The 57671-nt window shown below is 45.7% G+C and carries 48 protein-coding genes and 1 pseudogene; 24 read left to right on the top strand and 25 right to left on the bottom strand.

Features of this window, described 5'->3' with window-relative positions:
- Positions 1-230: 230 nt before the first annotated feature.
- The 3 genes from MH117_RS14900 to MH117_RS14890 form a co-directional block, all read right to left on the bottom strand.
- Positions 231-668, bottom strand: a complete 438-nt coding sequence (locus tag MH117_RS14900) for a carboxymuconolactone decarboxylase family protein (RefSeq protein WP_239329577.1) — start codon at positions 666-668, stop codon at positions 231-233.
- Between the two features lie 127 nt (positions 669-795).
- Positions 796-1686, bottom strand: coding sequence for an RNA polymerase sigma-70 factor (locus MH117_RS14895; protein ID WP_239329575.1), 891 nt, complete (start codon positions 1684-1686; stop codon positions 796-798).
- A 231-nt stretch (positions 1687-1917) separates the two neighbouring features.
- Positions 1918-5175 carry a DEAD/DEAH box helicase gene (locus MH117_RS14890; RefSeq protein WP_239329573.1) on the bottom strand — a complete coding sequence of 1086 codons (3258 nt, stop codon included), beginning with the start codon at positions 5173-5175 and terminating at the stop codon, positions 1918-1920.
- A gap of 319 nt (positions 5176-5494) precedes the next feature.
- On the opposite strand from MH117_RS14890, the gene MH117_RS14885 reads away from it, so the two are divergent.
- Both MH117_RS14885 and MH117_RS14880 read left to right on the top strand, forming a co-directional pair.
- Positions 5495-5935: a MarR family winged helix-turn-helix transcriptional regulator gene (locus tag MH117_RS14885; RefSeq protein ID WP_239329572.1), complete on the top strand. Its 441-nt coding sequence runs from the start codon at positions 5495-5497 to the stop codon at positions 5933-5935.
- Between the two features lie 6 nt (positions 5936-5941).
- On the top strand, positions 5942-7579 hold the full coding sequence (locus tag MH117_RS14880) for an MDR family MFS transporter (protein ID WP_239329570.1): 1638 nt from the start codon (positions 5942-5944) through the stop codon (positions 7577-7579).
- A 208-nt stretch (positions 7580-7787) separates the two neighbouring features.
- Here the strand turns inward: MH117_RS14880 and MH117_RS26710 are convergent.
- Positions 7788-7920, bottom strand: a pseudogene (locus MH117_RS26710) (IS256 family transposase); the annotation flags it as partial.
- A 45-nt stretch (positions 7921-7965) separates the two neighbouring features.
- On the opposite strand from MH117_RS26710, the gene MH117_RS14875 reads away from it, so the two are divergent.
- Both MH117_RS14875 and MH117_RS14870 read left to right on the top strand, forming a co-directional pair.
- Positions 7966-8469, top strand: a complete 504-nt coding sequence (locus MH117_RS14875) for a DUF4830 domain-containing protein (protein ID WP_239329568.1) — start codon at positions 7966-7968, stop codon at positions 8467-8469.
- 417 nt (positions 8470-8886) lie between these two features.
- Entirely contained in the window at positions 8887-9711 is an 825-nt protein-coding gene (locus MH117_RS14870; protein WP_239329566.1) for a GNAT family N-acetyltransferase, read from the top strand.
- A gap of 123 nt (positions 9712-9834) precedes the next feature.
- On the opposite strand, the gene MH117_RS14865 is transcribed toward MH117_RS14870, so the two are convergent.
- The 6 genes from MH117_RS14865 to MH117_RS14840 all read right to left on the bottom strand — a co-directional run bounded on the left by MH117_RS14865 (position 9835) and on the right by MH117_RS14840 (position 17027).
- On the bottom strand, positions 9835-10278 hold the full coding sequence (locus tag MH117_RS14865) for a DUF6376 family protein (RefSeq protein ID WP_239329564.1): 444 nt from the start codon (positions 10276-10278) through the stop codon (positions 9835-9837).
- A 67-nt stretch (positions 10279-10345) separates the two neighbouring features.
- A complete protein-coding gene (locus MH117_RS14860) occupies positions 10346-11233 on the bottom strand; it encodes an accessory gene regulator B family protein (RefSeq protein WP_239329561.1) in 888 nt (295 codons plus the stop codon).
- A gap of 148 nt (positions 11234-11381) precedes the next feature.
- Positions 11382-12242, bottom strand: a complete 861-nt coding sequence (locus MH117_RS14855) for an amidohydrolase family protein (protein WP_239329559.1) — start codon at positions 12240-12242, stop codon at positions 11382-11384.
- Positions 12242-15364 (bottom strand): GNAT family N-acetyltransferase, encoded by a 3123-nt coding sequence (locus MH117_RS14850; RefSeq protein WP_239329557.1) that lies wholly within the window; start codon positions 15362-15364, stop codon positions 12242-12244. Before MH117_RS14850 ends, MH117_RS14855 begins: the two co-directional genes overlap by 1 nt.
- 190 nt (positions 15365-15554) lie before the next feature.
- Complete coding sequence (locus MH117_RS14845; protein ID WP_239329555.1) at positions 15555-16154, bottom strand: hypothetical protein; 600 nt, start codon at positions 16152-16154, stop codon at positions 15555-15557.
- Positions 16155-16172: 18 nt separating this feature from the next.
- Positions 16173-17027, bottom strand: a complete 855-nt coding sequence (locus MH117_RS14840) for a C39 family peptidase (protein ID WP_239329553.1) — start codon at positions 17025-17027, stop codon at positions 16173-16175.
- 280 nt (positions 17028-17307) lie between these two features.
- Here MH117_RS14840 and MH117_RS14835 point away from each other — a divergent pair, with 280 nt between their 5' ends.
- The 5 genes from MH117_RS14835 (at position 17308) to MH117_RS14815 (ending at position 21704) form a co-directional block, all read left to right on the top strand.
- Complete coding sequence (locus MH117_RS14835; RefSeq protein WP_239329551.1) at positions 17308-18021, top strand: response regulator transcription factor; 714 nt, start codon at positions 17308-17310, stop codon at positions 18019-18021.
- A 4-nt stretch (positions 18022-18025) separates the two neighbouring features.
- A complete protein-coding gene (locus MH117_RS14830) occupies positions 18026-18961 on the top strand; it encodes a sensor histidine kinase (RefSeq protein ID WP_239329549.1) in 936 nt (311 codons plus the stop codon).
- 105 nt (positions 18962-19066) lie between these two features.
- Entirely contained in the window at positions 19067-19990 is a 924-nt protein-coding gene (locus MH117_RS14825; protein WP_239329548.1) for an ABC transporter ATP-binding protein, read from the top strand.
- The gene (locus MH117_RS14820) at positions 19983-20675 is read left to right on the top strand and encodes an ABC transporter permease (RefSeq protein ID WP_239329546.1); all 693 of its coding nucleotides are present in this window, start codon (positions 19983-19985) and stop codon (positions 20673-20675) included. Before MH117_RS14825 ends, MH117_RS14820 begins: the two co-directional genes overlap by 8 nt.
- A gap of 246 nt (positions 20676-20921) precedes the next feature.
- Positions 20922-21704, top strand: coding sequence for an ABC transporter ATP-binding protein (locus MH117_RS14815; protein WP_239329544.1), 783 nt, complete (start codon positions 20922-20924; stop codon positions 21702-21704).
- Positions 21705-21796: 92 nt separating this feature from the next.
- Here MH117_RS14815 and MH117_RS14810 read toward each other — a convergent pair whose 3' ends face one another.
- Complete coding sequence (locus MH117_RS14810; protein WP_239329542.1) at positions 21797-22519, bottom strand: GntR family transcriptional regulator; 723 nt, start codon at positions 22517-22519, stop codon at positions 21797-21799.
- Between the two features lie 217 nt (positions 22520-22736).
- Complete coding sequence (locus tag MH117_RS14805; RefSeq protein ID WP_239329541.1) at positions 22737-24191, bottom strand: catalase; 1455 nt, start codon at positions 24189-24191, stop codon at positions 22737-22739.
- 217 nt (positions 24192-24408) lie between these two features.
- Here MH117_RS14805 and MH117_RS14800 point away from each other — a divergent pair, with 217 nt between their 5' ends.
- Positions 24409-24984: a double zinc ribbon domain-containing protein gene (locus MH117_RS14800; protein ID WP_239329539.1), complete on the top strand. Its 576-nt coding sequence runs from the start codon at positions 24409-24411 to the stop codon at positions 24982-24984.
- A 202-nt stretch (positions 24985-25186) separates the two neighbouring features.
- Here MH117_RS14800 and MH117_RS14795 read toward each other — a convergent pair whose 3' ends face one another.
- Complete coding sequence (locus tag MH117_RS14795) at positions 25187-25777, bottom strand: TetR/AcrR family transcriptional regulator (RefSeq protein ID WP_239329537.1); 591 nt, start codon at positions 25775-25777, stop codon at positions 25187-25189.
- A 235-nt stretch (positions 25778-26012) separates the two neighbouring features.
- Between MH117_RS14795 and MH117_RS14790 the strand changes: the two genes are divergently transcribed.
- The 3 genes from MH117_RS14790 to MH117_RS14780 all read left to right on the top strand — a co-directional run bounded on the left by MH117_RS14790 (position 26013) and on the right by MH117_RS14780 (position 29098).
- Positions 26013-26318, top strand: coding sequence for an MTH1187 family thiamine-binding protein (locus MH117_RS14790; RefSeq protein ID WP_239329535.1), 306 nt, complete (start codon positions 26013-26015; stop codon positions 26316-26318).
- Positions 26319-26446: 128 nt separating this feature from the next.
- Complete coding sequence (locus tag MH117_RS14785; protein ID WP_239329534.1) at positions 26447-28084, top strand: formate--tetrahydrofolate ligase; 1638 nt, start codon at positions 26447-26449, stop codon at positions 28082-28084.
- Between the two features lie 399 nt (positions 28085-28483).
- Entirely contained in the window at positions 28484-29098 is a 615-nt protein-coding gene (locus MH117_RS14780; protein ID WP_028547189.1) for an acetate uptake transporter, read from the top strand.
- Positions 29099-29378: 280 nt separating this feature from the next.
- Here MH117_RS14780 and MH117_RS14775 read toward each other — a convergent pair whose 3' ends face one another.
- Together MH117_RS14775 and MH117_RS14770 are read right to left on the bottom strand one after the other, a co-directional pair.
- Positions 29379-30368 (bottom strand): glycoside hydrolase family 130 protein, encoded by a 990-nt coding sequence (locus tag MH117_RS14775; RefSeq protein ID WP_239329532.1) that lies wholly within the window; start codon positions 30366-30368, stop codon positions 29379-29381.
- A 344-nt stretch (positions 30369-30712) separates the two neighbouring features.
- Positions 30713-31774 (bottom strand): LacI family DNA-binding transcriptional regulator, encoded by a 1062-nt coding sequence (locus tag MH117_RS14770; protein WP_239329531.1) that lies wholly within the window; start codon positions 31772-31774, stop codon positions 30713-30715.
- Positions 31775-32107: 333 nt separating this feature from the next.
- On the opposite strand from MH117_RS14770, the gene MH117_RS14765 reads away from it, so the two are divergent.
- From MH117_RS14765 to MH117_RS14745, 5 genes are all read left to right on the top strand, one after another.
- Positions 32108-32812, top strand: coding sequence for a response regulator transcription factor (locus MH117_RS14765; RefSeq protein WP_239329530.1), 705 nt, complete (start codon positions 32108-32110; stop codon positions 32810-32812).
- Positions 32809-33885: a sensor histidine kinase gene (locus MH117_RS14760; protein ID WP_239329529.1), complete on the top strand. Its 1077-nt coding sequence runs from the start codon at positions 32809-32811 to the stop codon at positions 33883-33885. The genes MH117_RS14765 and MH117_RS14760 overlap by 4 nt, the downstream gene beginning before the upstream one ends.
- Before the next feature lie 81 nt (positions 33886-33966).
- On the top strand, positions 33967-34935 hold the full coding sequence (locus MH117_RS14755) for a D-alanyl-D-alanine carboxypeptidase family protein (protein ID WP_239329528.1): 969 nt from the start codon (positions 33967-33969) through the stop codon (positions 34933-34935).
- Between the two features lie 279 nt (positions 34936-35214).
- Complete coding sequence (locus MH117_RS14750; RefSeq protein WP_239329527.1) at positions 35215-35778, top strand: hypothetical protein; 564 nt, start codon at positions 35215-35217, stop codon at positions 35776-35778.
- 38 nt (positions 35779-35816) lie between these two features.
- Positions 35817-37304 (top strand): methyl-accepting chemotaxis protein, encoded by a 1488-nt coding sequence (locus MH117_RS14745; RefSeq protein ID WP_239329526.1) that lies wholly within the window; start codon positions 35817-35819, stop codon positions 37302-37304.
- Between the two features lie 127 nt (positions 37305-37431).
- Here MH117_RS14745 and MH117_RS14740 read toward each other — a convergent pair whose 3' ends face one another.
- From MH117_RS14740 to MH117_RS14730, 3 genes are all read right to left on the bottom strand, one after another.
- Positions 37432-39309 (bottom strand): bifunctional metallophosphatase/5'-nucleotidase, encoded by a 1878-nt coding sequence (locus MH117_RS14740; protein WP_239329525.1) that lies wholly within the window; start codon positions 39307-39309, stop codon positions 37432-37434.
- A 156-nt stretch (positions 39310-39465) separates the two neighbouring features.
- Positions 39466-40518, bottom strand: coding sequence for a ribonucleotide-diphosphate reductase subunit beta (locus tag MH117_RS14735; protein ID WP_239329524.1), 1053 nt, complete (start codon positions 40516-40518; stop codon positions 39466-39468).
- A gap of 126 nt (positions 40519-40644) precedes the next feature.
- Positions 40645-42999 carry a ribonucleoside-diphosphate reductase subunit alpha gene (locus MH117_RS14730; RefSeq protein WP_239329523.1) on the bottom strand — a complete coding sequence of 785 codons (2355 nt, stop codon included), beginning with the start codon at positions 42997-42999 and terminating at the stop codon, positions 40645-40647.
- 51 nt (positions 43000-43050) lie between these two features.
- Between MH117_RS14730 and MH117_RS14725 the strand changes: the two genes are divergently transcribed.
- The 3 genes from MH117_RS14725 to MH117_RS14715 all read left to right on the top strand — a co-directional run bounded on the left by MH117_RS14725 (position 43051) and on the right by MH117_RS14715 (position 45908).
- Positions 43051-43293: a hypothetical protein gene (locus MH117_RS14725; RefSeq protein ID WP_239329522.1), complete on the top strand. Its 243-nt coding sequence runs from the start codon at positions 43051-43053 to the stop codon at positions 43291-43293.
- Between the two features lie 937 nt (positions 43294-44230).
- Positions 44231-44560 (top strand): hypothetical protein, encoded by a 330-nt coding sequence (locus tag MH117_RS14720; RefSeq protein WP_239329521.1) that lies wholly within the window; start codon positions 44231-44233, stop codon positions 44558-44560.
- Between the two features lie 139 nt (positions 44561-44699).
- Entirely contained in the window at positions 44700-45908 is a 1209-nt protein-coding gene (locus MH117_RS14715; RefSeq protein WP_239329520.1) for a hypothetical protein, read from the top strand.
- 229 nt (positions 45909-46137) lie between these two features.
- On the opposite strand, the gene MH117_RS14710 is transcribed toward MH117_RS14715, so the two are convergent.
- Positions 46138-46635, bottom strand: a complete 498-nt coding sequence (locus MH117_RS14710) for a VanZ family protein (protein ID WP_239329519.1) — start codon at positions 46633-46635, stop codon at positions 46138-46140.
- Positions 46636-46705: 70 nt separating this feature from the next.
- A complete protein-coding gene (locus MH117_RS14705) occupies positions 46706-46891 on the bottom strand; it encodes a hypothetical protein (RefSeq protein WP_239329518.1) in 186 nt (61 codons plus the stop codon).
- A 183-nt stretch (positions 46892-47074) separates the two neighbouring features.
- Here MH117_RS14705 and MH117_RS14700 point away from each other — a divergent pair, with 183 nt between their 5' ends.
- Complete coding sequence (locus MH117_RS14700; RefSeq protein WP_239329517.1) at positions 47075-47659, top strand: putative ABC transporter permease; 585 nt, start codon at positions 47075-47077, stop codon at positions 47657-47659.
- A 189-nt stretch (positions 47660-47848) separates the two neighbouring features.
- On the opposite strand, the gene MH117_RS14695 is transcribed toward MH117_RS14700, so the two are convergent.
- Positions 47849-48748 (bottom strand): manganese catalase family protein, encoded by a 900-nt coding sequence (locus MH117_RS14695; RefSeq protein WP_239329516.1) that lies wholly within the window; start codon positions 48746-48748, stop codon positions 47849-47851.
- 381 nt (positions 48749-49129) lie between these two features.
- Here MH117_RS14695 and MH117_RS14690 point away from each other — a divergent pair, with 381 nt between their 5' ends.
- Positions 49130-53134, top strand: a complete 4005-nt coding sequence (locus MH117_RS14690; RefSeq protein ID WP_239329515.1) for an S-layer homology domain-containing protein — start codon at positions 49130-49132, stop codon at positions 53132-53134.
- A 262-nt stretch (positions 53135-53396) separates the two neighbouring features.
- On the opposite strand, the gene namA is transcribed toward MH117_RS14690, so the two are convergent.
- Together namA and MH117_RS14680 are read right to left on the bottom strand one after the other, a co-directional pair.
- Positions 53397-54407: an NADPH dehydrogenase NamA gene (gene namA, locus MH117_RS14685; RefSeq protein ID WP_239329513.1), complete on the bottom strand. Its 1011-nt coding sequence runs from the start codon at positions 54405-54407 to the stop codon at positions 53397-53399.
- A 115-nt stretch (positions 54408-54522) separates the two neighbouring features.
- A complete protein-coding gene (locus MH117_RS14680) occupies positions 54523-55461 on the bottom strand; it encodes an alpha/beta hydrolase (protein WP_239329512.1) in 939 nt (312 codons plus the stop codon).
- Between the two features lie 239 nt (positions 55462-55700).
- On the opposite strand from MH117_RS14680, the gene MH117_RS14675 reads away from it, so the two are divergent.
- Complete coding sequence (locus MH117_RS14675; RefSeq protein WP_239329848.1) at positions 55701-56186, top strand: GAF domain-containing protein; 486 nt, start codon at positions 55701-55703, stop codon at positions 56184-56186.
- Between the two features lie 109 nt (positions 56187-56295).
- Here MH117_RS14675 and MH117_RS14670 read toward each other — a convergent pair whose 3' ends face one another.
- Together MH117_RS14670 and MH117_RS14665 are read right to left on the bottom strand one after the other, a co-directional pair.
- Complete coding sequence (locus tag MH117_RS14670; protein ID WP_239329511.1) at positions 56296-56907, bottom strand: hypothetical protein; 612 nt, start codon at positions 56905-56907, stop codon at positions 56296-56298.
- A 328-nt stretch (positions 56908-57235) separates the two neighbouring features.
- Positions 57236-57532, bottom strand: coding sequence for a phosphatidylinositol kinase (locus MH117_RS14665; protein ID WP_239329510.1), 297 nt, complete (start codon positions 57530-57532; stop codon positions 57236-57238).
- Positions 57533-57671: the final 139 nt, after the last annotated feature.

Genomic DNA, 57671 nt, shown 5'->3' with positions numbered 1-57671 from the left:
GGCGTGCCTTTTATGTATTAATTGTAAATCTACATCTGGAAGCAGCCTATAGAACCCACTCTAATGGATGGAGACAGGAAAGTGGAACTATACCATTAATACGGAACAGAACCTCCAACACCGGGGTAGCGGAGTTGAAGGTTCTGTTGTTGTGTGGAGACTCGAGTTAATAAAGAAATGGTTTGGAAAAGTCCATCATATATTTTCCGTTCCTGCATGTAGAAGTTCGGTTATTCTGGCATCATCCCTGTTGTAATAGCGATGCGGTTCCACCCGTTAATGGTGATTGCTGCCATAATTAGAGCGGCTAGCTGATCGGTTGTGAAGTATTTGGCGGCTTCGTTGTACACATCATCTTGTACATGGTGTTCACTGATCCGTGTAATCGACTCAACCAATGCTAAAAGGCTCCGTTCTTGCGGAGTGAAGTAGGGTGTATCACGCCAAGCAGACAGCGTGTACAACCGCTGCTCTGTTTCGCCAAGACGACGCGCATCTTTTGTATGCATATCAAGGCAGAAGGCGCAGCCATTAATTTGGGAGCTGCGTATCTTCACCAGCTCTAACAATTTCTTGTCGATACCGGATGCTTGGACCGCCTGCTCTAAACCTAACATGGCTTGATATCCCGCAGGGAATACTTCATTTAGCTTCATTCTTCTTGTCATTGTGATGACCTCCATTAGTGAGTGTGATCCAGCCTAAAAATAGGCGCTCACTAATGAAGACAAAATGGAGCTTAAAAATGTGACATCCGGGAGCAAATAAAAAGTTTCGAAACCTCATTCAGCAGTTCTATCCATTATTCCATTTCACGTGACAGAGCTTTTCTGGATTCTTCACGACATAGATGCGCTCTGCTTTCCGAAGCTCAAGGTCGAATTGGAACGTCACAACTGCCGCCAGTCCTTGATTTTTTATAATAACCGTTCCTGTTCGGCCGTTAATGCTTGCACTCAAATGGGCCGAACCGAAGAAACCCTTAGGCCATACCCCTTCCATGAAAGCCAAAATACGCTGTCTGCCGAGAATGGGGAAGATCGCAGAGCGTACGATGCCACCTCCGTCTGTATAAAGCACTGCATCATCTGTTAGCAGCTCGATAAACTCGTGGAAATCGCCACTTACGGATGCTGCGATAAAGCTAGCCGATAATTGGGCTGCCAGCTCAGAACCAACAGGTGTAACTCCTATGTCAGCATGCAGCTTTTGCTGCACACGGCTGTATATTTTACGGCAGTTGACGGGTGTCTTGTGAACTAGGTTTGCCACCTCTTGATAGTCGTAGCCGAGGGTATCGCGTAATATAAAGACGGCTCTCTCCATTGGAGTGAGCTGCTCCATCAGTACAAGCAGCGCATAAGATACTTCTTCGTGCAATACGGCTGATTCCTCAGGCTGCTGGTCAATATTTGTCACTTCTGGCTCAGGCAGCCAAGGACCAACGTACTGTTCCCGCCGCTTGCGGGCAGAAGTGAGTAGATTGATGCAGCGGTTCGTAACCGATTGAATAAGGTAAGCTTTCTCGTTTCGAATGTACTCTTGATCTGCTTGTGACTGCTGTCGGTAGTAGTCCAGGAAAGTATCCTGAACGATATCTTCCGCCTCCGTAATGGAACCAAGCATCCGGTAGGCAACAGATAATAACAAGGCTCGATATTGTAAGTAAAGGGCATCTAAATTCATAGGTCACCTGCTGTCGTATAGAAAATTTGGTTGTTATTTTGCAATATAAGGAAAAGAGATCTGCCTCAGAGTCAGGGACAAGCTATATTTCTTCCCGTTAGCGTAAATAGACCGCCAATCTTACCTTATAGGCTGGAGTGGCGGTCTTACTGGAACGCACATGTAGGATCAAAGTGCAAAATATAAAGATTTACAGCGGCTATGCTTTGTGGCTCATATGGGCAAGGCCCATTAGTCCATCATAAGTAGCTCCATAATCTCATCTTCAGTCAATGAGGATACGGATGTCTCCCCAGGTTGGATAACCTCGTCAATTAGGTTCTTCTTCCGCTGCTGCAATTCAACCATCTTCTCCTCAATAGTGCCCTGCGTGACAAGCCGGATTACCTGCACGACATTTTGCTGGCCCATTCGGTGCGCCCGATCCGCAGCCTGCTGTTCAACCGCAGGATTCCACCAAAGATCATATAGAATTACGGTATCTGCTCCAGTTAAATTAAGTCCAGTGCCTCCGGCTTTTAATGAGATCAAAAATACGGTCTGCTCCCCTTCGTTAAATCGCTGGCACAACTCTACACGCTCGCGTGAAGGCGTGCTTCCGTCTAGATAGAAGCAGGTTAATCCGAGCTGTACATCCAGCTCTTCCTTAATAATCTTCAGCATCTCCGTGAACTGGGAGAAGATGAGCATCCGCTTGCCGCTTGCGACACATTCCTGAATGACTTCCATCAGCAGCTCTAACTTGCCAGAGCCATCTCCGTAATTCTCGATAAATAAAGAAGGATGGCAGCACAACTGCCGCAGTCGGGTCAGGCCCGCTAATATTTTGATCCGACTCTTCTGGAATCCCTCTGCCTGCAACTGCTGCTTCGTATCTCGCTGCAGCTGCATGAGATAGGCCATATAGAGCTTCTTCTGCTCCGGAAGCAGTTCAGTCTGCTGCAGCGTCTCGATCTTCTCTGGCAGCTCCTGCAGCACATCTGATTTCATCCGACGGAGGATGAAAGGCCGTACTTTACGAGCAATTTGTTCTCGGGACAATTCCATGAATGATTTTTTGCTCGTAAAGAGATCAGGGAACACCGCGTCAAAGATTGACCACAGCTCTTCAAGACGGTTCTCTACCGGCGTTCCGGTTAACGCAAATCGCTGCGCAGCTTGCAACTGCTTCACTACTTGCGCCGTCTGCGAGGAGTGATTCTTGATCGCCTGGGCTTCATCCAGAATCAAGGTGCGGAAGCGCTGTTCCGCGTATTGATCGATATCGCGGCGCAAGAGGGGATACGATGTAATGTAGACATCTGTATCTCCCGGTTGGTCGAGCATCTCAGACCGTACCTGCTTATCGCCGGAGACGACCACAGCGGTTAGCTGCGGTGCAAATTTCGTAAGCTCATTCTTCCAGTTGTACAGGAGTGACGCCGGCGCCACAATTAGCGCGGGCAGCTTGGCTTCTTCCTCTTTAGGTTCAGCTAGCAGGAAGGCAATGCCCTGCAGCGTCTTGCCAAGTCCCATGTCGTCCGCGAGAATGCCACCAAAGCGGTAATGGGCAATCGTCTTCATCCACTGGTACCCGACTTTTTGGTAATCTCGCAGTATCGCATCGAGCGACTCTGGTACCGGAAATTCAAGCTGCCCCGGATTGCGAATATGTTCAAGCAATTCGTTAAATGCCCTTCCCAGCTTGACTGAAGCGGGAATAATGGGCTCTTCAAGCAAAGAGAAGCCGCGTGTCACGGATAGTTCAAAACGGTTACCCCGAATGTCTGACTTGCGGATACCCAGCTCTTCCAGCATATTTCGAATCTGCTGGAAGTCAGGTTGATCCAGCATGACATAGGCGCCATCGGACATTCGGTAGTATTTCTTCTTCTCTACCAGATGGTGAAGCATTAAGCTAAGCTCTTTCTCGTCTACACCATCTAATTCGAATTGAACATCCAGCCAATTCATACGGGAATCGATGTCCATGTTAAGCTTGGGCTCCGTATGCAAGGTACGCATTTCTGCTTGCAGTTCAGGCTTCGTATAGACATTGACTAGACGTTGGAGCTGAGGAAGAAGGACAAACCAGAAGTAGACGATGTCTTCCTCATGATCCATGTACAAAGCATTACCGTTATATTTAAAAGCTGACTGCTCAAACAACCTCATAATCCGATCTTCTCGCCGTGTATCTCGCAGTAAAATCCGCTCTGATGATGCCTCATGCTCCAAATCTGCCCCCATCGGCTCAATCACCACGTCATCGTAGACATAAGTCAGCTTTGCCAGCAATCTGCTGCCTTCACGGTCCAAATACAACTGAGCCTGCAGCGGAATCCGAACGAGCCTAGCTTCAATGGTCGGGGCTACCTTCATAAGTCCGATTCTTTGAAGCTCTGGCACAACACGATCCATGAAAGGTTCAATCTGCGATGGAGCAATAAGCATCTGCTGGCGCTGGGTGTTGAGCAATTGCTTCATTTCCTCAATAGAGGTTAACTGAGCAGTTCGAAGGCGATACAAGCAACCGTTAGCTACAGCCATTTGATAACTATCGAGGGGATACACTTGCTCCAAACCGTTTATATCCAACTGGTAGTGGCCTTGCTCTGCTTCTACTAATGAAAAGGAGATAGGGAGCGGCTCATTTATAACTTTAAGCTCGTCATACACAATGGACAGATGCTCAAATTTGGCTTGTGCCTGTTCTAGCAATGGCAGCAGTCGATCTAGCGCGTTTGGCGGAATAAACAGCATTCTTCCTTGATTAAAGTAAGAACTGACCGAATAGCCGCTCCAATTGCTTTGAATTGCCTCGCGATAAGCCATTTCACTTAAGCTCAGCTCCATAAGCAGCTGCATGACGGCAAGATCTTCCGCACCAAACTTATACAGCGTGGGGTCCCATGTAAACGACTTGGAAAAAGCATACTCCGTTTCTTCAAGAACTTTAGCCAAAAATTCTTTCAAATTAGGAATAACGTACAAGCGGGTCAGGCCAAGCTTAAGTTCGACAGCGAGCAATGGTTTATTGGATTGAGGTATTACGGTCTTGCAGGTGAACTCCACACGAACGGTCATTCGATCGTCCTGTAGTGGTTCTTCTTCCTCCGCGACGACTAAACGGTCAAACAACGAAATAAGTTGAGTGGTCACTTGAGTATCTTGATTCATGGCAGCTTGAACCTCGCGATCCCCTATGCTGGCTTGCTCACCTCGCTCAACAGAACGGATATCAAGCAGAACAGCGGCAATGTGTTTGCAAAAAGAAGGATAAGTAGAGTAGGCAGGGCAAGAGCATACGGCATTGGTTTTGCCAGTTGATTGGATCACAATCTGTACCTGATAAGGCTCACTTCCCCTGACGACCGCCTCATATACACCGTCCTCCGCATTATATTGCACTTTGCGAACACGATGTTCCTTAAAATAGGTTTCGCCACGCCGATAGGAGGTTGTGCCGCACAGCGATTTAATATCCGATATTGAAAGCGTATAACTCATAATGACAATGTCCTCACTTTAACCAATTCAGCGTCCCCGCATGATTTCCGAATGATTGAAACAGGTTGTAACCTTGTTTGATCACGTTCAAATCAATTGTATGCACACGTACTATTATATGTATTCATTATGGGCAAATGATGATGAAATCACAACTTCTTTCCACGCATTATTTCGTGAATGTAGGTTTGAAATGAGGGCTCGCAAGCTATAAATCAACATTTTTAGTAAAAAAGGTTGCAAATAGATATTATATTTATTATTATTTAGTGATAAAAGATTTAGTGATAAATAGTTAAGAATTAAGGGGAATTGTCTCATGTCGGAGCAAGCGCAACTATTGGAGCTGCCCGCTTTGTTTAAGCGGCTGGTTAAAAGATTGACACAAGAATGGAAGCGGCAAATGCATGAGGAGATGTCCATGAACCAGTTTCGTCTATTATTTGTTCTTCATTCGACTGGCCCTAAAAAAGCGAACGAACTGGCGGATATCGTATGTGTTACGGCAGGAGCCATAACAGGGATGACCGACAAACTGGTTGAACGGGGGTATGTGGAGCGCAGAAGAAACAAAGAAGACCGTAGAGTTGTATCCATGCAATTGACAGCGGCTGGACAGCGGTTCGTTGATGACGTTCTGAACCGACAGAACGAAGTAATAAGCGCGTTGTTTGGCATGCTCCCGCACGAGGATGTAAAGCACTTGAAGCGTATTTTTACAGTAATGTTAAACCGATTGGAACCGAGCAAGGAGGAATAGAGAGACTTGGAGCACTTATCTCATAAACGAAAAGTTACGATTATGATGGCCATTGTTGCAGCGATGTTTTTTGCCGCAATTAACCAGACCATCGTCAGTACCGCGATGCCGCGGATTATCGCCATTTTGGGCGGTATGGATTATTACACTTGGGTGATTACGATTTATATGTTAACATCGACAATTTCGACGGTGCTTGTCGGCAAACTGTCTGATATTTATGGGCGTAAGCCATTTATTCTAGGTGGGATCGTCTTCTTTATCATCGGTGCCTTTTTAACGGGATTCTCGAGCGATATTTTTCAATTGATTACGTATCGAGGTATTCAAGGTGTTGGCGCTGGCATTATTATGGCATCGGCCTTTACTGCAGTAGGAGACTTGTTTGCACCGCGTGAACGCGGGAAGTGGACAGGTGTGATGATGGCTGTGTTTGGCTTCTCCAGCATTCTAGGGCCTACATTGGGCGGATTTATTGTGGATCATATGGACTGGCAATGGGTGTTCTGGATCTTTCTACCTCTTGGTGTGGTGGCTTTCATCATGATTTTATTGATGTTTCCCAAGGTGGAGCGCAAGCAGGCCGAGTCGATTGACTATTGGGGCTCCTTATTTTTAACCTTAACGATAGTACCGTTATTGCTTGGATTCTCTTGGGCAGGTAAGGAGTATGCATGGGGTTCGACCCAGATTATCGGTCTATTTGCAGCAGCGGCTGTATCCTTGCTGCTGTTTATTATAGTTGAGGCACGTGTGAAAAGCCCTGTACTACCGCTATCCTTGTTTAAGAATAGTATTGTGGTTATCTCAAACATGTCTGGTTTCTTGATGAATGCCGGCATGATGGGGGCTTTGATCTACTTGCCGTTCTTTGTCCAGGGAGTGGAGGGGATCTCGCCGACCTATTCTGGGTATGTGACTATGCCGATGTCGATTAGTATGGTCATTATCAGTGCAATGACAGGGCGATGGATTACAGTATCGGGCAAATACAAAAGGTATGCCTTGCTAGGGCTGCCTATTATGATTGCTGGTATGCTTATTATGGCGTACATGAACAGCGTGACAATGGCTGTCATAGCTATGATTGTATTTGGTCTGGGTCTCGGGTTTGGTATGCCGGTATTTTCGCTTACTGTGCAAAATGCCGTTAGTCCGGCAGAGCTTGGTGTAGCGACAGCGTCGTCACAATTGTTCCGCAACTTGGGCGGGACGATAGGAATTGCTGTGATGGGGACCATTATGAGTACCAGTTTAAAAAGCAATCTTGAATCTGCAGCAGCTTCAGGCCACGCGATTGACATGACGAAGCTGGACCCGGCTGTAGCAGGGCAGCTTAAAGAGTTTGCTAACCCTGAGATGCTGTTAAATCAGCCGAAGCTGCAAGAACTGCAGCAGACGCTGCCTGAACAGATGCAGCCGCTCCTGACGAAGATGATCGATATGATGCGTGACGCGCTCAGTTCCTCGTTAACGACTGTATTCTTGGCAGGTACTGCGCTCCTTGTTGTGGCACTTGTACTTGTATTCTTCCTGCGTGAGATTCCACTGCGGAGCTCGAATAGCGTGCTTGAACCAAAGCTGGAGGAAAAGGATAGAAACAATATGAAGAGTGGGAATTTAAGCTCAGGAGAAGTAATTTAGAATAATGCTATAATTTAGTTACTTGATAAAGGTAGCAAAACAGTCATCTTTTATTAGTTGCTCATGATTAATTTCTAAGTGGTGGGGAAAGCCCCCTGTAGAATTGGTCATGGGCTTTTTTTATGGTTGAGAGGAGGGTAGAGTTTAGGGTCTGTCAAACCATTTGTGTAAACTCATTTAAAAAACTTCTCCCTGAGGGGAGAAAAAATCACCCCAGATGCTGGTCAATGTGATCTGGATAAAAGACAGATAGTTGGAGCAGCATTTGCCCCCAGTTTTGGACACGCCCATCCATTTCGAGTAACGTCAATCGTGGCTCAATAAAGCATTTTTAAGAGAGCCCAGCATTGACCTGAAGCGTCAATAATAACTAGGGAGTGATGGATATGATGATACGCATTACAAAAGTAAGTGTTTTTCTAGGTCTTTTATTTTTGGTTCTTTCTGGATGTGGTAAGGAGGGGAGTGATGATGAAAAAACAGCTGAGCAATATCTAGAACAACATGGTTATCAAGTAACATCTCGGCAGGGTAAAGTTCAAAAGTATGTCCTAGAAAAAAACAAACTTACTGGAAGCACCGAAAACATACTGTATCAGCAAAGTTGGGGTGTTCAATCCGTTGAGCCTGATAAGTACTTTGGAAAAGAAATAACGGCCTATCAATTTACAGTGAAAAACCATCCTCTAGAAAAAATATATAATATTAAAACTACCGTCAACGTCATGCTTTGTGAAGGCCAAGTAATCGGTGGAACATCCATGCCTGCTCAAGGAAACGAGGCTCAAATGGGAGCTCCTTATTCACTTGAAGGTCAAACATTGGAGGAAGTAACCAAAATGAGTTATAAAGAATGGTTTGAAAAATGGAAAATGAAATACGATAGCTAATTGAACTAACGCAATATGTTTAAGAACACAGCGACAGTCTAGGAATTTGTTATATGGGTTACTTTACGAAGTTGAAGATGGCAGCTTTCAATGATGTTAGTCGTGTAAATGAGTTTAACGGATTTAAGGTGGTCCCTTAAAGAAAGTACCCATCAGTTTAATGCCGCTACCTCTTAGAATATTTGGTTATCTGATAGGTATGGCTTTCCTTGTCACTGTGATAGCCCTTTTTATATCTGATTACTTATCTTAGTGGTGAAATCATCGAGATCATTATACAAAAACTCTGGATAGTTCCAACTAGTTGTACTAGAATACATAGAAAAACAAAACGTAACTTAACTATGATCGTCATTGCAGCCTCCATCCCGTTAAGGGACGGGGGTTTTTTGCAAACGTAAAGGGAGGAATCGACTTATGTTTACTTCTTTATTTCCACATGATCCAGTCTTTCATCATCAGCCTTTTATGAGGAATGAGGTGCAGTACAGTTTGTTTCATCGTATTGCAGATGGCGGTACCGCTATTATGTATAAAAACGAGGCAGGCAATATATTGTATGCCCAGACTCCAGGATATAACGCTTGGCTATGGGTAGACGAGGAAGTATCCGTGGTGGAACGTGAGAGGCAGCTTAGGGAGCTGATTTGTACGATTAAGAACGACGAGCTGCCTGGTATAACGAGTGATCCCGAAAATGCACGCGCTTTTGCGGAGATTTATGCAGAGGTGACAGGAAAGGTGTTCAGACAGAAAATGGAGATGTCGGCTTATTATTGTGACAAGATCGTACGGCCAAAGGGCGTTATTGGTGAGTGTCGACTTGTCAATTCCGAGCATCAGTCTGTTGTTGCCGCATATATGGTTGGCTTCTTAAAGGAGGCAATGGGTGAGGCAGCAGACACACTTGAGCAGATGCCTTTGGCTGCACGGCTCGTTAGCTCTGGTAATTTGTTTGGTTGGATCCATGGCGGGGAATTGGTATCCATCGCTAATATTACGTTTCGTTCCCCACGTCATGGTGCTATTAACAGCGTATATACTCCGGCTGAGTTTCGAAAGAAGGGATATGCGAGCGCGCTCGTGGCATCATTGTGTGATTTGCTGCTGCATAAGGAGAAATTGACGCCGATTCTGTACGCAGATACGGCGAACCCCAATTCGAATAAGGTGTATCAGAGCATTGGATTTACAGCGAGTGGTTTAGTGCACGAATTAAAGTTCGAGGAGAAGGAAGAGTGAGCAAGGGTGAGAAGCATGGGAGTATTCGAAAACGTAAACGAGCTGACTTAAATCAGGATGGCCGCTGCCAGAGTAGAGAATAGATGCCTGTAGCGGCCGCGCAGAATTTGTTATTGTTGTATGTTAAGGGGCTAGCGCTTGGATTTGTCCCATGGTATCCGTAATGTTGCGAATAGTCTGGAACAATGGGGAGTCTTGGATTGCGTTTATGTCGGTAATACCAGAATTGACTTGCTCCAAAAGGCCGTTAATTTCTTGTGTAAAAGCTGTGTTGTAGTCTGTTAATTGCTGATGAATGTCTTTAGCGAATGCAGGTGCTTCCAAGCCGTTAAATGAAGTAATCTGATTCTTCATCTCCTCGAGGGCTTGAGTCAGGGAGGCTTTGGCATCAACATCGGTAATAGCCTGCTCTACAAGCTGTGGAACGCGCTCAGCAAAGCTGGATACCTGATTGACGTAGGAAGTAGCCTCTGTCACATAATTTAATGAGCTATTCACGCTTTCGAACATTGAGCAGCCTGAAAAGATGATGCAGCATAGCAAGGCACAAAGTAATCTTATTTTCATCGTACCCCTCCAATTTATTTTATTTCTAAGTAGTACTTTCAGGTGAAGGTTTCGGTTTCATAAAATGCTACAGTTCGCGCAAATGAGTGCCATCCGAGATGGTCATGCGAGAAAAGGAAGTCTGTACTGGGCCCGATACTTCCTCCGAGTAATTCGGTGCTGTAGGCAATACAAGATTAGATACTTTCACGGTGCTATGCTCATCCAGATGTGGTGCAAAAGTGACAGAACCCAAGTCTATTTCTGAATAATCATAGGGAAAGTCCGTATCTTCTCTTTTGAGTAAGATATGAGCAGTAACTTCCTGTCGGCTGTAATTGCGAACTGAAACCGTACATTCCCCTACCCAACGACTCTGAATCTGCTCCACTCGACAGCTAGCTAGGGTGGACTTATTTGATTGTATGGCATAAATACCTGTGCCTAGATAGCGCTGATATACATCAACAGCTTGATTCGGCAGTGTAGTGACGGTTAAGAAAGCTGCAAAGCCAATCAAGAAGCGTTGACGGTTCAAGGATCGTACAAGCACTCTGATCAAGATAACGAGACCAATTAATAAGGGCAGACCCGTGAGAATAAGCTTGCCGTTTCCAAATGGAAAGACAGTTGGGACGCCAAGCCACTGCAAGCCCGATTCAAACCATGAGTAATGATGAGGATATCGAATGGTTAGTAAGCTTAGGAGCAGCAAGCCGATCAAAGCCCATTGGAGCTTCTTTTTGTCACGAATGAGATGCGGGCTAGAAGGGGGCTCGTTCTTGTTGCGGAGTGGATCTGTATGCCATGCAAATATGATGCCGCACAGGATACTTATGACTGCCCAGACGAGAAGTTGATATAGAAAATAGTAAGGGCTGCTGAAGATGACAACGATCAAGGTCATTGTAATAAAAAGAATGCCGCCGCTGAGTAAAGCACGCTGCCAAAACGGGTGCATACGCGGGCGCTGCATATACATCTCTCCTCTAGATTTTATAGTTGATTCTCCTTACGTCCTGTAGGGGATGAATTTATCGCAGGCAAATTGGAAAAAAACCTTCAATTAGAAGGCCCCCGTCGATCATTTGGGACGGGAGCCTTGTTGCATAGAGTGATTTAATTTAATTCTCTACGAGTGGTACAATTTTCGGAAATACACGCAGCGCCGTCTTGTAGAATACATCCTCGTGATAGCTTGCTGGAATCAGCTCTTTGACAAATTGCAGGTACGGTTCTATCGGTGCAAGTGGCCAATCTGTTCCAAACAGCAGCTTCTCATAGTTATCACAATAAGTGAGCGCGTGCCGCAAATGAGCGAAGAACAGCGGGGATTGGCCAAGCCGCGCGCATTCTGCAGCATCACCTACCATCAAGCCGGATAGGTCAGCAAATACGTTGCGGTTTTTGTAAACAACCTCAGCTCCATCCAGTACCCAGGGGTCCCCGAAGTGCGCCATCATAAAGTTGACGTCACGATGCTGTACGGCAACCTCATCGATCGTAAGCGGATGAGAGTATTTTAAAAGTCCGCGTTCAGAGTAAGTGTCGCCAGTGTGATAGACGACGGGAACCCGATGGGTCTTGGCCATCTCGTACACAGGCTGATAAACGTCATCATAAGCATAAAACGGATAATAACCGAGATAGATCTTGATGCCAACCGCTTCGGGACGTTGTATGGCTTGTTCCAGTGCATCCAGTCCGGATTTATCCAGCTTATACGGATTAATGCCTGGGCAATAAACGATCTGGCGCGGATACTCCTCCAGCATATCAAGTCCCATTGGGGTTGAGGCCCCCCGATCAGGGAAGCCCTCCTCGTCCGTTTCCGTCAGTCCCATGCCTATGCCAAGTACAACACCAGCTTGCTCATATTCCTGCAGCAGCCCTCGGGCAGAATACTCTACAAATGATCGCTCACTCGCCGTTTTTTTGAAAGAATCGATATGGGATAAGTGCATATGCGCATCAATAATCTTCATTAAGCTTCCTCCCCTTTTGCTGCTTGGGGGAAGGTAATACCGCGCAGCTCTCGCAGGGACTCACGCGGCAGAACATCGTCTGCAAATACCATAAAGGTCGGTGTTGAGCGAGTGATGCTGTCATGAGGCAGTGACAATTCCCTGTTCAACGTCAGACAGTTAACGTCCTTATTGGTATAGAGCTGAGGTTGAATCAAGGATTCATCTGTGACCAACTGCAGCACACCACTGTTGTCTTTACTGCCAAATACATAATCACGGTGTTCACGAACCGCTAGTTCTCCTTCGCCAAGCGGATAGTGGAGAGGTTGACCTTCAGCATCCGACGTGAGGAGCCATCCCTGCGGCAGATCGAGAAAAATATCGGTTGCAGCCTGATTGCAAGTCAGGTACGTCCCTGTGTTTTGATAAATATCGGTCACATAGGCAAGCACGGGAACGCCTGGCAGCATGAGATAATAGCTGTCCCATATTAAACCCCGGTACTTACTATGCTTAGACACGGATAGACGTACTCTTAGGCCAGACCATGTATTGCCGACAGAGTCTGTTAAACGCGCAGAGGTGACAGAACGATCCTCTTTCAAGACAGATAATGGACCCAGTTCATCCAAAGCTTCGGTCATGCCCCCGATCCAAGGGTTCCACCATGATTTGACTCCATAAGTGGGATAGCTGGAGTCAAACCATTCTCGGTCATTAACCATTAAGGAATGAAGCCCTGGGTAATAGTCGGCGTTAACTTTAATGCTTATAGGGCCATTGCTTGCTTCATACATGGCCCCAACGTCCGTGTGAGTTGACGTAGAAGTGACGTCATTAGCCGCAAGGGTGAACAGGGTGCGCTGATGTAATTCAGAAAATGATCCCAAAACCGCTTTGACACACATTGTGTCAATTGGTGTGGCTGGCATAGCCATTTCTAACTGGACTTCGGCTGCCTCGCCACCTAAAGATACGGTTGTTACGGCTGTATTATCTTTCCCATTAGCAGCATACGAGGCTGATACTGTTCCCTCCCATGCATTCTGCTTGGTGTCTCTAAGTATGGCCTGCACCTTGTGCATATCAGGCTGCACAAATGGATTGCCACCATTAGCTGTCAACGTAACGTGCCGTACAGTTTGCGATGTTACATTTGCTTTTGCACGCTTCAAGGCATAGCTGCGGAAGTCCTGCCAGTTGTCAAAGCTGCCTACTGTCAAGATGAGATCATCGCTTCTCCGCTTGGCTCCTGGCAGCAGAATGCCCATATTAGTTTCCAGATCAATGAAATAGCTTTGGAGACTCATTTGGTGCGTATCTGACCAGCAAATACCGCATGCCAGTCCATCTCCACGAGCAAATAACCAAGGTTCGGTTATTTTATCGCCGTCCCAATAATCAAAGTCATCGCCGTGGGAATCCCCCATCTCGACAATTCGTCCTTCATAAGGGAGTACGCTGCGGTACAGATCCTTGCGGATTCGCTGCGTGATCCACATCTGCTCAGACGTCGCAGTAAGCGAGTCGTTCTCCAACTCCTGCCACAGCTTGATTGTTCCGTCAGCATGCAGCAAAGCATGCGTATGAAGCAGCAGCTGCGCAAATTCCCCAGACCGATATGTATGCTGGAAGCCAACTGCACCACGTTCTTGCTTCCATTTCACCGATTCCGCCTGCTTTTTGGAGAACTCGGCGGAATAAGGTTTGCCTATCTTCGGATGGGACAATGCGATCAGGGACGAATCACGGCCAAGACAGTGGACACGCAGCTGATTGCTGTCTTTTTCGTACTCGAGCCCATACTTGCCGTTCATCGCCAGATGTGCGGTATCCGTTTCGCCATAACACATCCCGCCGGGACCACTGAAACCGCCGCCGATTCGTCTGTTAAAGGTAACTTCATCACCGCTTGTTGTGGCAGCAACAACTTTGAGCTGCTGACTATAGAAGCCGTAATCCAGCAATCGGAAAGGGAAGGGCAGCGAAGCGCGTTCTTTGGGCTGCAGGTTCACGGTATACGAATGCTGCTCTAGCTCCAGCCATGGTGTCGGCGTCAGTTCAAATGTAAACGAAGCACATTCAGGAAAATGATTCTCAATATCCAAGTACATGTCATATTGACCGCCCAGGGCGTATATTTCATTCGGAATCTTTAACGCTACAGCCGCGGGGAACTTGGGAACGATGCCAACCTGAATAACGGCTTCTAAACCGTTAATGAGAACATTGGCGCGAACCGTCGGACAAGTTCGCCATTCGCTCTGTTCTTTATCAATAACGTCAACAAAGAAACGTGCAGTCAATCGTTGTTCACTTGATACTTCAACGGATTGCTCCCAGTTGAACGTAACATTGCGATCAGATTCGCCTTTGAAGTCAATTCGAAGCGGCTTGCCCGATTTGTTGACGATGCGGTATTGTACGGTATATTCCTTTCCGAATACAGGCTCTGCTTGCTCTGCCGTTGCGGATAAAAGGTAGTCTTCCGTTTCAATCAGGCAGATACCTCTTCCTCTTCGTTCAATGTCGACACGCAGCTCTTTCTCTTTATTTTTCCAGGCGTATGTATAGGTATGAAACCCATTATCCACTTGCCCGTCCCGAATCACTTCAATTATGCGTGTTGAATCGGCGTACCAATCAATTCCCTTCATATAAGGCGCAATGGCTTCACAATTAACGATCTGAGGTACAAAGTTCATAAAATGCGTGGTATCCTCGCGGTCTTCCCAGAAGTAGCCGCAGCGCTTGTACAGTGGAACTGCTTTCAAGTTAGCACCCCATGTATACAAGTCAATGCGCGGCCAGCCGCGGCGAATCGTCTCTTCGACGGCCCGCAGCACAAGCATCTTGCCAACCTTCATGCCATGATAGTCGGGCCGAACATTTAGAAGCTGAATGTGCAGGGCACCGGTATCTTCCTTGTATTCAGTTAGGCTGCAGTATCCGACAACCTCATCGCCAGCCACAGCGAGAAATAACGCAAGCCAATCGGATACCGCCTCGTTCTGGCGCACCTGAGCGCCTGTCATCACGGTGGTCCCTCCGCCCCATTCGCTCTGGCTGCGGTTCCACATCTCTGCAATGCTGTCTCCATAATCCGGATGGTAATTAACAATATTAATGTGTAAAGACAAATTTCTCACCTCATGAATGCCAGTATATTACATATGGTGCAATACGTTCACTACAGCATTTAGTTGCTTAATTTTCAAATTAAAAAGACCGGGTTGCCCCGGTTAATAGCAATGCAGCGATTGTTCCCGTATTTTACCCAAGCTTTAAAATGACAAGGTTGTGCCGAATCTAGCAAATACGTCAGCACTATCACTGACGCTGGTTTATCCATTCTTTCATCTGTTGAATGACTTGCTCTGCGGGGATTTTCTGGCCTGCCGGAAGATCCAGCAACATAGCTGCGCTTGCCGTCAAGTAAATATCTTCTCTATCAGGCAGACAAGCTGCAAGCATACTCTGCCCTTCGAACTCAAAGTAACGAATCTGCTCATCCGTCCCCACGGTTGCTCTTGCTTTGTTGTAGAGGTGAAAGAGATCGATACTGCGATGCTTTCCGCCCATTCTCACTGGCTCCTTCACATTGGCGACGATGATGCCTTCTGGTGTTTGCTCATTCATGGCAAACCAAAGTCGTTCACCAGTAGGGCGCAGCAGTTCACTCATCCGATTGCCTTTATACGAAGAGATACGATTTGCCGTCAACGTATCATCAATGGCCAAAGAAAACCGCGATAAAGTTAACTTGCTGGCTGCTGTGGGCAAATTCTCCTCGTCAGATTGCATATTCCACACATAGTCCATCAATGCAGTTTGCTCAGGGCGTTCTGATGTAGCATCTTTAACGGTTATATATACAATGGCTCCAAATAATAAAAACAGCCCCAATAGCAAAAAAATATAGGATCTCATCCATTCAACCCTCCTTCATTACTTGCTTGTGCTAATCGTGCCTTCCCATGTAAAGCGATTGTTGCTTTTAAAAGCATCGAAAGTATGTGAATAGTGGTCACCATACCAGGGGTCCATATAACTTACATAGTTCGTCCCGTTTACGCCGGAATTGTATCCATCCAATACGAGAAAATGACCAATGTTCGACCCGTTGGTCCAGCTAATAAACGTAATCATTGGCTGGCCTTTGTCCAATTGACCTTTGACCCATTGTAGTGAGGGTATGGAATTGAATAGATTGCTTTTGACACTGTAATATTGCAGCCCCTGCTTAATCTCGTAAGATGTTGCCGGATAGTTATAAGAGCCTCCCTTTACATAACTGACAAACTGCTGCTGTGTGACATCAATTCCATAGTGCTCCAACACAGCAACGGATACGCCGGCCCAGCACCAATTGCTCATCAATTGCTGGATGTCGGGTACAGCTGCGCTGCTGCCTGGTTCGCTGGGGCTGCCATTAATGAATCCTGAAGCGACATAATACTTGTTCTGATCTTTAAAGAAATAAAACCAGCGATCATCATCGATCCCTGTCCAATAATCTTTTACGATATCGCCTCGCTCCCAGCCATCAAAGTTGACGCTGGTGTTGCCGGCAATCGTATAAGCAATCGTGGCCCGCAAGCTGGGGGCTGATCGGACATTGACCCCGATAGGTGCGGTGACACCGGAAAAGGACCCTTCAATGTTGGCTGAGGGGAGAGAGTGCACTTCCGATATCGCTGACTGACCAGACGAAGGTGATGCACTGCTCCCCAACACTGACGACATAAACAGCAGGATGCTGCCTAATATAGACACAATCACTTTGAATCTTCTATTGTTCATCGCTATCCTCCTTTACAGCTAGCTTTAATAGGGGACAGTAAGCTTGTCCAGTAACTAAAATAAAGAATTGCAGCAAAAGAGAGGTGATAGAAGCGCTCACTATCCCTTCATTAACAAGGTATGTAAATATTGACGAGTTGTGATTGGATTTACTATTTTGTGCTGTTGACGTCGGGACATTCATATGGCTTATTAGGAGAAGTAGGAGGATTAGCAGTCGGTAGTATATAATACGGGGTATAATATAGAGTTGGCCTAATTGGAAGAGGAGAGAAGAATAATGTCTCATCGTATCTTAATCATGGAAGACGATCATGAGATTGTCGACATGCTAAAGCAGTATCTCTTAAAAGAAGGATACCTGATAGATACCGCTTATGACGGCCGAGCGGGCATGGCGCAGTTTGCTAGCGCCAACTACGAGCTCGTTGTTGTAGATATTATGATGCCTAAGCTGGATGGCATTGAAGTTATTAAGCTGATTCGCGAGCGCAGTGCAGTGCCTATCCTTATTATGTCTGCAAAGGACAGTGACGTAGACAAGGCGCTCGGGCTTGGATTCGGAGCGGATGATTATATCGCGAAGCCGTTCTCGATGATAGAGATTGCAGCACGGATCAAGGCTGCCATCCGGCGGTCCACCGTATATGCCAATCGGGAACCGGTCGAACAAGAAACCGAAATAGGAATTCCGCAGGAACTCCGTTTTGGAGCTTTGCGAGTAGACGTGGACAATTTTGCAGCATTTAAGTATGATCAGCAGCTTCGGTTAACATCCAAGGAGTTTGAGATATTGAAGTTATTTATTATGAACCCGAATCGTGTATTTACAAAGGCACAAATCTATGGATTTGTATGGCAGGATGACTATTATGGCGATGAGAATGTGATTAATGTTCATATTCGGCGGCTGCGCGAGAAAATAGAAGATAATCCTTCCGAACCTCTTTATATTAAAACGTTGTGGGGGATTGGGTACAAATGGGAAGGGTGAGAAGGTGACGTACATATTAATAGCTGTAATTGTCATACTGATAATCGTCATTGCCTGGCAATACCAGTTCATCCGACGTCGAGGTCATGCTCTCGAACATATTCAACGCAAGCTGCACGTCATTATGTCAGAGCCCACGAGCGAGAAAGTACTGGTCTTTACCGATGACGATTCATTGATCGGTGTGCTGAACGAGATCAATGAGCTGTTGGACTTCCATCAGAAGTCTCTGGCAGCACATACGCGGATTGAGATTTCAACCAAGAAGATGCTTTCTAACATATCCCATGATCTCAAGACACCGCTTACTGTCGTGCTTGGTTACTTGGAGACGATCACATTGGATCCGGGTATGGAGTCCAGCGAACGGGAAAGACTGCTTGGCAATGTGCACCGCAAGACACTTGAGGTGCTGGATCTGATCCATCAGTTTTTTGACTTGGCGAAGCTGGAATCGGGCGACAAAGATATTCCGATTACAAAGATTTATTTAAATGAAATTTGTAGAATGAGCATGCTGCAATTTTATGATATTTTGACAACACGAGGTTTTAAGGTGTCAATCGATATACCCGATGAGCCTTTGTATGTATGGGGAAATGAGGAGGCGCTTAACCGAATTCTGAATAATTTGATCTCTAATGCGATTCAGCATGGAGGTGACGGCAAAGAGCTCGGGCTTACCGTAACGGGTAAGGGGCAAGAGGCATTCTTGTCCGTTTGGGATAAGGGGAAAGGGATTCACGAGCTGCACGTGGATCAGGTGTTTGAGCGCATGTACACGTTGGAAGATTCCCGCAACAAGGCTTTTCAAGGCAGCGGTCTTGGTCTGACCATTACGAAGCGGCTTGTTGAGGCGATAGGTGGGAGTATTGAATTGAGAAGCAAGCCGAATGAGCGGACAACGTTTAAGATCCGCCTGCGAAAAATCAATTATTAGAATTGAACAGAGGCTGCTTAAGAAACTTGTAAGAATCGGGTAAGAAAAAAGAGAATTTCGCTCTTTATACTTAAGTTATCGAAAGAGAGCGAAGGGAGTATGCACATGTCTTATTTATTAAGGACGACTCAATTAACGAAGACTTATCAAGGCAAGGAAGTCGTATCTAATGTAAATATGAGTATAAAGAAGGGTGAGATATACGGATTTTTAGGACCGAATGGAGCGGGCAAGACGACGCTCATGCGAATGATCACCAATTTGATTAAGCCGACATCTGGAGAGATCGAGCTTTTCGGCGAGAAACTGACGGATAAGTCTTATCACGTGCTCGGTCGAATGGGTACGATTATTGAATATCCGATATTTTATGACAAGCTGACAGCACGCGAGAATTTAGAAATTCATTGTGAGTATATGGGCTATCATAACAAGCAGGCTGTCAATGAAGCGCTGGAGCTAGTTAATCTGGGCAATATCGAAGGCAAAGCGGTCAAAGACTTCTCTCTGGGCATGAAGCAGCGGCTTGGTATCGCGAGAGCACTATCAACTAAGCCGGAGCTGCTGATTCTGGATGAGCCTATTAATGGATTGGACCCGCTTGGCATTAAGGAAATTCGTGATCTATTTAAAATGTTAAGTAGAGAGTATGGGATGACATTGTTTATCTCCAGCCACATTTTGGGCGAGATGGAGCAAATGGCAGATACGATAGGCGTAATCAACCACGGGTGCTTACTTGAAGAAGTATCTATGGAGCAGATTCGGGAGAAGAATACGGAGTACTTGGAAATTACAACAAAAGAGATATCCCAGGCTAGCTATGTGCTAGAGAATAAGCTGCAGCTGTTTAACTTCAAAGTAGTGGATAACCAATACATTCGCGTCTACGATATGAGCGTACCGCAGAATGAAGTTGCCAAGACATTAATTATGAATGACATATCTGTTGAAGCGATTACGAAGAAGAACAGCTCTCTAGAAGATTACTTCTTATCGCTGCTTAACGGGGGTGGCGTTCATGCTTAAGCTAATGAGACTCGAAATGAAGAAGTTCCGCATGGCTGGTTATGTGCGGGGAGCCCTGATTTCTAGTTTAATCATATTGGCATTCACCTGTATGGTCAGCTATGGGCAAAAATTAGAAAATGATATTCCGTTTGACAGCTTTAAAATGATGATGGGACTTACAGAGACTTTGGTCAGATCGACCTTTATCGTGTTTGCCGCTGTTCTGCTGGCCCAATTTGTTATCCATGAATTCAGGACAAAGTCGATCACGGTGCTGTTTATGTATCCGATCAACCGCAAGAAGCTAATGGCTGCAAAACTGCTGATTGTGATGATCTTTACGTTTGTGGCGATTATTTGCTCAGATGTCATTGTTACGGGTGGATTTATATTGTTTAATCACTTTACCCATGTTATTGAGGATACCTTGACGTCGCAGCTTCTGTGGGCAATGGGCGGAAAAATGCTGATGAACGCGGTGATGGCATCTGGCATCTGTTTAATTCCGCTGTTCTTCGGTATGCGCAAGTATTCGACATCAACGACTATTGTGTCTGCTGTCCTCCTGTTATTTATAGTCGGCAGCAACAACGGCGGCATATCGCTTAATGATATTATTGTGATCCCTATTGGATTAGCGCTTATCGGGATATATATCGCATATTTGGGAATTCGTAATATTGAGCGCAAAGATGTGATCTAACTGTAAATATAAATATACGATTGGTATTTATCAAGAACGGCCTCTTTCCGGAATGCATACGGAGAGAGGCTGATTTGTTTTATATGAAAAAAATTTCAGGTGAGCTGCTGACAAAAACAGTCGACAAGCAGGTTCGAATCCGGTATTCTAGGACGAATAATAGGTAAACTGGTTCCAAATGTTAACAAGAATAGAGTTGTTCGCGGTATAAGCAGGAGAAAGCAAATGGGAGAGGAGATAACAGACATGAGTGAGGTCATAGATATCCAAGGGGTAAGCTGGAGAAGAGAGGAACGAGAACTGCTGAAAAATGTGACCTGGCAAGTAAAAAAACAGGAGCATTGGGCATTGCTTGGTTTAAATGGATCAGGAAAAACAACATTGCTAAACATTGTGAATGGTTATATCTGGCCGTCATCAGGCACAGTATCTGTACTTGGCAAGCCGTATGGTTCTGTCGATCTGCGTGATCTGCGAAAGTCTATTGGCTGGGTCAGTTCATCGTTGCAAGAGAAATTATACATGACGGATAAGGCGCAGCATGTGGTCATTAGCGGTAAATATGCCACGATCGGCTTATACGAGCAGCTGCTAGAGGAGGATGAAGGACAGGCGGCCGATCTTATGCAGACGCTTGGTTGTGCTCACTTGTGGGATCGAGAATATCGCACCTGCTCGCAAGGAGAGAAGCAGAAACTGCTGATTGCCCGTGCTCTAATGGCTAATCCAAGCATTTTGATTCTGGATGAACCGTGCAATGGGCTGGATTTATTTTCGAGGGAACGATTGCTGGACAGCATTTATACCCTGACTTTGCAGGATCATACGCCTACGCTAATATACGTTACGCATCATACGGAAGAAATATTGCCTGTGTTCACCCGCACGCTGCTATTACGTCGAGGTGAGGTAGTGGGAAGTGGGGCTACTGACGAAGTGATGACTTCACAAACGTTAAGCAGTTTCTTCGAGGCCCCGGTACAGGTGGAGCGTCATCAAGAGAGAGTGTACGTAAGGGCAGTAAAGTAAGAGAGATACAGGCAGGTTAGGCAAGAAGCACTGGGCTTCCGATTGGGACAGTGCTTCTTGCGCTGCAATTTTTTAGGCTTGCTTCTCAGTTGTTACCTAGTAAGCAGGATGTCATGGGAATACACTTCAGGGTTGCAATATGAAATGGAATATTGAAGCGGCATATCACGATTGTTAAAGAGTACGGTGTGTACAACAAGGGCAGGGGATCCGGGAGGCAGGTCAAAGTAAGAGGCGTAAGTGGAATCGAGGGCAACGGCCGTAAAGCTCTGAGAGCCGCGTTTGACCTGTATTCCATTCTTCTCCAATAAATCGTAGACAGTGGGTTTCACCACATTTTCCTCGGTCAAGTAGGATGCCAGGTTCATGTTAAAATAGTTGTCGTCTACAATAGCACATTGTTCTTGAACTCTGATTTGCCGCTGTACTTTAATCATGTCGGCGCCTTCAAAGATACGCATAGCTTTGGACACTTTCGGTGGTGCGGGAATAATGCCGTACTCGTGCAGCTGAATACGGGGCTCCAACTGCTGCAGCTGCAATTGCTCGACTAGACCAACCAAAGTGGTTGTCGTACGTGTGATGCTGCGCTCAGCCACAAAAGTTCCTTTGCCGTGCTTCTTCTCCAGTACGCCCTCCACGACTAGCTCGCCAATTGCCTGGCGAATCGTAGTGCGGCTTAGGTGAAACATTTTGCCTAATTCGCGTTCGCTGGGAATAGCAGTGCCAGAACCCCACTCCTCATTAACGATACGTTGTTTAATACTGTGCTTCAGTTGATAGTACAAAGGTATCGGGCTTTGTAATAGTTCCATCCATATGTACCTCCTGTATTTAATTTGGATTCTGGTCATATGGTCACGACCAGATGAACAAAAAAAGACACGATTCAGTCGTTGAATTCGTGTCTCCAGTGGTCTGGTCAACAGTAGCAGGTTCCCGTTTAACAATACTTGATTAAACTAACCTGATTACTAGGAATTATAAGGAACGTTACGCCTAATGTCAACGGTTAATTTAGTGGACAAGACTCTATTTTTGCGTAAATCCGCTAATATCAGTGCCAAGTGCTTGGGACAGACGAAGGCCGAGTTTTGCGTCAGCCCGAAAGAAGTTGCAAATGGCACGGAGTTGAACTTCATGCCTGGTCTGTTTTAGGTCAGTGGTCAGGTTGAGCACGAGCCGCTCCTGCTCTTCTGAAGATAAGCTCAAATAACGTTCGCCAGCTTGCGTAAAGTCGTCTGTCTTCGCAATCGTGCGGCGCATCGTTGTGCCGGACAGGGGCGCTTCACTGTCCGCATATTCTGGTGCTTCCGTGTAAGCAGGTTGGTGACTATTCGGTTCATAATTAATCGGTGACGGATCCTGACTCACATTCATATAGCCGTCACGTTGATGATTGCGAACCGATGCAAATGGACAGTTTACAGGGATTTGAGCATAGTTAGGTCCAAGACGATGCCGCTGCGTATCCGGATAAGAGAATAGTCTTCCTTGGAGCAGCTTATCTTCTGAAGGTTCAATGCCTGGGACAAGGGCGCTAGGCGAGAACGCAGATTGTTCCACTTCGGCGAAGAAATTGGCGGGGTTCTCGTTTAACGTCATACGTCCTACTTTGATTAACGGGAATTGCTCTTCAGGCCATACCTTGGTTGCGTCCAGCGGATCGAAATGGAGGTCACCGCCGTCCGGCTCCATAAGCTGAACGTACAAGTCCCATTCAGGATATTGGCCTGTGGCAATTGACGTATGTAAATCACGTGTCGCATGATTAAAGTCTTTGCCTCCGAGGACTTCTGCCTGAGCAGCGGTCAGGCTTCTTGTGCCTTGCAGCGATTTCCACGTATATTTCACATAAGTTACTTTATCGGCTGTATTTACCCATTTAAAGGCGTGTACGCTAAAGCCGTCCATTTCCCGGTAGTTGGCGGGAATACCCGGATCGGAGAACAACCAGGTCAGCATATGAGTGGACTCTGGCGAGAGGGACATGAAGTCCCAATAATGATCAGGAGTTTGGATATTGGTGTGCGGCGCTGGTTTGAGCGAATGGACCATATCCGGGAATTTTAAGGCGTCCCGTATAAAAAACACGGGCAGGTTGTTGCCAACCAGATCGTAATTGCCTTCGCTTGTGTAGAACTTAACAGCAAAGCCGCGCGGATCACGCAGCGTCTCGGGCGAGGTGCTGCCATGTATAACAGTCGAGAACCGGACAAATACTCTAGTCTCGATATCTGGGCTTTGCAAGAAGGCCGCCTTTGTATAGGGTGCCATACTTTGATAGGGCTTGAATAAACCAAAAGCTCCGGCTCCGCGAGCATGAACAACTCGTTCGGGAATTCGTTCACGGTCAAAGTGAGCAAGCTTTTCAAGCAAATGATAGTCCTCCAGCAGCACGGGCCCTCGCTGGCCCGCAGTTTTCGAGCTTTGATTGTTAGCCACCGGCGCACCTTGATTTGTCGTCAAAAATCGTGGGTCTGTCATTTGGACAACCTCCTGTATGTGATAGTCATAATAGCTGATGTATGAGAATAGGCATCAGTAAAGCCAGTTGGGCATACTTGGAATCAAGTTATAATTATTATAAATAAATAAAAATTATAACTTGATTTTTATTTATTCTGTGATGCTAGTTTCGATTAAGATTGGAAGTCGTATATAATGAGTGAAGGACAAAACTGTATGTAAGCGAGGGAATATGATGAGCTTTTTTGACAAAATGAAATCGGGCCTTTCCTCTGGTCTTTCTCAAGTGAAGGATAAGGCACAGCAAACGGTTGAAGTTACACGGCTATACTCGACAATTTCCACTAAACGTAAAGATATTCAACAACGCTACGGGGAATTGGGAGAGCTGGTATATCGCGCCTCAGGGGCAGGAAAAGGGCCCCGAGCATCTGAGAGTGAAGCAGAGACTCAGATGGCACGTATATGTGAGGAAATTGCCAAATTAGAAATAGAAGTGGAACAGTTGGAAGAAGATATGCATCGGGTTAAGGGAGAGAAGGTGTGTTCATGTGGAACTGCAGCTCCCTTGCAGTCCAAGTTCTGCAGCCGCTGTGGTAAATCGTTTCCAACTCCTGTCTTAAGTGACCCAATTGACGTCGAGCCAGTTGATCCTGCCCGCTCCTCAGCGCAGCAGTATTTGAAGCCTTATGAAGAGGTCCGAGATCAGGTCGGCATGGAGAAAGAATCTATTACGTCGTGCGCCCAATGCGGACAATCGCTTACGGTGAATGATCGCTTCTGCATTACGTGTGGCAAACCGCAGGGGTAAGCTTTATAGATACCGCTATCTGACTAACTGGATCCTATTAACGGCGTAATTTAGAATGGAACGGCAAATAGACCTCACATTTACTATCAAAGTGAATGTGAGGTCTATTTGGTATGTATATGGATTGGGATCAGCTAATTCTGCCTGTATGTTAGAGGTGTGGTCAATAGACAACCGTTCGATCTTATATCGTAAGTCCGTGTCAGTGAGTACGAAGAAGCCATTCTAAGGATACGAACACTTTCTGTAAATAAGCATCTTCACGATGAACACGTGATAAGAACATGCCTCCCTCACATAAGGAGAGGATAAGGCTTGCTGTCTCAGCCACAGGAAGCTGTGCATGTAATTGGCCTGTACGTACGCCTTCTTGCAGGAGGTTCTCGCAAGCGGTTTGGAGCGATTGAAAAAACAAGCGCATACGTTCCTGAACCGCAGGTGTTTCATTAGATGTCTGCGCAAACAACGTCAGGAACGGACAGCCGGCTTGGCAATCCTGCTGATAAGCATCATAAGTCAACATACGAAGTACAAATTCGATACGCGCGCGCACATCGACGTGGTACAAGGAAAGGATCGATTGAACACGGCCTGAATAATGCTCGATTACTTTTTCAATAATGTGAAGAAGAATGTCCTCCTTGCTTTTGAAGTGATAATAAATATTAGTCTTTGATACTTTACTTGTCGCTACAATATCATCCATGCTCGTTAACTGGTATCCTTTGGTCAGAAACAGGTGGGATGCGACCTCAAGGACAACATCTCGATTCGAACGTTTACGTATTCTCATATTGGTAATTTACGCAACATGTCAGGTTCTGTCAATGTATATTTTCATGCTCATGTGTGTGGATGCACCCAAAAATTGTACGTTGTGAATATAGAGAATAAATGTGTAATGGACATGAAAATAGTATGAAATGATTACGTGTCAATATAAGAAAGGCTTGCTGAAAAATCAGTTCAGTCACAGATGGCTACCCCTCATTGATAATGGTATGCTAGGGACAGGAGGTGGGATTATTATGGCAATTGCAGAAGTAACGATTATTCCCATTGGAACGGCAACAACAAGTCTTAGCGGATACGTTGCAGGCATGCAGCAGGTCTTGGCTCAAGAAGAAGGAATTACTTATGAACTAACATCCATGAGTACTATTATTGAAGGACCGACAGACCGGTTGTTTGAAGTGATACGCACGCTGCATGAATCGTTGTTCGAGACCGGAGCAGGTCGTGTATCAACGAGTATTAAAATAGATGACAGGCGAGATCAGCCTTCTTCTTCCGTGCAGAAGCTGCGTTCTGTTCGAGAGAAGCTGCAAAGCTAGAAAGCGAACAATTTTGTGAATTAATCATTTAATGATAAGTTTCTTGGTGCGGATACAGCTTATTTTACGTTAAAATAAGTTCTGATGTATAAGAAAAGCAAATATATGAACAGCAGGTGAGTCTATTCATGGAAGCGATTGTTAACATTGCAGCTCAACTGGGTATTCAACCAGATCATCTGGAACCTTACGGCAAGTATACCGCTAAGTTAAGTGAAGAACTATGGGACACCGTGGCAGGGCGGGATAATGGTAAGTTGATCTTAGTCACAGCAATGAACCCTACGCCTGCAGGTGAGGGCAAGACATTGACGACGATCGGACTCACGCAGGGTCTGAATCGAATAGGGCGGAAGGCGATAGCTGCCCTGCGTGAACCGTCGCTTGGCCCATGTATGGGCATGAAGGGTGGCGCGACAGGCAGCGGTGCGGCTCAGATCGTGCCGGCGGAAGATATTAATTTGCATTTTACTGGAGATATCCATGCGGTTACGTCGGCTCATAATCTCGTGGCTGCAATGTTGGACAACCACGTATTCCAAGGCAATGAGCTGCAGATCGACACGAATCGTATTTTATGGAAACGAGCGGTTGACATGAATGATCGCGCGCTTCGTCGAACGGTCATTGGCCTTGGAGACGGTAACGGGACTGTACGTGAAGACGGATATATGATTACGACAGCTTCAGAAGTGATGGCTGTGTTGGGGCTTGCCGAAAATAGAGCGGATCTTAAGCTGCGTTTGGGCCGTATGATTGTAGCTTATAGTACAGCAGACTGCATGATCACGGTAGATGATTTGCAGGCGACGGATGCAATGTGCGTTCTGCTTCGTCATGCCATCAAGCCTAATATGGTGCAGACTATTGAAGGCAATCCTGTGCTGGTTCATGGAGGGCCGTTTGCAAATATCGCTCATGGCTGTTCTAGTGTGAGAGCAACACGCTATGGCCTGAAGCTGGCTGATTACGTCGTAACCGAAGCTGGCTTCGGTGCGGATCTTGGCGCGGAGAAATTTATGAACATCAAATGCAGACAAACTGGATTGTTCCCCTCCGTTGTTGTTATCGTAGCTACCGTTAAAGCGTTAAAATATAACGGCGGGGTAGCCAAAGACAAGCTGACGGAGGAGAATCGCACTGCGCTGCGTGCAGGATTCGGCAATCTCCGTCGACATATTGAGAATGTGCAGAAATTTGGCGTGCCAGCTGTCGTGGCTATTAATCGCTTTGCCTCCGATACGGAAGATGAGCTGGAGGACGTGTTGGAGTACTGCCGCGCAATCGGATGTGATGCTGCCTTATCTGAAGCGTGGGCTCAAGGCGGAGCAGGGACGGAAGCGCTGGCGAAGCAGGTGGCGGCAGCCGCGGATATATCGGATGCGGCAGAGCAATTCCACTATCTGTATGCAGATGACGTTCCGTTGATCGATAAGATAAAGACGGTTGTGCAGGAGATTTATCGTGGAGGGGACGTTCGCTTTACACCGCGTGCTGCTCGCGCATTACAGCGTATAGAGGCTGAGGCAGGAAGTCGCGTGCCTGTATGTATGGCCAAGACACCATATTCATTCTCTGATCAGCCGAAGCTGCTTGGTGCTCCGGAAGGATTTACAATGGAAGTCCATGATGTCCGTTTATCTCGTGGAGCAGGCTTTGTCGTTGTAGAAACAGGAGCTATTATGACGATGCCAGGCTTGCCTAAGCAGCCTGCGGCATTGCGGATGCGATTGGAAGAAGACGGGACAGTTACCGGCTTGATGTAGAAGTGTGCGTTGGAACACGGGCAGATGATCGGATCGTGCTATCGTACCAATCGAATAGAACATATAAGGAAAGGCTGTTGGGCAGCAAAAATTGTCCGCAGTCTTTTTTTGTACATTTTATGGGCAATTGGCAGGTGCAGCTGACGTATTTACAGGATGGAAAATGCTTATTTACGGGAATAGGAGAGAGGCATTTGGATGGGGTTAACAAATACAAATTTACTGGGGGTTAAACACAAATACGATACGCGTATAAATAAGTTTGATTTTCCACAAATTACAATTGAATTAAGCATATCAAACCTGTGCAGCACTGTGTTAGAATAAGGCCTGTTGTGCTATTTTTCAGAAAATAATAAAAATTTCAAACGTTATCTTTAAAGGAGAGCATTGTCACACATGAAAACGGAACAACAGCAAGTTAAAATTGCTACGGCCGACCCAAGTGCCATTGGTTTGTTCGGTCTTGCGATGGTTACGCTGGTCGCTTCGTCGCAGAAGCTGGGCTGGACAGAGGGTACTTCGTTTATTATCCCTTGGGCTATTTTTCTCGGCGCGTTTGCACAGTTGTTTGCCTGCATTCACGATGCCAAGAAAGGGAATACATTTGGGACGACAGCGTTTGGCGGCTATGCTTTTTTCTGGTTTGCAGTAGCCTCCTCCTGGTTGATCCAGCATGGTGTCTTTGGTGAATCACTGGCGGCAGGGGCGGATAAGCATCAATTGGGCATGGCGTTTTTAGGATATCTTATTTTTACGCTATTTATGACGATCGGTGCAATGGAGACACATAAGGTATTGTTCTCTATTTTTGTATTTATTGATTTCCTGTTCCTGGGTCTCACATTTGATGCATTTGGAATTGCGGCGCATACGATGCATACGGTTGCGGCTGTGGCTGAGTTGTGCATTGCAATCTTGAGCTTCTACGGTTCTGCGGCTGCGGTACTCAATACGCACTTCGGACGTGAATTTTTGCCGGTAGGGAAGCCATTTGGTATTTTTAAAAAGTAATCGGCAGGTTTAAAATCTGTTGCGAAGAGTCTAGTTCTGAACTAGACTCTTTTTGTTGTGCTTTATCTAAAAAATAAAATCCCCCTGCTCCGCGGGCAACGGAACAGAGGGTGTGGGGTTACAAAGAAAGCATGTATCATGGGTACGAACCATGCAACTTTGTTACTGATAACATTATTATAACCCGTATCGTCACAAATCGCGAATGTTACTGTAACATTGTGTTGAAATGTGTCATGATACGATCCATTACATGGAATGAACAGCGTAATTTCGCTGCTTATTCGACGCGAGAGTTGTTTTTCACGAACTCAATAATTTCGTCAACATAACCATATGCGATTGCTGTTACTGTATCAGCAGCGCCATAGTAAATCGCGATGCGTCCTGTTTCTGCGTCTACCAGTGATGCACATGGGAATGCAACGTTAGGTACGTCTCCGACACACTCATACAAAGTGGAAGGTTGGAGCAGGTAAGGCTCACTGCGATATTTTACTTTCCATGGTTGATCCAGATCAAGCAAAGCAGCGCCGAATGCGTACACGAATCCATTACAGGAGTTCAATACGCCATGGTAAATCATCAACCAGCCCTCGCTAGTCTCGATCGGGATCGGACCTGCGCCGACTTTCTTGCTCTGCCAACCGCCAAGCGTTCCCATTACATGACGATGACGTCCCCAGAATTCCAAGTCAGGGCTCTCGCTGTAGAAGATGTCGCCGAACGGAGTATGCCCCGTATCGGACGGACGGCTTACCATAGCGTAGTTGCCGTTGATTTTGCGTGGGAACATAACGCCATTACGGTTGTAAGGCAGGAATGCATTCTCCAATTGATGGAATGTCTTGAAGTCATAAGTGTATGCTATGCCGATTGTCGGTCCGTGGTAAATGTTACACCAAGTCACGATAAAGCGGTCTTCAATCCAGCATACGCGTGGATCGTAACCTTCAATAAAGTTGCCGATCTCTGGATCGTCGCATTCAAACTTAAGCGGCTCGTGGTTGATATCCCAGTTCAAGCCGTCTTTACTGAAGCCGACGTGCAGACGCATATAGCGGTTGCGGTCATCGCAGCGGAATACACCAGCGAATCCATCTTCGAAAGGTACAACTGCACTGTTGAATATGCTGTTGGAATTCGGCAGTAAGTCACGCGGAATAACCGGATTCTGGCTGTAACGCCACAATACGTCGCGATGACCTTCAGGGCGTTCTTCCCAAGGCATGTTAGGGATGTTAGGACCGATAATATTTACTTTACTCATGATCTAACCTCGCTTTGCTTCTAGAAGTATAAAATCCATAGGTGCAGCATACAGGCAATATTGCTCACCATGTAATATGCATACTTTACATATGACAACCGACCTGAGAGAGAGAACCAATGGCAGCTTGAGTAGAGAGAACTAGAGAGAGCACCTTATTATATAAAAGTATGAGTAATCTCAAGTCCATTTATGTGCCGAGTTATTCATCATGTAAAGCGTACATGGCCCACCGGCATGTTAGCGTTTTCTTTACAATATAAATGTAAAATAAAATGCACACTATGTCAATATATAATTGTGCATTTTATAAATAAATATTGATTTAATATTACATTTCGGTGCTACTTTGTATATTTGGGATCTTTCAAATGCACACTTAATCGGATTAACTCCTTAGGACGTTCCGGGTGAGCGATCCTCCAGATCAACTGCTCGCCTGCGCGCAAACCGAGCTCTTCCTTCGGAACATCTACTGTTGGAATACTCGAATGTAAATAAGCAAGCTCACCGATATTGTCAAAGCCTGTGAGAATAATATCTTCGGGTACGCGTTTTCCTTCCTCACGCATAATGTTCATAAGTTCAACGGCAATGGCGTCATTGGCGCATACAAAGGCTTGCGGGTATTGCTTCATCGCAGCCAGCGCTTCTCGCAGTTCCGCTTCATAATAGTAATGGCGTGGCAGCGTATTTACGATATTAAGTCCCGGGTCCAACTCAACGCCGAATTCACGGAGAGCCATCTGGAATCCGCTCCAACGTTCCCAGTAACTTAAGCAGGAACCGATATCCCCGACGAAACCGATGTCGGTGCAGCCTTGTTCAAGCAGGCTCTTGGTCAGCCTGTACACACTCTCTTGATTGTTTACAAGCAGTGTATCGGTTTTAAGCAGATTCATCGTAAAGTCTGCGTACGTATCGATAAATAGCGCCGGTATTCCGGTGTGTTCAATACGCTCATAATAAGCTCGCAAGAAAGAGCCGATCGTTATAATACCGGCAGGGGTCTGTTGTGAAAATAAGGGCGGGAGACGGAGCTCGTTCTCTTCCTCCATGTCAACGATGGACATCGCTACGGTGTAGCCTGCTTCTTTAAGTGATGTGTTGAGACCACGCAAAAAGGGTGACCAATAATGATTGCCTACATAATCGGAGTGTGTTAATAACGCAATAAGCCGATTTCCCATATTGGCGGCGTGCTCTGGCCGACTATGCTTTAATTGGGTAATGGATTCTAACATGCCAGGAGGGAATTTCGTATAGCCCATGTCAATTGCATGCTGGATAATGCGCAGACGTGTATCTTCTTTTAAACCAGGTTCATTGTTAAGCGCTTTCGAAACAGTATTGCGTGATAGCTGAAGCGCGTCTGCTATGTGCTGCTGCGTAATTTTCTTTGTCATACGGGATTCGCTCCAATTTATAAAATTAGTCCGGACTCGGTTCCGCTAGGTTATATGTCAAGTATAAAGTAGCTTTACAATTTTGACAAATGTAAAGTTAGATGACACCTATTGAAGAAGTACAGATTTGCGGCCGAATTTCTCGGCCGAATGAGAATAATAAACTGTGCTACACTAAACACATTCATACATATAATCATCATGTTTTCTTCATACTTTCCCAATGAAATGATAACTCTCGCTCTTTACAATAAGTTGTAGGAGCGTGAAATTTATGATTACTGTGAAATATACAATGTTAAGTATACGGTCAAGACGAGGGAGTGTACACGAATGACGGCAATTCTGGTTGTAGATGATGATCGAGAGATCGCGAATTTAATCCGTATATATATAATCAATGAGGGTTATGAATGTGTGCTTGCCTATGACGGGCTTGAAGCGCTGCAACGGATAGAGGAGAAGCCTATTGATCTTGTTATTTTGGATGTCATGATGCCTAAGCTGGATGGATTAGGCGTAACAAGAGTGATACGTGAGCGTCACGCAACTCCGATTCTTATGCTCAGCGCCAAAACGGAGGATATGGACAAGATTATGGGCCTTATGACAGGAGCGGACGATTATATGGCGAAGCCATTTAATCCTTTGGAGCTTATGGCGCGTGTAAAGTCGCTGCTGCGGCGTACCTATCAGCTTAATCCGCGGCTTGCTGAAGGGGATGTCGGAAACATAAATAAGGTCATCAGCCTTGGGAAGTTGGAAGTAAACAGGGATTTGCATACAGTAAAAGTAGACCATCAAGCAATCCACTTAACGTCCATTGAATTTGAAATCTTATATACGATGGTACGATATCCAGGTAGGGTGTTTCGGGCAGAAGATTTGTATGAGCTTGTATGGAAGGAAACTTTTCAAGGCGCGCATAATACGATAGCGGCGCATATAAGCAAGCTCCGGGACAAGCTGCACAAACAAGGGTACATGTTTATCCATACGGTGTGGGGTGTTGGTTACAAAGTGGAGGCAGTAGAATGAAACTGAATTGGAAGCTGTTACTGTCATTACCGTTATGTTTTACATTAGCGGGTGCGACCACTGGATTGAGTTTTTTGGCTATATCGGCTGTGTACAAGAGTTTCTACTTTCCGACCTTTACCGTCTTCATTCGATATTTGGACGACGTAATTGGAGTTATGTTGTTATCGGTTATGTATACATTATTATGGTTTGCGGTGTATTTTATTCTGTTTACGAGTTTGTTAATTCGTCGTATTCTTCGTGTGACAAAAGCGGTGCAGCATATTGCGGAAGGGGATCTGACGCAAAGGATTAAAATATCCGCCAAAGACGAGATTGGTCAGCTCGAACACAATATTAATATCATGGCGGAACAGCTTAGCAAATCGATAGAAGAGGAGCGCCGGGCGGAGCAGACCAAGACGGAGCTTGTCACGAATGTATCTCATGATCTAAGAACGCCGTTAACGTCAATTATCGGTTACTTGGGGCTGGTTGAACAAGACAAGTACCGGGATGAGTTAGAGCTTCGCCACTATATTAGCATCGCTTACGAGAAGTCTAAACGACTACATCTCATGATTGAGGATTTATTCGAATATACGAGAATGAGCGGTGGCATGCCTTTGCATCTAGGACGTGTGAATTTGTCGGAGTTGGTGGGCCAATTGTACGTTCATTATCGCTATCCAATGGAACAAGTGGGGCTGCAGCTGCGGATGAACAATGCAGATCAATCATTATTTATGATGGCAGACTCCTTAAAGCTTGTGCGTGTATTCGAAAATTTATTGTCCAATGCTATGAAGTACGGTACGGGTGGTGATGCGGTCGACTTAAACGTATCCGTTATCGCTGATGAAGCTCAGATTGAGATCGTTAACTATGGAACAGCGATTCCACAGCAGGATCTCCCGTACGTATTTGACCGGTTCTATCGAGTTGACAAGTCAAGGGGCGAAGAGCAAGAAGGTTCAGGGCTAGGCTTGGCTATCTCGCGTGCAATCGTGGAGCTGCATAACGGCAGCATCTGGGCGGAAAGTAATTCATTTCAAACCCGATTTGTGATAAGACTGCCGTTAACATCATAATTTCATCATAAATTCGCAAACATTCATTCACTTCTGTTGTCTAAACTAAGTCTTAATCAATAAACGAACAGGGTGGATGAGATGAAGAACAAAACAAAGCCGAGTTTCAAGTGGAAAAGGTTGATTGGAGCTCTATTCATATTAGGTGGATTGTTGTTTGTATTAGAAGAAATTGGGGTACCTTTGCGTGGCGTATATGCTAGAATTCAAGATCAAGTATTTGTCTCTAGCAACAATAAGGAGTTGGCATTTGGCTCATTAGAGGCTAGTGCCGCATTTGTCATGGATGCGGATAACGGTGATGTGCTGTTCTATAAGAACGAGAACAAGCCGCTGCCTCCTGCCAGCACCACGAAGATTATGACGGCATTATTGGCAGTTGAGCAGGCGGATCCCGTGGAAGGGGTTATTGTGGGCAGCGAAGTAAACTGGACAGCTCCAGATGAGAGCAAGGCTGGGCTTGCTCCAGGACAGTTGTTAACTTGGCGGGAGCTGATCTCAGCTATGATGCTGCCGTCTGGCAATGACGCAGCAAGAACGATTGCCGTGCAGATTGGCATGAAGCATGCTCCGGCCGGATCAACTCGCCAGCAAGCCTATGATTTATTTGTTAGCCAGATGAACAAAAAAGCCGCCGAGCTGGGGATGACGAATACGCAATTTACCAACCCCCATGGCATGCCTAGTCAAGATCATTATTCGACAGCCAAGGATCTAGCCGTGCTGGCCCGCGCTGCAATGGGGAACGAGATCTTCCGTCAAATTGTAATGGAGCCTGAGGCAAGCTTGAGCCTAACGTCAGACGACAATCAGGTAGAAAAGATGGTATATAACCGGAACCTACTGCTGCAATTGGATAGTGGTCATTTCTATGAAGGTGCGAACGGCATCAAGACGGGTTATACGGATCAAGCTGGTTATTGCCTTGTCTCATCAGCCAACCGGAATGGTCATAAAGTAATTGCGGTTGCACTGCATTCAACTAAAGATCAAATATGGAGTGACTCGCACACGTTATTAAATTATGGATTTGCGCATGTGAGTTCTTGAACATAAAAGCCCCGGTTGTTCTGCTAACATAGTAGAAATGACCGGGGCTGATTTTTTGTTAAGGTGGTGCCAAAGAACGCCATTATATACGATTAATTGACAAGATAGGTGTCCATATAACCGCTACTTATGAGCTATTTAAGTAGAAGTTGTTTTTAAACCTAGTACTATAGTAGGAATTTTATAGAAACGCCTTGGCAGGGCTAAAGGCTCTTATTAAAATAAGTACAAATGAACATGTACTTATAAATAGAAAATGAGAGTGGAGAGGTGCTTCCGATGTATATCTATGTCCGCAACTCTGTAGAAGCCTCTAAGTTTCAATCGATCTGGAGAACCGTATGGAAAGAGAAAGGGTTCGAATTGGAATCGGGGCGAGAAGTACTGCACCAGATGCTCATTACGAATGAACAAGGCCATTGTGTGGGAACTATCGAATATAAACCGTACCATATAACAAATAATCCAATTCACAGCGTCGCTGCGTTCCAAGACCAACCGGAGATGGCATTGCCAGATCGTGTCGTGGAAATCGATAAAGTAGCGCTTCTTAGAGAACATCGGGGACCGAATATAGCCCGTTTGATCTCTTCGATGCTGCATTATGCGGACAAGCATGACAAGGATTATTTTGTATGCCTGTTGGAGCCAGTATTTGCACGCGCGCTGAGGGTATCTTTTCAAGTCCCCATGCGGCAAGTATCTGGTCGTGTCGCCTACAAAGGAGATGATGTAATACCGACGATTATAGATGTAGGCAAGGTCAGAAGGAACAAGCACCGCTATTCTTGGATAATCCCCGACACAGCACCTTCTGCAAGCAATAAAACAGTTGTAGTCTAGTCTTGCTATTTTATACTTTAGAAAGTAGGTCGTCTCTTTTGAACGAACTTTCCATATTGGATCTGAGAAATAGACTGCTCGTTAAAATTATTTGGGGGATGCTTGGGCTTGGCATCGCAGCGAATCTCGCGGCTAACGTTACAGGAAGCATGCTTTATATGTTAGCTGTTATTGGTACGGTCGCTTGCGGGACTGCTACATTTATGACGTACAAGCGCATAGCACCGGGTGCCATTATGTATCTAATTCCTGTTATTATGACAGGACTGACGGTGTTTCTAATTAAATCAGACCCTAACCCGATATTCAGTACGTATGTGCTGTTTTATGTAAATATGGGTGTAATGGCGCTGTACTCCAATTATCGCCCTGTTCTTACAGCTGGTGTGCTGAGTGCTGTTGCCACGATATATGTATTTTACGATCCAGTCATCCATGAGGTGCTGTATAAGAAGGAACCGCTGCTTTACCTGTTGCTGTATCTAGCCTTCGCTACGATTGCTTTATGTGCGGCTGCTATTTTCAGCGAACGCCTGCAAAAGCAAGTACTAGAGCATAGCACTGAAGCTTTGACAGCTAAGCTGCGGGCAGAGGACATGTTGTCTGAGATTCATAGCTCGGTATCTATGCTCAACAACTTTAGTCAGGAGCAGAAAGAGCGAGTGGTGACGACTAGTAATATATCCCGAGAAGTGACAGTGACTTTTGCTGAAATCTCATCAACGATTGAACAGCAGACCGTCAATATCCATCATATTAATGACTCCGTGCAACTGGTGGAGAAGTCGCTTGGTCATGTAGTTAGTGGAACAGAGCAGTTAGACGGTGTATCGTCGGAGACGCTTAAGCTTGCAGGGCAAGGGAACACCGAGATCGGGACTTTGGTACAGGAAATGCGACGTGTGCAAGCAATGGTTCGTGAGACGGTTCAAATAATGAACGCTTTAAGTTCGCAGACAGAAAAAGTCGGCAGCATCGTAAGTACGATTAGTGAAATATCTGCACAGACTAACCTGCTGTCATTGAATGCGGCGATTGAAGCGGCTCGTGCGGGTGAGCACGGTAGAGGCTTTGCCGTCGTGTCTGGTGAAGTACGCAAGCTGGCGGATCATACTCAACAGGCGACAGAAGAGATTGCTGCCATTTTGGAAGCGATACGTCAGCAGATCAATGCTGCCGCGGGCCATGTCAATCGTGGTGAAGGATCAGTTCTATCCAGCGCTCAGGCTACGCAAGCCGTAGAGAAGATTGTGAGGGACATCTCAGGTAACACGGAACAGGTCAACAAGCAAGCGGAACTTATGCGTTCAGCGGTTGCTGAGTTGAAGGAGCAATATGGCTTGATGTCGGAAAGTATGGTGTCCATTGCAAGCAGTACGGAGCAGCATATGGGCTCTGTTGAAGAAGTGCTGGCAAGTATGGAGCATCAGGATAGTCAGATCAATGCATTAGTTCAAGGCTACGGTCGACTTGATGAGCGGGTTACAGCCTTGAAAAAGTTAGCAGAAGAGGATACGCGTTCTTAAATAGAGTCAAATAAAGAACCTTCAAGCTCATAAAAATAGGGCCTGAAGGTTCTTTGCATAATTGGATAGGCTAGGGAGCCAAAGAGGCTGCCTTATTATATATGGCGGCAGCCTCTTTACTAATCATTTATTTTAGTTTGTTGATCCGTCCGTCGTCTGCAGGAGAAAGATCACCTTTTTTGATAATATAATCTTCCACTACCTCGTATAATGTTACGCCTGTATTTAGCGCATCCTTCTTGAGCATGGAATATCCATCTCCACCTGCGATAATGAAATCATTTGTAGCAACACGATAGGTCTTGTTATCATCAAGTGCTTTGCCGCCTACTTTAACGTCGCTCACGCGGCTGCCCGCCTTCAATTTCATATCAAAAGTGAAGGTCATCCCCGCGATCTGAGGGAAACGTCCTGCGCCAGACTCGATCTCGCTGACACCACTTTCAAGAGCAGCTCGCAGTTCGCTGCCTTTCGCCTCTACCACAGCAAGCGTGTTCGGAAACGGCAGTACATCATACAAGTTGCGTTTCGTAATATCGCCGGCTTGGATAGTTGTACGGATGCCTCCGCCATTGGTAAGAGCAACATCTGCCTCGAAGCCTGGCATTGAACGGGTACGCTCCAGCATCGCGTCCGCAATTAGATTACCGAGATTCGTTCCTTCGGCACGAATCTTCGTGCGGTCGCCTTCCAGTTTCACAGCAGTCTTAGCGATCTTTTCGCTTAACAGCGTATCCGTATGCTTTTGCAATTCGGCAACACGCGCTGCTGTTTCTTCATCCGGCTTAGTATCTTTGTTATATTCAATCAGTCCCCCGGAGAAATGCACAACTTCCCCATTATGGTAGTACATATCTACACGGCCAAGGGACTTGCTGTATTCCCAGTCTTGTACGATATAGACACCATTCACGACTTCTGGTGTGCTCAACTTGGTATGGGAGTGACCACCGATAATTAGGTCCACTCCTTTTACCTGCTTGGCAATCTCACGATCTTCAGTCAAACCAGAGTGGGAGACGATGATCACTTGATCTGCCATCTGCTGCAGTTTAGGAACCCATTCCTTGGCAACTGTCACCGGATTAAGGAACTTTAATCCCTTTACATTGTCAGGATGCGTCACGATTGGAGTCTCTTCGGTAATCAAGCCGAGGAATGCAAATTTCTTGCCTTCGATCTCTTTGATCACGTATGGCTTCAACAAAAGTTCCCCTTTAGCATCAAAGACGTTAGCGCCTAATACAGGGAATTGGAACATTTTAGATACTTTGACGAGCTGTTCATGACCGAAGTCAAATTCATGATTGCCTGCCACCATAAAATCATATCCAAGCGGGTTTACTAGCTTTGTAGCTGCTTCGCCTTTGGATAAGTTAACATATATAGTGCCTTGAATCATATCGCCTGCATCAACAAGCATCGTGTTCGGATTCTCGGCTTTAAGAGATTTCATAAGGGTAGCTAATTTGGCATAACCCATTTCTTTATTTTTCTCATCATCCATGATATGTCCATGTACATCATTGGTATGTCCAATCGTGAGGTGGAGAGTGATGGCTTCGCCAAGCGCGTCAATAAAAGCTTGTCTAGTGACCGTGCTGCCATCCAACTTCAGATCGATGCCGGCTTGCTTGGCAATTGCACTTAGCGTAGCAGCATCCGCAGTTTTATGTAGGCGTGTCCACTGTTCCGCGTTCACGATGCTGCCTTGCTTGGCCCATGTTAATGCGCGTGCTGCCCAGCTACCCTTGACGGATGCGTCCACTTCTTTAACTTTAGCTTCTTCCCCTTGTACGCGAGCCAGAACCACGACAGCTTCTACCAACGTGATTGGACGTTCTAATGCAAGCCCGTCATTGGCACCGTTGATGTAAGCTTTCTGCTGCATCCAGTCCGTATGTTGAATTGGCTGCAGTGGGGCAGCTGCCAGTGGTCCTGCGATAACGGAGGCCAGAATGGCGGTTAATGATAATGTGAGTCCTAGTTTGTTGATCCGAATCATATGACACCTCCAATAATTTTGCTCGTACAGATAGATGGTATCATAAGCTGCTTAGTGTATATATGCAGCAATTGTAAGCGCAACCTAAATATATTGTTAAGTTCATATTGTTCACGAGTTGTATATAAATTAATGCTGCCCAGTCCCTAGCAAAACTTACAATTCATCAAAGCCATTATCGTCGCCTACTTTTCCATAATTACGCGATTTAGCTTCGAAGAAATCGGTTTTGGTAGCGTTTAATGCATCGTCGGAGAACGGCTTGATCCAAGGCATACAGTTCACATCAACGCCATCGTATGCTTTATCCATGCCCATCATGGATAAGCGGCGATTCGCGATGTACTTGATATAATCGGACAATTCACGTAAATCAATGCCACCGATGTTACTCAGGGTGTAGTTAGCCCAGTTGGTTTCCAATTCGACAGCACGATTGATTGTCTGATAGACGTAATTCCTATTCTCTTTTGTGTTTAACTCTGGGAAGTCCACTAGAAGCTGCTTGAATACTTCGCCGAAGAAATAACAATGCTGATTCTCGTCGCGTTGAATATATGAGATCATCTGACTCGTCCCCATCATCTTCTGATCGCGAGCCAGATTATAGAAAAAGGCAAATGTACTATAGAAGAAAATTCCTTCCAGAATCAAATCTGCTACAAGTGCTTCAAAGAACGTCTGCGGTGTTGAGTTGTCGCGGAAGTTCTGATAAATATCAGCGATAAAACGATTACGTTCCAACAGCACTTTATCATGCTTCCAATACTCAAACACTTCTTTTTGCTCCGCGGAAGATATCAGAGATGAGAGCACGTATGAGTAAGATTGATTGTGGACGACTTCTTGCTGTGCAATTATAGCGGCTACAGCCTCGAGTGAGGAATCAGTAAAGTAACTTTTCACATCACCAACAAACATCGTCTGCATCGAATCAAGTACAGCCAAGAGCGAAATGTTGACTTTGAACGCTTGCTGCTCTTCCGGAGCAAGCAAAGGGAATTGCTGCGCATCTTTTGACATCGGAATCTCGTCTGCAATCCAGTGATTTAAGAGCAGCACTTTATATAATTTATACATGTGCGGCATGCGAATATCATCCCAATTCACGATGCCAGAGCATTCTCCGTTAATAATACGTGTGGATTTGTTTGGTGCTTCTGTATTAAAGATTAGCTGGCGGCCTAATTGTTCATGAAGCAATGTCATAAGAGCACTTCCTTTCTAGTGTTGGCCGCGCCTCATGATGCGGAGTATAAACAATGCAGATTGGGCGACCATAAGCTGCTGTTCAGCTATGTCCTTGAGAAAAGCCGAACAGATAGATCAACAATATTAGGAGCTGCAGGCTTCACATTCTTCCACCGTGAGTGCTTGGCTGCGAACGTAATAGGTTGATTTCAGTCCAGCCTTCCATGCGTGAATGTGCAGCGACAAGAAATCAACTGCTCGAATATCAGGGCGCACATACAAGTTAAAGCTTTGCCCCTGATCTAGGTGGCGTTGACGTGCTCCTGCCATCTTGATGGACCAATTCTGATCAATGTGAAAAGCCGTCTTGTAGTACCAAATTGTCTTTTCGGACAGATCCGGAGCCGGATTGGCAATTTTATATGTGGTTTTCTCTTCATAGCTCAGAAGTTCGTATACAGGATCAACACTCGCCGTGGAACCTGCAATAATAGACGTCGAGCCGTTAGGGGCTACTGCCATCAGCCATGCGTTACGCATACCGTTCACTTTTACAGCTGCAGCAAGCGTTCGCCATTGCTCAGTTGATACGAATGGACCTGGAAGGTTAGCTGTTGTGTAGTCGCGCTGTTCGAAGTAACGTCCAGACGCCCATTCCGACCCTTGGAAGAGTGGATATGCTCCTTTCTCTTGAGCCAACTGCATACTGGATTGAATCGCAAGGTAATGTATCTTTTCATATAAATGATCATTATAAGTCACTGCCGCCTCGGATTCCCAAGCGATACCTTCCAGCGCCAAGAGATGGTGAAGGCCAAATGTGCCAAGCCCAATTGCCCGATAGCGATGATTCGTATATTGTGCTTGCAGTACTTCAATGTTATTAATATCAATGACATTATCCAGCATGCGAACTTGAATCGGTATAAGTCTCTCCAGTACATCCGCACGCACAGCACGAGCCAAATGGATCGAGTTCAAGTTGCAGACTACGAAATCGCCTGGAACCTTGCTGATCACAATCCGAGTCTGTCCATCGCGTACGACAAGCTCTTCTTGCTCCATGACAGTAGGCGATTGATTTTGCATAATCTCGGTACATAGATTAGAACTATATATTACGCCATGTGCTTGATTAGGGTTACCGCGGTTTGCAGAATCCTTATAGAACATGTAAGGCGTACCCGTCTCCAATTGAGATTTGAGGACACGCTTCATAATATCGATGGCTGGCAGCGTGATACGGGACAAGTGGGGGTTCGCCACCGCCTCGGCGTATCGCTCGCGGAAGGAGCCTTCGCCGCATTTCTCATCAAAGAAATCTTCCAAACCAACTGGGCGGCCGTTATTGTCAATCCATCCCATCACTTTCTTCACTTCATGAGGGCAGAACAGATGCCAATCCTCACGCTGCTCAACAGCTTCCATAAATAAATCCGGAATGCTGATCCCGTGGAAAATGTCATGAGCGCGCATTCGTTCGTCTCCGTTATTTAACTTTAAGTCGAGAAATGAAAGGATGTCCTTGTGAAATACGTCTAAGTATACGGCAATTGCGCCTTTGCGCGTGCCGAGCTGGTCAACGCTGACCGCTGTATTGTTCAGTTGGCGAATCCACGGGATGACGCCAGAGCTAGTATTCTTATGCCCGCGTATATCGGAGCCGCGTGCCCGGATCTTGCCAAGATAGACACCGATTCCGCCGCCCATCTTGCTCAAGCGTGCGACAGCTGTATTAGAATCAAAAATGCCTTCCAAAGAATCATCAACGGTGTCAATAAAGCAGCTCGACAACTGGCCAGCTACTTTTTTGCCTGAGTTGGCCATTGTAGGCGTAGCGGCAGTCATATACAAGTTGCTCATGGCCCAGTAAGCTTCTTTTGCCAATTGAACGCGGCGTTCTTCTGGTTCCTTGTGCATCAGGTACATGGCGATCACCATATACCGCTCTTGCGGCAGCTCCATCGTGCGCCCTTCAAAGTCGACAGCCAGATAACGCTCACGTAGTGTCAATAAGCCAATGTAGTCAAACAGCTCGTCGCACTGAGGTTCGATTGCCATACCTAATTCACGAATCTGTTCAGGTGTGTAAGAGGCCAACAATTCCTCCCGGTACACCCCGATCGTAACCAATGATCGAACAAGCTTCAGAAAATCACCGTAGGGTTTATCTGGATAAGCTTTGTAACTGCGGTTAAGTGCTGCTTCTTTGTACAGCTTTGTTTGCAGGGAGCGGGCAGCGACAAACTTCCAGTCAGGCTCTTCGCGTGTGACTAGTTCTAGTGCGGTCATGATGCAGGCTTGTGTAACATCAGATGCCTGTACAGACGGTTGACGGAGCTTGGCCAGTACGCTGCGATGCCAGCGGGAACGGTCCAAATGCGGATAGTCTTCCATAATACGTTTGCCATACCGTTTCATGCGGTCCGTATCAAATGCAAGTGAACGATTGTTAGGTTTTAATACCGTATGCACGGTGTGGATAGGGGGCGTAAACATCTCAGTTCCTCCTCATATCGCGTCTTATTTGCTCTATTTGGGCATAACGGGTTGGCACGCAAAATAGATCACCTCTATGTACAACTGCTCTGTACAGCGGAATCTTTAAGCATGCGTATGAACAACTCCCTTATGCTAAGACAAGTCGAATTGGTATTAGATATATATACTGGTCCGGCGACCTTGGTGGCCGTGGAAAAAGAGATTGCTCATCAGTTGGATTGTAAATCGCTAGAACATGCAACGTACGATAAGATAGAGGTTTATTCATTGCTCGCAGTGGGAGGCGATTAATGAAGGTAGCTGTGGACTATTATTAGGTTAAATGACCGTGCCATAACTGTCCTTACTAAGAAGAGAGAAAGTCCAATTTTGATGTCAAACGCTGCACGGGAATATATGTGTATGTATAGGTAAATTAAGGGTGTAACCCACGAAAAATTCAATATATTGTTGAGCTTCAGTAAATATACTACAACATATAGGGTGTGTAAATAGGCGTAAGGTGATGCATATCACATGTGGACAAGTGTGGATAAGATCAAAGACAGGCTGATAGAGAACGTTTTTTGTTGTTGATAATAGGACAAAACTAAAGGGAAAAATATTTTTTTAAATGAAAATAATGGAGAGGGGTGATGTAACAAGGAAGGCAGTAAATAGATGGTGCTCGAACTTATTTCAAAAGAGAACAGGTCTGCTTAAAGAGGAAGCATGTGAAGCAATGGATTGACGTATACAATTGAGTTTCATCTGAGGTATACATGAGTTGGTCCAAGCAGGTAATCAACCGATTGCGCTAAATGAAGTATAGGGAATAATTGATCATGTTGTTCTTATTTTTTCAATAGTTTTCATGGCTATTTAACATAATATTTACATATATTTAATAATAAATAGGGAAATAATATTCGGAAATAAGTTATCCAATAGTTATGAACAAGTGTGGATAATTTAAGAATATAGTCGATTTACGAATTATACACAGTGTGGATAACTTCAAGCATGAACTTTTCTTGAAACTAATAGATAATAGCGCATGTTTTTCATAAATAGTGGTGTTGTGAGAGGGAGTAGTTTGAGGCACTTGTTTATGCAAGCATCTGAACAGGGTAATTAGGGTCAGAGGTCATGTTTTATCCTAAATAAAATTGTCATATAGTATATGGATTAAAATCAAGAAGTGGTGTTGTTGGAAAACAAGAAACGGAGTCGAAGGGAGAGAAATTACATGAAGAATCAAAAGCGAGTAATGCCAGCAAGGTCCCCAATTCGAGCAAGAGGGGTGATGGTCATCACAGCTGTACTTTCTATGGTAATGCTGTCTGGCTGTGTACCGGGAGATGGCAGCTACAGCGCTGCTGATCCAGCAGGATTTTTTTGGGCAATATGGCATGGTTGGGTCGCGCCAATTAGTTTGATTATTGGGTTGTTTAAATCAGATATTCGTGTGTATGAAATATTTAATACGGGATGGGCTTATGATCTTGGTTTTTATATTGCGATTATTAGCGGCTTTGGCGGACTGTCATTACGTCGTCGCAAAACACGAGATGAGTAGAAGATTACATATGATTTTTCGTAGGATACTCTGCAACCTTTGACTCAACAAGGCGTCTAACTAGATAGATTCTAAAGGGAACAGGCAGGGAGTGAATGCTATAAATACTCATAATACTCAAGCTAGAGGTTTGTGTTGGGTGACGTTGGCAGCGTTATGTCTCATGCTGTTTGTTACGGCTGCCCCGGAAAAAGCACATGCTGATCAAGATCAACAACGTATTTTGCAGGCAGTATCGGATTCGACCGTGCGATCGAAGATTCAATATCAATCGGTCGGATATCGAAATGAAATAGATGGTACACTCTTTTACAACGTGAGTTTATATGATAGTGAAGCTGCGAGTAATTTGGTTATTGAACGTGCGCCAGACGGAACATTAATGCGCTGGGACGATAAAATCGGAGGGATTTATGACAATGGGCAAGTAGCCCCAGGCATTATCCTTAATCCCAAAGCGAGGAATGGCATGAGCCCGTTTGTCCATTTATATTATGAGGTGAAGGATGGTACGATTCATAAGGGGCAAGCGTACGCAGACTCACCGAGTGGCAGGTGGGCTCTAACTGACCATGACTTCTGGAGATCAACAGAAACCGCTGATGGCAGTGGCTATAGCCGTATAAAGAGCTATTGGTTAAAAGATAAGATTTCCGGTGAAGTGGCCGAATGGTACGCGGCTGCTTGGCACACGAAGGCTGTGTGGATGCCCGATAATCGATTGTTAGTAAATCGTTATAGCCAGAGCCGGAAGCAGAATGAGGTATCCATTTACAACCCTGCTACTAGCCAGTGGCACTATGTTTTGAATGGTACGTTAAGAGGCTACAGTGCTGCTGATGGTAAGATGCTGTATGTACAAAATGAACCTCAGCGAATGGAGTGGGTGTACGACTTTCAGACGCAGCTGTCTCATCTATTGACGGATGAGGCTGAACGGGCTTTGTTTACAGACCTGAAGTGGGAGCAGCTTGAGCAAGCTCCAGAGCTGGATAAGGATTTGGATATCGCTGCACTGCCCTTAAAAACAGTCGCCATTACCAAAGATATGGAGCATGTAGTACACATCGGAGGAAGTGATATTGAGGTTCCTTTTACTTTTAAACGGGGTGGAACGTTATGGATTCCAGTGAAGCCACTGGCCGATGCGATGGGTTGGAAAGTGGAGGCTGAGAATGTGCTGGCGTCACAATACCGTTATGGTATACGTACAGACACGCACCGAATCGAGTTAAGACCTGAGAATAGCCAAGTGTTAGACGAGCGGTTGTATATGACACGTGGGCAATTGATGTCACTGGGCTATCCAGGCGTGACCGTATTGTCGAAGCAGCAGATGAAACGATAAAGTACTGGTAGTAACACAGCAAGATTATACAAAAGATTGCGGGAATCTGGCTGCGACTCGCTGCCGGCAGCCAAATTACTAATGGGTAATGAAACGCTCCAATTCAAAGAACGGAAATGACGCGAGGATAATGTCAACGAGATTTCGGGGCGATTAGTATAGGATGTGGAAATGTACAAATAACAAGAAGGAGTCGCAACGTGAAGTTGCGGCTCCTTCATTATGTTTCCTACTCATTTTTTCTTCTTCGTATTCTCGCCAACAAGAACCCTGCCATCACCAAGACAATCCCGATCGAGTCGACTAGCACATCTTGAAAATGCCCTGTCCGACCGGGGACAAAGGACTGATGCCATTCATCAGAGCAGGCGTACAAAAACGTAGCGATGCCACCAATCGCTACAGCGCTTATGGCTGAGAGCGACGTCGCATACAGCGACTTTAAGATCAGGAAGCAGAGCAGCGCAAATTCAGCGACATGAGCTCCCTTCCTTATAAAATACTCTACGAAGTCGTAAGGCTGCTTCCAAGTTACGTGCTGGCCATCATAGTCAAACTCAATATGCGGAATATACTTCTGGAGCGTCTCCTCCGTTATAAAAGCTGCGAATGAGGGGCGCAAATCCTGATCTGCGTAAGTCTGTGAGGATTTGTAGAACACAAAGCCCATCCACACAACGGCTAATATCAGCCAGATCAGAAAGCTGCGTTTATGCAAAACGTTCATAAGATAACTCCTTTATAACACAAGCAGCCGAACTCCGTAAAATGCGGAATTCGGCTACGCTAGTGCTGGATTAGGACCCGCCTGTGCGGCGTCGTTGGTTGTTCGGCTTTTTCGTATTCTGACTTTTTAAAGCTTTGGTACCAGCATTGCCCTGAAAGTTGCCCTTCTGATCCTGCTGCTGTTGTTTCTTCTTTGCGAGCATTTCCTTCATGGCATCAGCCAAATTTACCTTTTTGGGTTGATTTTCTTCTGTCATCGTTTCCACCTACTTTGCATCAAATGCAGTTATCATTTTTAGACTATCATTTGTGAGCACTTAGAGCAATACGCTCCTTATACAAACCTGGAAAATGAAGAGATGGATACGAATATTTCCCTGCTAACGAACCATAATACAAACATGAATAAATGGGCACATGAGTAGATGGGAGTTGAGAGTATGAATATGGAGTTGCAACAGCAGCCTGTATTGTCGGTACTTCAGGGTGCTCACGTAAGTAGTGGGAGTGTCCATGCGATACTTTTTTTCTTTATGGTGTATGCCTTTGGTGGTTGGCTGTTGGAAAATGTCTATAGCAAGGCCACGACAGGTGTGTTTTTAAAAGAGGGTTTTTTATTCGGGCCCTTTAAGCCGATGTATGGTTTTGCACCTGTCTTCATTCTTCTGTATGCGGAACGTGGGGCATCATGGGGAATAGTGCTATTATTGTGCTTAATTGTACCGACAGGTGTTGAGTATATAAGTGGAATGCTCCTTCAGAAGGGGATACATCGTCAGTATTGGGATTACTCCGGCTTTCGTTTACAGCTGCACGGGCACATTTGTTTATCGTTTTCTTTATGCTGGATGCTTTTATCGCTTGCTGTCATATGGATATTGCATCCGTATGTGGCGGCACTGTACATCAAGGTGGAGCCAATTTGGCGCATCTTTGGCCCATTATGGCTGTTGTACGTATTATCTGATGCTGGATGGTCCGTATGGGTCCGTCGTCAAGAGGCTCATCTGCTAGCAGGTGACTAATTACGCTTCTTAATATAAAAAGCGCAGACACTTTATACAATCAAAGGGTCTGCGCGTGCTTGAATAGTTACCAAGCCATATAAACATTGTGGTGGAGGGGGAAATTGGAACTAAGAACTCAGGAAGTATGAGGAACGCTGGACTTGCTGCTCCATACATGTGCTGCCATTCATGACATGCAGGGGGAGTTTACGGGATGCCAGCGTTTTTTTTCAGCCGCTTGACGATTTCGTTAAAGTCTTCTTGCGAGATGCCAGGTGCGAATTGTTCTGGCAGGTCGTCAAAGTCTGGGATGGGTGCGCCTTCGGGTGCACCCTCCTTGACTTCGAGCGGACCGCCGTCTAGCGGATGCTTGCCGCTCCAGATCAATCCAATATCTTTGTAGTCATTGTCGCTCCACGTATATAAGATACGCCCAAGCCCCATATCTTCAAATTTCCGTGTTGTCTCAAACTTGCGATTATCCAGATCGGGAATGGGCAGCATTTTGGTCACATCCACACCTGTGGCAATTTCCAATGCTTTGGCGTAGGCCACGATATGCGCGCCCCCACGCACAAGCAGATAGCCAATCATTTCCCTTGCAGTGGGATGATCCGTCATCTCGTACACCCGCATCTTATGGGTGCGTGCGCCGCATTCCAGAAAGAAATTGTGAAGCAGGTCCAACACTAGATTGCCGCTATTAAAGACGTAGTCCCCTGCCCAAGGTCTGCCCATGGAGTCTCCCGCAAGCGCGGTTTGAGCTGTCGCGATAAATTGATACGTATTGCGTGCATCTTTGCCTACGGCGAGCGGCGTAGAATTTGGGTTGCCGGGCTTGGTTGAGCCAGCCAACACGAGGTTAATCGTATTCGTAACCAATTCAACATGCCCGAATTCTTCAGCGGTAATACTCGCTACAATGTCATAGAAAGGCTTGAGCTTCTTTTTTTGCCGAAAATTAAAGGATTGAAACATGTAGTTATTTAAAGTAGACATTTCTCCGAATCGCCCGCCTAGCAGTTCCTGCACAGCCGCTGCTGCATTGGGGTCCCCATTCTTTGGCATTGGCAATTCAATGGCCAGCCGATTGATGCGCTTAAACACGTCATGACCTCCTTTAGGGTATCGGTCTAGGTGGTATATGTGCAAGTGAATAGCCGACTTAATCGACTTGAGTTCAGTAATTCACGTCAACATCACTCATCGTTTTACACCTATGCGCGGGAGTATTCGTCCTATGACAGAAAGCAGATCCGTGCAGCCGTCCTGTAAATTGAAATTTTCGAGCAGAAACCAAGCACTGGGAAATAAGGGGGATAGATATAAGGGTAGACTTAAAAAAACCGTAAAATGTGCTTTTTTTCCTATGAAATTTTATATTTTTCTGGATCAAAAGACCTTATGTTCAGTATTTTTTTAGAGGTTTTCATGTAACATGTCGGATTATGACGTTTAATTACATGAGATAGAACAGGAGATAAGTTCATGTCAAAAAAAATGCTTATTATATGGTTGTCCTGCAGCTTAGCTTTTTTGCAGCTGCTCGTCCCGGAAAAGGGCTATGCCCAATCTCTACAATTTAGTCCTAGAGACGCAGTGATCACAAGTACTAATATGGGATCTTCAGCGATTTCAATTGGAGATATCACACGTTCGGGCAAGCTGGACCTTGTCGGAGGTGCTTACACCAAAAAGGTTGGTATAGTGCTTGATGTTGCAGGCTCTCCACATCAAGAGGTTGCAGATGCTTCTGTTCCCCCAGAGGCAGACCCCTTTTACGCTACAGCCTTGGCTGATTTGGATGGCGATGGAGATCTTGATTTTATAACGGCAGGTCCTAATGGAGCCATTAGTAGTCCTAATAATGTATACGCATGGGATGAAACGTCAAGCTTACCGATGAAATATACCAAAATGGGATCAACGTATACGATGAATCAAGCGGTCTTTTATGGTATGGGTGTTGTGACGGGAGATTTTAATAACGATTCTAAGACGGATGTAATGTGGTTCGCTGGAAATAAAGCATACTTGGGTATCAACAATACAACAGTTGCTAATCATATTTCGTTCTCCCAGATCCGTGATATTGGACTCGATTTAGGAAATACCGGTAACGGCAATTCTAAAACAAAAGTTGGGGACTTTGACGGAGATGGAAACCTGGATTTTGTCGGAATAAACTCGGTTAAGGGCGGCGGATACGTTGTCGGATATGGCAACGGCACGGGTCAGTTCAGAATGGTGAAGGCTGACTTTAGTGATCAGTTATACGCTATTGCTGTAGATGTCAGTGATGTTAATAAGGATGGCAGAACAGACTTTATACTGCTCCGTTCGAGAGCCTATAACGAGCCAGTAGATAACGAAATTGTACTCTTTACAAGCACTGGGGCGTCTTTTGATCAGCAAGCGATCACTAAATCAACGGACAATAAATATAATCATATAGCCTTATCGGATCTGAATAATGATACCTGGGCCGATATGATTGCCTATAGTGGAAATGATACGTCTATTTACCTGAATGCAGGCCAAGGTTCATTCAAGGGAGTTCCTGATTCTAGCCTTAAAACAACTAGCGGTGCCACGCAATTATTTATTGAGGACTTTAATGCAGATGGAATGAAAGATATAGGATTTGTGCTTGGGGGGAGCTTAATAGCTCGATACCAGGGGATTGCTGGCTCATTAACTGCAGAGGCAAGTGTAGCTCCAGCCCAACCTTTAACCAAATCGGCGACTAATGTTCAATTGCGTACAAAGGACGTATTCGGCCAAGTAGATACGAGTTATAACGGTACAAAGAACGTGACGATATCTGGCGTATCCGCTGCTCCGGATGGCAGCTACGGCAGCTTTAATGGCACGGCACTTGACGCGAACGCAGCAGGTAACGGGCAGGTGGTGCCCGTGAATTTTGCAAATGGGCAAGCTACGGTTCCTTTGCAACTGCACCATGCTGCGACGCAGCAAATTCAGTTCAGCATCGAAGGGGTAAAGACATCGCTTACGAATAAGGTAAATATTACGCCGCTTGCTTCAAAGGAGAAGCTTCTCCTTCAGCAGGACATTGCAGCTCCTGCAGAATATGGCAAGCCTTTTGACCAACAGCCAGTACTTCACCTTACAGATGGATATGGCAACGTGGTGACAAGTGACAACTCTACACGTGTAACCGTGTCGAAGCAGGATAGTGGAGACTGGAAGCTCGTGGGCACTGTAACAGCCACAGCGAGAGCTGGAATTGTCTCCTTCAGTGGATTGCTGCCAGACTACGTTAATGACGTAACCGGGGCTCAATTAGTTTTCCAATCACAAGGCCTAACACCGGTTGTTAGTTCCGCTCTGAGCCTAACTGGGGCGATTATTCCTTCAGTTCCGACTGCACTAACTGCAATTGCAGGTGACCATAAAGCTGCGCTAACTTGGAGAGGTGTTTCAGAGGCGACAGCGTATAAGATTTATGCCAGTACGATATCAGGTTCCTATGGGACAGAGATCGCTACGGTGACAGGCTCCGTATACAACTACGAGCTAAACAATCTAATTAACGGCACAACCTACTACTTCGTTGTAAAGGCAATCGCGGGCAAGATAGAAAGTGCAGCTTCCAATGAAGCGATGGCAACACCGCAGGTATCTGCACCTAACGCTCCTGCCTACTTGACAGCCCTTGCAGGGAACGGCAAAGTAACGTTGAACTGGGGTAGCGTAGAACAGGCAGCTGCCTATAAGATCTACCACAGCACGGTGCAAGGTGCCTATGGAACGGAAGCTGCTACAGTGACTGGCAATGTGTACAGCTACGATGTCGCTCCACTTATAAATGGCACAACCTATTACTTTGTTGTTCGCGCTGCTACAGCAGGTGGAGATGGTCCTGCATCGTTTGAAGCAAGTGCCGTACCTAGTACGATTCCTGCCGCACCAACAGACGTTACCGCGGTTGCAGGTGATGGTCAAGCAACGGTTCGTTGGAAGGCTCCTATTGATGACGGAGGAAGTCCAATCGTCTCCTATGTACTGACTGCTCAACCAGGCAATGTGGTTGTAAATGTGAAGACAACAACCGCTGCAGTCACGAATTTAACCAATGGAACAGCTTATACGTTCACGGTACGTGCAATCAATGCGAATGGAAATGGGATTGCTTCTCTGCCATCGCCAACTGTAACGCCTTCGACCTCAACATCGTCGGGCGGAAATTGGCAGGGTGGCATTAGCCCAACACCAGCCGACAAAAATGCAAACATAGAAGTTAACGGAAAGAAAGAACTGGGTGGAACCGTTGAAATCACTGAGAAGGATGGGCAGAAGACAACTGCATTTACACTTGATCCAATTAAATTGGCAGATCTGTTAAGCAAATCGGGACCCAATACAGTGATTACTGTACCATTTGCTGATGCTGCTCATGGAACTACGATCCTTAGTGGAAACATCGTTAGCCAGATGAAGCAACAGCAAACGATATTGGAAATGAAGACAACGCAAGGCATATTCAAGCTGCCGCTGTCACAATTGGATGTAAATGCAATTGCTGCTGCATTTGGTGACAAAGTGAATCCGAACGGAATTCAGTATAAAATTCAGATTCAGAAAGCAACAAGTGAAGGCGCTCATGCGGTTGAGCTTGCGGCAAAAAATCAGAAATACAAACGAATTGGCGATCCAACTCGATTCGAGGTAACGGCTTCTTATGGGAGTCAAACGATATCGCTCAACAAACATAACGGCTACGTGGAGCGGATGCTAGCTCTGCCTAAGGAAACCGATCCAGCTCAAGTGACAACGGCTGTATTTTTGAATAAGGATGGCACATTATCTCATATTCCAACCGTGTTAACGAAAGTTGACGGTACCGTTTTTGTAAAAATGAATAATCGTGTTAACGGTACGTTTGTAGTAGTATGGAATCCGATATCATTTGCCGATATGAATCAACATTGGGCACAGACAGAAGTAAATGATTTGGGTTCACGCTTGGTTGTAACGGGAACAGCTGATAACCGTTTTGAACCAAAACGAGATATTACGCGTGCAGAATTTGCGGCTATAGTGGTAAAGGGATTAGGCCTGATGAATGGTGGAACAGGTCAAGATAGCTTTAAGGATGTTGCTTCTACTGCTTGGTATTATGATGCAGTATCAATAGCTTCAGAATACCAGTTAATCCAAGGTTATGCGGATGGCACTTTCCGCTCTAATGACAAGATCAGCCGTGAGGAAGCCATTGTTATTCTTATGAGAGCTATGGAATTGATGAAACCTGATATGAAGATGACAGATAATGAGCCTCAGCTGCATCTGAAGGCTTTCAAAGATGGTGTAGATGTGAGCAAATGGGCGCAAGAATCCGTTGCCGCCAGCATTCAGAATGGTGTGGTAAAGGGGAACGGTGAACGTATTGGAGCTAAGGAGAATATGACGCGAGCTGAAGTGGCGGCCGTCGTTCGCCGGATGCTGCAACAATTGAATTTTATTTAAATAAGGTTTACACATCATCTGCTTAGAACTAAAAGCAATCACATGCAAGTAAACTTATGCAAAGAACCTTCACTCTGCTTGTAAGCGGTGAAGGTTCTTTTTTGATCCCTAATTGTGAAGCTGCATCTATTTCAGACCACTTCAAGATGGGCTATAATCGTTTCATTTCATAAAAATTCAGAACAACAGGTTGATTTGCGTTGTATATCTGTAGCTGCCTGACTTGCTGCTGGATGGTAGAGATCATCGCAGCGCGTGGCTGCTACCAGCTGCGCATGTACGACTTCGGCACGGGAATGTCTGTGCGAAGTTCCTTCGAAGCGCGGAGAGGCCAATAGGGATCACGCAGCAGCTCACGTCCGAGTAGTACCAAATCGGCACGGTGATTGCGCACGATATCCTCGGCATGCGAAGGCTTTGTAATCAAGCCTACAGCTCCGGTTGCGATTCCCGTAGATTGACGTATCGCTTCTGCATAGGGGACTTGGTACCCAGGATATACGTTAATATCCGCGGGTACGACTGCGCCTGAACTGCAGTCGATCAGATCGACACCTTGCGATTTCATGCGACGAGCGTAATCAATGAAGGTTTCCAGCGTGTTGCCATCCTGATGGTATTCATTCGCGGAAATGCGTACAAAGAGCGGCTTCAGCCATACAGGACGCACGGCATCAATAATCTCCTCCAGAAAACGATAGCGCCCAATGATATTTTCACCGTAACCGTCCAGCCGTTTGTTTGTTAATGGAGACAAAAATTCATTAATCAGATAGCCATGAGCGGCATGAATCTCTACTACATCAAAGCCTGCTAAATCAGCGCGGCGTGCAGCGTCTGCAAAAGCCTTAATGGTCTTGCGGATGTCTTCCTGCGTCATCTCCGCAGGTACGGCATACTCTTCACTAAACGGGACAGCAGAAGGTGCAATGGCTCCAGGGACCGTCGCTTTACGCCCTGCATGCGCTAGCTGGATGCCTATGCGAGCACCCTGAGCATGCACCATCTCCACGAGACGGCGCATGCCTTCTATATGCTCGTCGCTCCATATGCCCAAGTCTTGCGCGCTAATGCGGCCGTTCGATTGTACAGCGGATGCTTCAACGATAATGAGGCCTACTTGGCCAACTGCACGGGAAGTATAGTGTACCAAGTGCCAATCATTTACTTTCCCATCTTCCTCATTGCACGCGGACATACACATCGGTGACATCACAATCCGATTTGGGAAGGTGACGTCGCGAATCGTCAATGGATCTAACAAACTTGGCATAACCTTAATACCTCCATCCTTATCCAATCTATATGAAACGTTTGTATGAAGTCCAACTACTTTATTATACCTTTGTCTACAGGAGCGAAACAAACTCACCTAGTTGAAGGCATCGTTAGGATTGCGGCAGCAGACGATTCAACCATTCGATACAATCGAGAGTTACCTCATCGCGGTTGGTCTCATTTAGCAGTTCATGACGGGCTCCAGGGTACAGAATAAGCGAAACCTCTTGAACACCGAGCTGCTTGTACAGAGCTTTGAGCTTGCGGAGTCCTTTGCCGAAGTTACCTACAGGATCTTGGCTGCCGGATACGATTAGAACCGGAAGCTTTAAAGGCACTTTGGCCAAGGTAGAAGGATGATGTACCTCTTTTAGGAAACAGAAAAACTCATAATAGAATCCGACTGTACACACATAGCCACACATGGGATCATCGATATATTTCTGGACTTCCTGTTCATCCCGACTAAGCCAGTCAAATGGCGTAAGGCTTGGTTTGAAGCTGCGGTTAAATCCACCGAATGCCAAATTATTAATGAACTCACTGCGGTGCGCTGCTCCCTTCAAAGCGCGAATGACTTGGGATACACGGACACCTGCGGATAGATCAAGCCCGCGAGGTCCATTACTGCCGGATAAAATCAGACCATGCAGTAAATGACCATATTTGGTAATGTACATTTGAGATAAGAAGGAGCCCATGCTATGTCCAAACAAAACAAGGGGCACATTCGGATGGCGTTCTTGGACATATTGGCTTAGTTGGCCCATATCATGTACCATCCCCATGAAGTCGCCTTTCTCCATGTGCCCAAGCTGCTCTGGGCGGGAGGCTGTTTTCCCATGACCGCGGTGATCGTTTGCATACACTATGTAGCCCTGTTGTATTAATTCTGCTGCAAATCGCTCGTATCGCAGTGCGGTTTCTGTCATACCATGCGCAATTTGGATAATGCCCCGTGTAGGGATATCTGGATGGACAGATTCCCATTTATAGACGTGAACTCGGCTGCCATTGGCACCTTCGAGGTTAAACGTTGTTCTATTCATCTTATATTCCTCCAATATGTATGTGCTTAACCTTATACGCCTGCACTACACTATATTTCAATTCATCTGATCTACATAGATTAAGGTAAGTAGATCAATGTTAGGATTAGATGCAACTGCTCCAAGCTAGGGAGCAGTTGCCGCTCCTTATTTATGCTATGATAGGAGCATTGTCAGGCGATAGATAAAAGATGGCTGATTATCAAAACTGTCAAATGAACGAGAAAGAGGTCATGCCCATGTTTGAACCTACTTTGTACAGCGGTATTCCAGAACAAGATTATCCTTTGCTGCGCGCCCAACTTGCCGCACTTATTGAGGATGAGCCGAATCTGATCGCTAATTTGGCTAATGCAGCCGCGCTGCTCTGGCACGGGCTTCAAGATATTAACTGGGCGGGCTTCTATTTATATGAAGAAGCAACGAACCAGTTGGTGCTGGGCCCCTTTCAAGGCATGCCAGCTTGCGTCCGTATTCCACTTGGCAGAGGGGTATGCGGTACTTCGGCACAGGACCAGCAGACATTGGTCGTAGCTGACGTGCATGAGTTCCCCGGTCATATCGCTTGTGATGCACGTTCACGATCTGAGATCGTGGTCCCGCTTGTACAAGGCGGTCGATTGATCGGTGTACTGGATATTGACAGTCCGAATAAGGAACGCTTTCACGAAGTCGACCAAAAATGGCTGGAGCAAATTGCGCAGTTATTAATGGGAGAAGTCTAGCTTATACCGAGCAGCAGTCCACGCCCAGCGATGCTGGGAAATAAGCAGAAGACGCTTTAAGCATAAGGGGATCGACCTTAGCTGAAGCGTCTTTTCAAATTGTGCCTCGTCATGAAAGGGAACCTCGCGCTTTAAGCTGATCTTCGATGATAAAACGGTGCTGATTCATCATTTTTTTACGGGAATTGATTATTTCCGACTTGGTATAAGCTGCGACTAGCAAGGCTGCCAGCAATACGATCAGCGAGGGAAATAAATCAATAGCTTGCGTAAGGTATCCTGTAAACGAAGTCATCCACTGCTGGAGCTCGCTAGGAGGATCTTTCATCAGGCTGGAAGCGTTAAACCCAATCGTGATGAATATCCCAAGTAAAAGGATGATCACCGGCATAAAGATCTTAGTTAGCAGGTCCGTAAACTGATGGGGCACATTATGCTCGTCTTCAAAGCCTTTTAAATAGTAGTGAATGACGATCAGCTTATCCGTGTCTAATTGCCCGTATGCATATAAATGTCCCTCAGTTGTCAGGTCAATCGCTTTATTGCGCGGCGAGAGTGTCGTTCGCCATTCCGTTATCAGCTTGTTAATCGGGCGACACAGCCTCTTCTTGAATATAAAATAGTTGCAAGTATCCACCACCGCGAACAGGATCATAAGCGCGGACATGCCGTAAATGATAGACGTGATGATCAAGTTCAAATTAGCTGTATCTATGTTCAACCCTCCTTTAGGGTGAATAATCGGCGCTCAGCCGAATGAATGTCCATTTATATCCTTCTATTGTAGCATAACATGGATATATACGGGATCATATGTCCAAAGGGGAAATGTACGTCTTTCGCAGGAGGAATACGGTGTAGAGAACAAAAGATGTGATGATCTGTGGGGGGGTATCCTCATCCTGTTCAGGTTGGGAAATTGTCCCCAGCATAAACGCCAATGCCAAACAGAGGATAGAGGATTGACATAAAGCGGTTTCTCAAGACTTCGAGAACCGCCTTTTTGTCTCCAGATAAGGGGAGTGGGGCAAACCCTCTCCTCTATTTGCTCATATAAAGAATGGAAGTAAAAATAATCCTGTAATAAACGGAAATGGAATGCGGCGTTGAATAAATCGGCGTCTAGGGAAAAAACCAGGATGGAAGCCGAATTGCCTATAAGTTGACGGACGTGCGGGCATTCCATTCATTTGATCCATCATTTGATCGGTGGGGATAGCGAGCGTAACATAGTCTTGATCAATGTGAGCGATAAACCCATCATGCGAATGACCATCGCTTGTAGTAATCCCTACATACTTATTCATGCATTGCCAACAGACTTGCTGATAATAATTAGGGTCCATGACAACCTCCTTGGGTAAATGCAGTATCTACACTAGTCTATTGCCGAATAGCCAAGATGCTCACGGCAAACACCTATGAAGCAATCAGAATAATTACAAACTGTGACTGTGTTGTTGGCATGGGTTTTAACCCGAATAT

Source organism: Paenibacillus sp. ACRRX (genome assembly GCF_022346885.1).
GTDB lineage: Bacteria > Bacillota > Bacilli > Paenibacillales > Paenibacillaceae > Paenibacillus_B.
This window is presented reverse-complemented; position numbering and strand designations above follow the sequence as displayed.

What these genes read in the sequence shown, in the direction of transcription:
- MH117_RS14900 (WP_239329577.1), bottom strand. Translation starts at nt 668, where the DNA reads ATGACAAGAAGAATGAAGCTAAATGAAGTATTCCCTGCGGGATATCAA.
- MH117_RS14895 (WP_239329575.1), bottom strand. Translation starts at nt 1,686, where the DNA reads ATGAATTTAGATGCCCTTTACTTACAATATCGAGCCTTGTTATTATCT.
- MH117_RS14890 (WP_239329573.1), bottom strand. Translation starts at nt 5,175, where the DNA reads ATGAGTTATACGCTTTCAATATCGGATATTAAATCGCTGTGCGGCACA.
- MH117_RS14885 (WP_239329572.1), top strand. Translation starts at nt 5,495, where the DNA reads ATGTCGGAGCAAGCGCAACTATTGGAGCTGCCCGCTTTGTTTAAGCGG.
- MH117_RS14875 (WP_239329568.1), top strand. Translation starts at nt 7,966, where the DNA reads ATGATGATACGCATTACAAAAGTAAGTGTTTTTCTAGGTCTTTTATTT.
- MH117_RS14870 (WP_239329566.1), top strand. Translation starts at nt 8,887, where the DNA reads ATGTTTACTTCTTTATTTCCACATGATCCAGTCTTTCATCATCAGCCT.
- MH117_RS14865 (WP_239329564.1), bottom strand. Translation starts at nt 10,278, where the DNA reads ATGAAAATAAGATTACTTTGTGCCTTGCTATGCTGCATCATCTTTTCA.
- MH117_RS14860 (WP_239329561.1), bottom strand. Translation starts at nt 11,233, where the DNA reads ATGCAGCGCCCGCGTATGCACCCGTTTTGGCAGCGTGCTTTACTCAGC.
- MH117_RS14855 (WP_239329559.1), bottom strand. Translation starts at nt 12,242, where the DNA reads ATGAAGATTATTGATGCGCATATGCACTTATCCCATATCGATTCTTTC.
- MH117_RS14845 (WP_239329555.1), bottom strand. Translation starts at nt 16,154, where the DNA reads ATGAGATCCTATATTTTTTTGCTATTGGGGCTGTTTTTATTATTTGGA.
- MH117_RS14840 (WP_239329553.1), bottom strand. Translation starts at nt 17,027, where the DNA reads ATGAACAATAGAAGATTCAAAGTGATTGTGTCTATATTAGGCAGCATC.
- MH117_RS14835 (WP_239329551.1), top strand. Translation starts at nt 17,308, where the DNA reads ATGTCTCATCGTATCTTAATCATGGAAGACGATCATGAGATTGTCGAC.
- MH117_RS14825 (WP_239329548.1), top strand. Translation starts at nt 19,067, where the DNA reads ATGTCTTATTTATTAAGGACGACTCAATTAACGAAGACTTATCAAGGC.
- MH117_RS14820 (WP_239329546.1), top strand. Translation starts at nt 19,983, where the DNA reads ATGCTTAAGCTAATGAGACTCGAAATGAAGAAGTTCCGCATGGCTGGT.
- MH117_RS14815 (WP_239329544.1), top strand. Translation starts at nt 20,922, where the DNA reads ATGAGTGAGGTCATAGATATCCAAGGGGTAAGCTGGAGAAGAGAGGAA.
- MH117_RS14810 (WP_239329542.1), bottom strand. Translation starts at nt 22,519, where the DNA reads ATGGAACTATTACAAAGCCCGATACCTTTGTACTATCAACTGAAGCAC.
- MH117_RS14805 (WP_239329541.1), bottom strand. Translation starts at nt 24,191, where the DNA reads ATGACAGACCCACGATTTTTGACGACAAATCAAGGTGCGCCGGTGGCT.
- MH117_RS14800 (WP_239329539.1), top strand. Translation starts at nt 24,409, where the DNA reads ATGAGCTTTTTTGACAAAATGAAATCGGGCCTTTCCTCTGGTCTTTCT.
- MH117_RS14795 (WP_239329537.1), bottom strand. Translation starts at nt 25,777, where the DNA reads ATGAGAATACGTAAACGTTCGAATCGAGATGTTGTCCTTGAGGTCGCA.
- MH117_RS14790 (WP_239329535.1), top strand. Translation starts at nt 26,013, where the DNA reads ATGGCAATTGCAGAAGTAACGATTATTCCCATTGGAACGGCAACAACA.
- MH117_RS14785 (WP_239329534.1), top strand. Translation starts at nt 26,447, where the DNA reads ATGGAAGCGATTGTTAACATTGCAGCTCAACTGGGTATTCAACCAGAT.
- MH117_RS14780 (WP_028547189.1), top strand. Translation starts at nt 28,484, where the DNA reads ATGAAAACGGAACAACAGCAAGTTAAAATTGCTACGGCCGACCCAAGT.
- MH117_RS14775 (WP_239329532.1), bottom strand. Translation starts at nt 30,368, where the DNA reads ATGAGTAAAGTAAATATTATCGGTCCTAACATCCCTAACATGCCTTGG.
- MH117_RS14770 (WP_239329531.1), bottom strand. Translation starts at nt 31,774, where the DNA reads ATGACAAAGAAAATTACGCAGCAGCACATAGCAGACGCGCTTCAGCTA.
- MH117_RS14765 (WP_239329530.1), top strand. Translation starts at nt 32,108, where the DNA reads ATGACGGCAATTCTGGTTGTAGATGATGATCGAGAGATCGCGAATTTA.
- MH117_RS14760 (WP_239329529.1), top strand. Translation starts at nt 32,809, where the DNA reads ATGAAACTGAATTGGAAGCTGTTACTGTCATTACCGTTATGTTTTACA.
- MH117_RS14755 (WP_239329528.1), top strand. Translation starts at nt 33,967, where the DNA reads ATGAAGAACAAAACAAAGCCGAGTTTCAAGTGGAAAAGGTTGATTGGA.
- MH117_RS14750 (WP_239329527.1), top strand. Translation starts at nt 35,215, where the DNA reads ATGTATATCTATGTCCGCAACTCTGTAGAAGCCTCTAAGTTTCAATCG.
- MH117_RS14740 (WP_239329525.1), bottom strand. Translation starts at nt 39,309, where the DNA reads ATGATTCGGATCAACAAACTAGGACTCACATTATCATTAACCGCCATT.
- MH117_RS14735 (WP_239329524.1), bottom strand. Translation starts at nt 40,518, where the DNA reads ATGACATTGCTTCATGAACAATTAGGCCGCCAGCTAATCTTTAATACA.
- MH117_RS14730 (WP_239329523.1), bottom strand. Translation starts at nt 42,999, where the DNA reads ATGTTTACGCCCCCTATCCACACCGTGCATACGGTATTAAAACCTAAC.
- MH117_RS14720 (WP_239329521.1), top strand. Translation starts at nt 44,231, where the DNA reads ATGAAGAATCAAAAGCGAGTAATGCCAGCAAGGTCCCCAATTCGAGCA.
- MH117_RS14710 (WP_239329519.1), bottom strand. Translation starts at nt 46,635, where the DNA reads ATGAACGTTTTGCATAAACGCAGCTTTCTGATCTGGCTGATATTAGCC.
- MH117_RS14705 (WP_239329518.1), bottom strand. Translation starts at nt 46,891, where the DNA reads ATGACAGAAGAAAATCAACCCAAAAAGGTAAATTTGGCTGATGCCATG.
- MH117_RS14700 (WP_239329517.1), top strand. Translation starts at nt 47,075, where the DNA reads ATGAATATGGAGTTGCAACAGCAGCCTGTATTGTCGGTACTTCAGGGT.
- MH117_RS14690 (WP_239329515.1), top strand. Translation starts at nt 49,130, where the DNA reads ATGTCAAAAAAAATGCTTATTATATGGTTGTCCTGCAGCTTAGCTTTT.
- namA (WP_239329513.1), bottom strand. Translation starts at nt 54,407, where the DNA reads ATGCCAAGTTTGTTAGATCCATTGACGATTCGCGACGTCACCTTCCCA.
- MH117_RS14680 (WP_239329512.1), bottom strand. Translation starts at nt 55,461, where the DNA reads ATGAATAGAACAACGTTTAACCTCGAAGGTGCCAATGGCAGCCGAGTT.
- MH117_RS14675 (WP_239329848.1), top strand. Translation starts at nt 55,701, where the DNA reads ATGTTTGAACCTACTTTGTACAGCGGTATTCCAGAACAAGATTATCCT.
- MH117_RS14665 (WP_239329510.1), bottom strand. Translation starts at nt 57,532, where the DNA reads ATGGACCCTAATTATTATCAGCAAGTCTGTTGGCAATGCATGAATAAG.